Raw genomic sequence first — 55915 nt, 5'->3', positions numbered from 1 at the left:
TCCCAGGACTCCCACAGCTTGGAGATCAGCTCGAGGTACTCGGTGGCGCGGGCGTATCGATCGTCGTGCTCGTAGAGCTTGGCTAGCCCGAAGTTCTGCGCCGAGCGGTCCTCCGCCGAGGTCACCACGTTCAACCCAAAACGCCCGCGAGCGATGTGGTCGATCGTGCTGGCCAACCTGGCCAACAGGAACGGTGGGTAGAAACTGGTCGACATGGTGGGGACGACGCCGATGTGGCGGGTGGCCGCGGCGATCAACACCGCCAGCGGAAGCGGGTCGTGCTTGGGGTTCACTCCGTGCTTCAGATCGTGCTCCATGGTGCCGCCGAAGGCGGTCGACACCATGAGCTTGTCCTCGATCAGGATGTAGTCGAATTTCGCGCGCTCCAAATTCTTGGCCACGTCGACGTAGAAGTCGCCGGTGAAGTCACGCCCACCGTCACCCCAGTTCCCGTTCCACTCGTCGGCGACGAAGTTCAAGAACCACCCCAAATGAAACATCCCGGTCACAACGTCTCCTTTCCGTCGGCGCATCAAAATTCGCGCAGCGTGTCGCGCAGCATCGTGGTGGTGTACTCGGTACGGGTAAGTCCGCGCTTCTGTAGCTCGGGGATCAGGCCGTCGGTGATCTCGGTGACATAGCGGCGGTTGAGTCGCATCACCGGGCTGGTGAGCAAGAACCCGTCGCCTCCGACCTGCTCCATCACCTCGCCCATCTGGTCGGCGACTTCGGCGGGTGTACCCACGAATGGGATGCTCCCGGCCATAGCACTGCCGGTGACCATTTCGCGCAGCGTCTTGTCCTTGCCTCCGGCCACGAAGGCGGCCAGCGAACCCCGCTCGCCATTAGTCGTCAACTCCGGCAGCGGTTCGTCCAAATCGAACTGGGAGAAGTCGATCTCGGTGATCGCCGAGATCTCGGCCAGCATGTGCTCGACGTAGTGCGGATCGGTATAGAGCCTTTCGCGCTTGGCGACTGCTTCAGCGTGCGTATCGGCGACTATCGGCGAGACGACGTAGAGCACCTTGCAGTCTCCGGGATCGCGCCCGTTGGCCGTCATCCGGGCGTGAATGTCGTCGCGGTAGGCACGCATTCTGGTGACGTCGTCGGCCGGGCCGACGATGGTGTCGGCATACTGGGCGGCCAACTCCCTTCCCGGCGGCGAGGAACCGGCCTGGGCGATGACTGGACGGTATTGCGGTGAGGGCGCAGTGTTCAGCGGACCGCGGGACTTGTAGTACTTGCCCTCGAAGTCGATCGTGTGTACCTTCTCGTAATTCGCGTAGGTCCCCGTCTCGTGGTCGCGCACAATGGCATCGGGTTCCCACGATTCCCACAGCTTGGTGACCAGCTCGAGATACTCGCCTGCGCGGGCATAGCGCTCGTCGTGTTCGTAGAGCTTGTCCATGCCGAAGTTTTGCGCTGAACGGTCCTCCGCCGAGGTCACCACGTTCAGTCCGAACCGGCCCCGGGAGATGTGGTCGATCGTGCTGGCGACCCGGGCCAGCAGGAACGGCGGATAGAAGCTAGTCGACATCGTGGGGACGACGCCGATGTGGCGGGTGGCCGCAGCGATCAGCACGGCCAGCGGCACCGGATCGTGCTTCGGGACCAGCGCCTGCTTGAGTGCGTGCTCCATGGTGCCGCGAAATGCGTTGGGCACCATGAGCTTGTCCTCGATCAGGATGTAGTCGATCTTGGCGCGCTCGAAGTCGCGGGCAATCTCGACGTAGAAGTCACCGGTGAAGTCACGCCCACCATCACCCCAGGTGTCGTGCCATTCGTCTGCGACGAAGTTCAAGAACCACCCCAGGTGGAACATGTCGGTCATGCCTTCTCCTTTTGGCCTCATCGTTGCCTTGCACCACACAGATGGCGTCCACGTTGCCGTCGCAATGGCACCGAAATCGCGCTCTCTCGACCCCGCTACGTCGGCTCTCCGTCGTCGGCATCCGGTCGGGTCTGCGGCTCGTAACGCATTGTGCGGTAGTGTGATTCGCTTCTTTGGGGTGCCAACTCACCCCTGCTCGACCTCCCGTCAGGTCCGTTTGACGTCCTGCACCACGAGGACCTGCGGAAAGTAGGAGTTGACTTGGATCCCGGCGATGTCGGTGTGGGCGACCGTGCTGACGGGCGGCACGAGCATCGGTATCAGAATCCCGTCGTCGTAGATGACCTTGCTGAGTTGCCGATAGACGGCGTTCATCTCGGACATGGTCGGTTTCCGGACGGCTTCGTCCATCAGCCTGTCCACCTCCGGGTTGTTGTATTGGTAGTAGTTCAACGGTTTGGCGTCGCTGCGCAGCAAAATTCGAAATGTGGTGTCCAAGTGAAACGTGTCGCCGCCGATGTAGCACAGCATGAGGTCCGGCCGCTTGTTGGCGGGTTGGTTGGCCAAGTCGTACTGTTCGGCCGTGCCCATCGTCCGCAACGCCACGTCCAGACCGAGCGCGGCGAGTTGGCTCTGCACCAGCTCGGCCATCTGCTGACGCGCGGCTCCACCGTCGGAGATACAAGCGAAGTCGACCTTCTTGGACGGAAGGGTGGCCACCATCGCCTTGAGGGCCGCGGTGTCGACCGCCGTCGGAAACGGAGCCAGGGCCGGGGGCAGCGATCCCTCGGGCCACATGGACGGCTGCGCCTTGCCCAATCCGCCCCAGGCGGTATCAACGATGGCTGTGCGGTCCAGCGCGGTGAGCATCGCTTGGCGAAGTCTCTTGTCGGCGAAGATGCCCGAATTCGGGTTGAGCATCAGCCCGTCGGCGAGCCCGCCAGTCGAGTTGAGGACCGTGAACTGCGTATTCGACTGGTAGGCAAGGACGTCCGGGACCGATAGCCCCTTAGGCACCATGTCGAATGCGCCCGAGTCGAGCTGAAGTTTCTGGGTCGTGATGTCCGGGGTGATGTCGATTCGAATGGACTCGAATGGCGGCTTGCCTCCCCAATAATCGTCGAAGGCCGTAAAGGTGTAGTGGCTACCCGGGACGAATTCACTGATCGTGTAGGGACCGGTGCCCGCGTCGTGAGTCTTGAGCCATTCCTGGGCGTAGTCGTCACCCTGGGTGTTCGTCGCGACGGCGGTCGGGCTCACCGCGAACGGCTGCCACGGGCACGCCAGATAGTGCAGGAACGCATTGTTGGGCTCTTTGAGTGTGACGACGAAGGTCGTGGGGGTCGGCGCCTCGGTCTTCGCGACGCCGGCAACCATGTACGCCGTGCCCTGGTTGATCTTGCCGCGTCGCTCGAAGCTCTTGCCCCAGGACGCGGCGTCGGCGGCCGTTCCGTCGTGGTACTTCACCCCGGGCCGCAGCGTGAAGGTGTAGGTCAGCTGGTCCGGGGAGATCGTCCACGCCGTGGCCAGTCCCCCGACGAAGTCTGCCGACCCGGGCTTGTATTGCACGAGTCCCTCATAGACGGTGTGCATGACGAAGGAGCCCTCGGCCTCGTAGAAGATGTCGGGATCGGGGACCTGCATGTCGGCGATGAACGGGAGCCGCAGCGTCGCCGTCTGGTTTCCCGGATTGCTTCCTGCGCCACCACCGCCGCAGGCGGCGATCAGCCCAGCCAGGCTGAGGCCGCCGACCGTGAGACCACCGGCCTTGAGGAAGGCGCGTCGATCCCAACCGGTGGGGACGTTCTTCGAACGTGAGGTGTCGATCATGAATGTCTCCTGGGTGGGGCCGGCCGTCGTCGAGCGGGCGCGGCGACTCTCTGCAGTAGGTGACTCGAATTCAAGCGGCACCACATGACGCATCTGCTTCGTGTGAGTACCTCTGGCATTACGCCGACGTAACGGAGCTGAGGAATCGACTGGCCGGTTCACGGACCTGCCATCCGAGGCATCGCGGGCCACGAAAGTGGTTAGTGTGGGGTCACGTGATCCCAGGAGGCGAGCAAGCCACCGTCGACCAACATGGAGCTGCCGGTCATGCTCTTGGACTCGTCGGAGGCGAGGAAGAGTGCTGCGCTTGCAATGTCCTCGGGTGGGATCATGCCGGTGAGCGGGGCGAATGTACGGGTGAACGTGTCGGCTGCGTCCGCCGATCCCATCGCCGCCTCGAAGTAGGCCCGCGACATTTGTGTCTCGGTCGAACCGGGGCACACGATGTTGACCCGAATCCCGAGGTGAGCCGTCTCGGCGGCCGCGTTCTTCGTCAGCAGTAGCACCGCACCCTTGGAGGTGACGTAGGCCGATGAGGTTTGCTCGCCGGCGAAGCTGTTCACCGAGCCGATGTTGACGATCGAGCCGCCGGCCTTCATCACCGGAATGGCGAACTTCAGGCCCCAGAACGTCCCCTTCACGTTCGTGTCCATCGTCAGCTCCCAGTCCTCCTCGGTGGTGTCCACCAACAGCTTCTGCACGGCAATGCCAGCGTTGTTGACCAACACGTCGAGCGCTCCGTACTCATCGACCGCTCGGGTGATCAACGCCTGCACGTCCGTTGCCTTCTGCACGTCGCACCGCTGTGTGACGATGCGACCAGCACCCATGGCCGCCGTTTCGGCGAGATCATCGGCGTTTCGTGCCGCTGCGATCACCTGCGCGCCCTCCCGGGCGAATCGGACTGCGATGGCTTGGCCTATCCCCCGTGAGGCGCCCGTGACGATGGCAACCTTTCCCCGGAGTCGACCGACGGTGTCTTCGGGCATGCGCTTCGTCCTCATCTGTTCGTCAAGTGAAACCGCGCTCGGGGCGCGGTCAGCGGTGGCTGTTGCCAAAAGACGCATCGACCGAGTGTTCAGCCCTCAGGACGTTCCGTGCCGCGCGTGCCGTTGACAGAGTCCCTCGACCAGTCGCACGAGCATGGGTTCGCGAAGTGCCGCCACGATCAGATGCGAATTCAGTGTGGAGGCACGCGTGTTTCCGGGAGCCGTGCGGCCGTAAACACGCAATTGCGCGGCCCCCGCCGGGGGGGACTCTGGCGGCGTTCTCGCCACCGTGCCGAGCTGCCAGCTGGCTTAATACGATCGTCATCCTGGCTTACCGAATGGACATCGCTGCGGCTTCATACTGAAAACACGACTGAAGTCGCATTCACCAGCCCCGGACTCACGTCCTCGGCAACCGCAGACCAACTTCTCCACGGAGCCACGCACGCCATGACCGCACTGAACCACGTTCCCGCGACCACCCCCGTCGACGAGCTCGTCGCGCACCTGCGCCGCGACAACTACGTCATCGTCGATGACCTGGCGCCTCCTGCGCTCATGGACGCCATCGACGACGAAGTAGCGCCGTACATCGAGTCGACGCCCATGGGCTACAACTCGATCCTGGGCTCGAAGACCCGCCGTACCGGCGCGTTGGTGGCACGCTCCCCCAAGTGCCGCGAGCTCATCCAGCACCCCACGATCCTGGGCACGGTCGGTGAATTCCTTGGCCACGCCAGCGCATTTCAACTGATGTTGACCCAAATCATCTCCATCGAGCCCGGCGAAAAGGCCCAGGGCCTGCATCGCGACCAAGGCGCGTGGGACTACTTTCCCTTTCCCGCGGATTACCACGTGCAGTGCAACATGCTGTGGGCACTGTCGGATTACACCGCCGAAATGGGCGCGACCCGCGTCGTTCCCGGCAGCCACCTGCCCGGCTCCCGCACCCCCAAGGAATACACCGACGCCGAGTGCTTGCAGGCAGAGATGTCGCGCGGCTCGGTGTTGATCTACAGCGGCAAGATCGTGCACAGCGGCGGCGCCAACAAGACCACCGACAAGATCCGCCGCGCCATCAACATCAACTACGCGGTGGGCTGGGTGCGCCAGGAAGAGAACCAATATCTCTCCGTCCCACTGGAGATCGCCAAGACCCTCGACGATGACCTGCTCAAGTTGATGGGCTATCAGGAGGGCGCCTTCGCGATGGGTTACATCCGCGATTTCGAGGACCCGCTTCGGGCGGTCCGCGGCATCGACGCGGTGCCCTACGGGTTCGACTCCAACAGGGTGCGCGCCGAGGCCTCGACAGAGCATGCTGCGTTCCTTGCGGGCAGTCAGTAGGTACTACCACGCCCCAGATGCAAATAGCCGGACGGTGGCGCAATCCGGAATTCAGTAGCGCGCCAGACTCCGGCAATGGAGGGGCGATGAACTCGAACAACGAGCGAGCGGTCGCCGATGTCCTATTCCGTCCTCACCTCTAGGAGTGCGTCGTGTCCAGAAAAATGCATCTCGGCTGGTTCATGAACTACGCGCCGCCGCAGTGGACCAATCCGTTGGACCGGGTCAACCCCTCGTGGTCGAACGCAGACTTCCACATCGAGGTAGCCAAGATGTTGGAACAGGCGTGCTTCGACTACCTCATGATCGAGGACACCTTGATGGTGTCGGACGCCTTCGGCGGCTCCACGGCGGCGACGCTCAAGCACGCCTTGCAGGTGCCCAAGTTGGATGCCACCGTGCTGGCCGCGGCGATCGCCAAGGCAACCACGAAGCTCGGTGTGATCGCCACTGCGTCGATCTTGTCCTATCCACCATTCACGCTCGCGCGGATGATCGCCAGCCTGGATCACCTGTCGGACGGGCGTTTCGGGTGGAACATCGTGACCTCAGGCGAGGAACAGGCCGCGCACAATGTCGGCCTGGACACCCTTCCGCCGCGCCAGACCCGCTACGACATGGCCGACGAATACGTCGAAGTGGTGACGAAACTGCTGGCGTCCTGGGACGAGGGTGCCGTGGTGATGGATCGAGAAACGGGAACGTTCGTCGATCACACGAAGGTCCACGAGACGAACTTCGTGGGCAAGTTCTACAAGTCGCGGGGTCCCCTGAACGTGCCTCGCACACCGCAGGGGCGACCCGTGTACCTGCAGGCTGGCGGATCCCCCCGCGGCCGTCAATTCGCCGCGGAGACCGCGGACTCCATCGTCGCCGTTGCCGAGGGCATCGAGGGCATGGTCGCCTACCGTGACGACGTTCGTGCCCGCGCGCAATCTGCTGGCCGCAATCCAGATGACATCAAGGTGCTGTTCCTGCTCACTCCCGTCCTAGGTGACAGCGCCGAGGACGCGGAGAACAAACGATCCAAGATGGTGAATACCGACGCGTTCATCACCGGGCAGCTCGGAATGATCTCGACCGTCACGGACATCGACTTCTCGACATTCCCGCTGGACGAGGCGTTGCCGCCGCTGACCACCAACGGTGAGCAGGGGTCGTTGAACAAGTTCCTGCAGGAAGGCAGCGGTAAGACGCTACGCGAGCTGGCAACCTCCGCAACGGGATTCGCCAGTTGTCTGCCGTTGGTCGGGACCCCGGCTGTCGTGGCGGCACAGATGGCCGAAGCGATGGACGCAGTGGGTGGAGACGGCTTCTTGCTCACCACGCCCCTCCAACACCTCAGCCGCCGATACGTCACCGACATCACCGAAGGGCTGGTGCCTGCGCTGCGCGACCTCGGCGTGGTCAGGGATTCCTATGAGCACGACACCCTCCGAGAAAACCTGCGCGCCTTCTAGGACACGGCGAATCACGCTGCCGACCAGAGTTATTCGGCGGTATGCCCCGCCGCATTTCCTCGGCGGCGGTAGCAGAACGGCGGGTACCCCTCCTGCTGAGGCACCCGCCGGCGTGCAGAACGACTAGGTTCGCTTCAAATCCTGGAGCTGGAGGGTCATCGGGATGAAGGATTCGCTCACGAACCCGGTCACGTTCTTATGTGCAATCGTGGTGCTTGGCGGGACGCAGAGCGGGATCCAGATGGCATCGTCGACGACCAACTGGGTGCAGCGCCGATAGACCTCGTTTCGTAACGCTTCGTTCGGCTGCAGGATGGCCTCGTCCATCAGCCGGTCGAGCTCGGGATTCGAGTACTGGAAGAAGTTGACCGGCGCGGCGCCGGTGCGTGCCGCGATGCGGAACGTGGTGTCCAAATGGAAGGTATCACCGCCGAGCCACGCGATCATCATGTCCGGCCGCCGCTCGGGTGGCTGGTTGGTGAGGTCGAACTGTTCGGCCAGGGGCATCACCCGCAGGCTAACGTCGAATCCCGCGTCGGAGAGTTGACTCTGCAGGAGCTCGGCCATCTGCTGACGCGGCGCCCCACCGTCCACCGCGCAGGCGAGGTCGAGCTTCTTCGACGGGAGCGCCGCCACCATCGTCTTGAGCGCCTGCGGGTCGATCTTCGTGGGCATGGGGGCCAGCTCGGGGGGGAAGCATTTGTCCGGGAACATCCCTGGCTGCGCGGTGGTCATTCCGCCCCACGCCGTGGCCACGATCGACGTGCGGTCCACCCCGTTCAAAACCGCGGTGCGCAGCGCCTTGTCGGCGAAGATGCCCGCGCTCTGGTTCAGATAGATGGCATCGCCAATCCCTCCGGCCGTATTGGTGATGGTGAACTCCGGATTACCCTTGTATGCCAGGATGTCGGGCACTGGGAAGCCCTTCGTCGCCAGGTCGAGCCCGCCCCCGTCGAGCTGCAGCTTTTGGTTGGCGATGCTGGGCGTCACCTCGATGCGGACCGTCTGGAACGTGGGCTTGTCGCCCCAGTAGTCAGGGAACGCCTCCAGGGTGTAGTGACTACCCGTAACGAATTCCTTGATCGTGTAGGGCCCGGTGCCTGCGTCGTGGGTCGTCAACCACTGTTGCGCGTGATCATCGCCGATTGCGTTCGCAGACAGTGCCGTCGGGCTCACCGCAGCCGGCTTGAATGGGCACGCCAGGTAATGGATGAACGCGTTGTTGGGCTCGGTGAGGGTGACGACGAAGGTCGTCGGGTTCGGCGCCGCTGTCGATGCCACACCCTTCACCATGTAGCCAGGACCTCCCTCGACCACCTTGCGGCGCTCGAAGCTCTTCTGCCAAGCCTCGGCATCGACGGCCGTGCCATCGTGGAACTTCACGCCAGGTCGCAGTTGGAAGGTGTAGGTCAGGAAATCGGGTGAGATCGTCCACCCGGTGGCCAAGTTGGGGACGATCGTCGCCGTCCCGGGTTGGTACTTGGCCAAGCCCTCGTAGGTTGCATTCGTCAACTGAAGGCCCTCGGCCTCGTAGAAGATGTCCGGGTCGGGTACCTGCATGTCAGCCATGAACGGCATGCGCAACGTGAGCGTGCCGCTGTTCGACGGTCCGCTGCCGTCCCCCGCGCCGCACGCCGCGATGAGTGAGGCCAGACCGAGGCCGCCGACGGTGAGACCACCTGCCTTCAAGAAGCTGCGACGGTCCCAGCCATCGTGCCCTTGGGCCGCAGTCGTGAGTGGTTTGGTGTCCTTGGGCACGGTTGCCTCCTAGTTGGTAGTGAATCGAATCGTGGCGACGTTTCGCAGCACAGGTTCAGTCGGACTGAGTCAGAACACATTCCAAAGTGGCCCGAGGTACGGCCACACGACGTCACGACAATCCTTCGGTTGGCAGGATGCGGGCAGGTTCCGCTGTCCGCCGCGGGGGTGATTACGACATCAGTCTGGACTCGGGTTTGTTTCGTCCAAATCCCACGTTGTAAAAGCTGGTTTACGCCACGACGGATGGGTGTACGGGATGCCAAGGTTGGGACGACGATGGTGTCACAGGAGAAGCCGTGCGGGAAAGCCGGTGTGCACCCGTGCTATCGAACGTCGGGCGGCAGAGCGAAGGGGTGACAGTTCGTAACCCACGCCTCGGCCACCGTCCTCGACGGAACCGTTGCCGCCACTCACCATCGACGAACAACTTCGTGAAATCAGATACGGAGCACACATGGCTGTACAAGACCTTGGTCGGCTCGACGGCAAGGTAGCCATCGTCACCGGGGCGTCCCGGGGTATCGGTCAAGCTATCGCCGTGAAGTTTGCCGAGGAAGGGGCCCACGTCATCGCAGCGGCCCGCAACGCGGCAGACCTCGCCGATACCGTGGCCCAAGGCGACGGCCGGATCGTCGGTCAGCAGTGCGACGTGCAACATGCGGACGCCGTCAAGGCGCTGGTCGACCGGGCCACCAACGACTTCGGTGCGCTCGATGTCATGGTCAACAACGCAGGTGTGGCACTTCAGGACCTCCTCGTCGATACGACTGAGGCTGACTGGGACACCACGATGAACACCAATGTGAAGGGAACGTTTTGGGGTGTGAAGTTCGCGATTCCCGCGATGAAGGCCGGGGGCTCGATCATCAACCTCGGGTCGATCACCAGCTTCGCAGGGGAACAAACCTCCAGCGCTTACGTGACGTCCAAGGGCGCCGTGCTGATGCTGACCAAGAATGCCGCGGCCGAGACCGCTCGTCTAGGCATTCGCGTCAACATCATTTGTCCAGGCCCCGTCGACACCCCCATGGCGCGGGTGTACTTCGAAGCGACCACGGGATCAGCGGAGCGCACCGAGGAGATCACCCGGATGTACGCGCCCCTCACCGGATTGATCCCCACCGACGACATCGCCAGAGCAGCCCTGTTCCTCGCGACCGAGGAGTCCAGGAGCATGACGGGAAGCTCGTTGCTCATCGACGGTGGCTTGCTCGCATCCTGGGACCACATCGAGTCCTGATCCGACATTTCCAGTAGCGCAGAGGGATTCATGGCACATTCCTGCCGAGGTCACCTCGCCACCACGGTCGCCGACGAATGGACCACACCATGACGACTCTCGACGAGCACTTCATCCTGTCCAACGGTGTCCGGATACCCAAGATCGGCTTCGGTACCTGGCAAATCGGGGAAGGTGAAGACGGTGCCCGGGCGGTCTTGGCCGCACTGGACGCCGGCTACCGCCACATCGACACCGCACGCGGCTACGGCAACGAGGCCACCGTGGCCCGCGCCATCGTCGACAGCGGCATTCCACGTGACGAAATCTTCGTCACCACGAAGCTTCCCGCTGAATACAAGTCGGCCGCCGAGGCACACGCCAGCTTTCAACAGAGCATGGCAGCCCTCGAGATGGACTACGTCGACCTCTACCTCATTCATGCGCCATGGCCATGGCAGGACATGGGTGCCGACTGCACCGCGGGCAACGCCGAGGTTTGGGCCGCGCTGGAGGAGATCCATTCGGCCGGGTGGGCCCGCGCGATCGGCGTCTCCAACTTCGAGGTCGCCCACATCGAGTCGCTGCTGGAGTCCGCGACCCTCACGCCCCAGGTCAACCAGATCAAGTGCTTCGTGGGGACCACCCAGCGCGACCTCATTTCGTACTGCCAGAGCAAAGGCATTCTGGTCGAGGGTTTCTCGCCGTTGGCGACGGGCTCACTCCTGGACGACGCCGACGTACGCGTGATCGCTGATCGCTACGGCAAATCCGTTGCACAACTGTGCATCCGCTACGTCCTTCAGAGCGGTGTCCTTCCCCTGCCGAAGACCACGACCCCCGCACGCATGAGGGAGAACGCCGACGTCGACTTCGACATCATCGCTGCGGACATGGCCTTCCTCGATGGCCTGATCGACATCGCCACCGAGCACCACGGACCGATGTCCAGCTGATCGGCTCTAGGCAGCGATGACACCTGCCTGCTCCGCGTCGTCGCCGGCCGCGAGTTCGGGGTCGACGTCATCGACGATGATGACGTCGCAACGTCGCCAACTGGCCACCACCTCCGACCCGGGTTGCATGTTGAGTTGTTGCCCGGCCGACATTGCCTGACGTGGGACTTCCGCCACCAATCGAGTTCCGTCGACCAACCGCAGGTTGACCGCGAAGGCTGAGCCGGTGAACGCCACGTGTTCGATTGTGCCGCAGGCAGATTCGCAATCCGAGGACGCGATGGGCTCGTTGCCGGGTGCGATCGTCACCTGGTCGGGGGGCAGCACGGCGCTGAACCGCATTCCGGGCTCGGCCCACTGTGGGACCGCCCCGTGGACGAGCACTCCCCCGGTGTCGATGCTGACGTCACCACCCTGACGAACGGTCTTGCCGCGTAACACGGTGCCCACGTTGAGGAATTGGGCCACGTAGGCAGTCCGGGGTGCGCGGTAGAGCTGCACCGGGGTGTCGACCTGCACGATCTGTCCACGATCCATGACCGCGATGCGGTCGGCGATCGCACAGGCTTCGTCCTGGTCGTGCGTCACGTGGACGAACGTCGTACCGGTGGCCTGTTTGAGCCGCACCAATTCGTCCTGCATCTGCCGACGCAAGCGCAGATCGAGAGCCCCGAACGGTTCATCGAGCAGGAGGACGCCGGGCCGCTTCACCATGGCCCGTGCCAGGGCGGCCCGCTGTTGCTGGCCACCGGAGAGTTCCGCGATACGACGATCGGCCAGGTGCTCCATGCCGACGATGCCAAGCGCTTCCCGGGTCCGCGTCTGCCGTTCCTTGCGCCCGACCCTGTCCATCTTCAACCCGAACTCGACGTTGGCACCGACGCTCAGGTGCGGGAACAAGGCATAGCTCTGGAATACGGTGTTCGTCGGCCTGGCGTAGGGCGGCTTACGGGTGACGTCCTCACCACCCAATTCGACCCGTCCACTGGTCGGCTCCACGAACCCACCGATGATGCGCAGGGTGGTGGTCTTTCCGCATCCGCTCGGCCCCAGCAGGGCAAAGAGTTCACCCTGTTCGACGTCGAAGGACACACCACCGGCTGACCCCCCCAGCGCGTAACCAGCCTCGGCGCCATAGGTCTTGGTGAGGTCGATACACCGGAGTGTGCTCATGCTGCTCCCACTGGTTTGGACCGGATCTGGAGTCCCCGGCGGCCGACGGCGGTCAATACGCCGACGAGGATGAGGACGAACGAGGCCACCAAAATCAACGTTGACAGGGCGGTGAGTTCGGGTGAGAGCCCGAACCGCAATGAGCTGTAGATGAAGAGCGGTAACGTGGTGTCCGAACCGGTGATGAGGAACGTCATGATGAATTCGTCCATCGAGGTAGCGACGGAGATCATCGCGGCGGCAAGGATGCCTGGAGCCACCTGAGGCAGCACCACCCGCAGGAAGACGGCGACGGGTTTCGCGCCCAAATCCAGGGCCGCCAGTTCGAGATTTCGGTCGACGCCTTCGAGGCGGATCATCACCACCAGCGTCACGATCGGCAACGTGATGATGATGTGCCCCATCACGATCGTCCACAGACCGCGGTCGACGTCCAGTGCGTTGAGACCAATGATTAGTGCCAGGCCGAAGATGACCGGCGGTAGGAACAGCGGCGTCGAGATGGTGGCCATGCTTAAGTTGCGCCACGTCCCGATGGCACGGGACAGGTAAATCGCTGCGGCCGTGCCGAGTACGAGACTCACCCCGGTAGCGCTGAGCGCGACCTTCAGACTGATGATCAACGCGTCGTGCAAACTCGAGTCGGTGAACAGCGAGGTGAACCATTCGGTCGTGAAGCCCTGGAACGGTAGACCCACCGTCGTACTGTCGTTGAACGCGAACGACACCAGCACCACGATCGGCAAGTAGAGAAAGGCCATCATCGACCATGCGTACGCGGCGAGCGCCGGTGAGCGCCGCTTCACGTACGTCGCGGTGTACGCCCCCATCGGGGCCGACGCGCCAGCTGTGAGCCGCAGAATCGCGAGCAGAGCGAAGATCGCCACCAGCAGGAGCAGCGCGAGTGCAGATCCAAAGCCCCACTGCATCGAGTTGCCGAACTGGTTGGTCATCAGGTTGGCGTAGAACGTTCCCGCGGTGCCCCCGATCAATTGCGGTGTGACGTAGTCACCGAGCATCGAGACGAATGCCAGGATGAACCCACCGACGAGTCCGTTGCGGCACGACGGCAATGTGACATGGAGGAACCGGCGCCAGCGTGCCGCACCGAGATCTGACGCCGCCTCGTACAGCCCGGCATTGACCCGCTCCAGGGCAATGAACGCGGTCAGGAAGGTCAGCGGGAAGAGCAAGTAGGCGAAGGTGATCACCACCGCAGGTTTCCCCGGTTCGAAGAGTCCCACCGGACTGTCGACGATGCCCCACCGCATCAGTGCGGCGTTCAGCAGCCCACCATTGCCGAGCAGGTTCAGCCACGCCAGCACCCGGATCAGATAGCTGGTGAATAGTGGGATCGTGGCGACCACCACCCAGAGCAGACGCCTGCGTGGTGAGACCTTGGTCGCCACGAAGTAGGCCAGGGGGAAGGTGAGGGCGACGGTGATCGCCGAGGCCAGTGCGATGAATCCCATCGTGGCGGCCATGGACTGCCAGTAGGTGTCGGTGGTGAAGAACCGGACGTAGTTGTCCAAGGTAAAGGTGTCCGCGATCTGACCGGCCACTGTCGGTCGCAACGAATACAGCACCACGACCAGCAGGGGAACAACGAAGCCGAGGACCACCAGAGCCGTCGCGGGCAGCGGCAGGAAGGCAGTCGTCGACGGACGCCGACGCCAGCGACTTGCCCTGGCGGACAACGATGTCGAGGACTCTGGCCGACCCGGTGGATCCGAGTCGGGCAGGTTCTCGGCAAGGATTGCCGTGTCGGCGTCCATCTTCGCTGGTTATCCCATTACCTGGTCGTAGGCCGCGGCCCACGCGTCGGGGTGTTGGGGCTGAGCCTGGAACACCAACTGCTTGGCGAGATCAGGGCGATCTGAACCCAGCGACTTGGCGACGGTCGCGCCCTCGCCGCCGGCGGCGATCACCCGATCGGTCGACACCCTGCTGCACTGAGAGTAGAAGTTCGCACCCCACAGGTACTCCTGGTTGGCGACGTCACCGCCGAAGTAGTTGATGAACGTCAGGGCGTTGTCGCGGTTCTTCGCGTTCTTCACCAACTGCGGTCCGTCGATCCAACCGATGGACCCCTCGGTCGGCACCTCGGCCTTGACGACGACCTTGCCCTGCCCGAATTGACTGTTCGCCCGTTGAGCCATCCCCAGGCTGGAGGCAAAGCCGGCGTACGCGCCCTGGCTGGCCAGCGCCCGCGCGATCGCATCATCGCTGTTCTTGCTGATTTGAAAGGGCTTGAGCGATCCCAGCTTTGCGGCCGCGGCATCCAGCGTCGGCCCTTGCATGGCGTAGATGTCCTTGCGCGGCACCCCGTTGGCCAATCCGGCCAGGGCAATGAAGTCCTCGGCGCTGCCCTCGAGGATCGCCTTGTTCTTCGGGGCCTGCCACAGCGCATTCCAGCTCAACGGCATACTTGGCTGATAGGGCGCGTCGACGTTCCACGCCAGACTCAGCGCTGCCCACATGTTCGGATAGAGCAGCACCTTGCCTGGCGAGATGACGTACGGTAGCGACGGGTCCTCGGTGAACACGGGGAAGAGGTCCTTCGAGGCGGGGATCTGGGCAAGGTCCAGGACCTCGGTCAGATCGTTCTGATGGTAGGTGGGCGCCCACCCGCAGTTGCCGAAAACGATGTCGTATTGCGAGCCGCCGCCAGCCTTGATCTTGGCGAACATGTCCTGATCCGATTCCGCCGCCACGCCCTTCACCTTGATTCCGGTCGTCTTCTCGAACCCCGCCATGATCTCCTTGGCGACATACGATTCCCAGCTGAGCACGACGACTTCGCCCTTGCCGCCGGAGTCCGACCCGCACGCGGCGAGTGCACCACCCAGGACCGTGAGGCCCGCGGCGGCTCCCGCGGAGCCGGTGAGGAACCGCCGCCGCGACAACGCCCGGTTGCCAAGCGCTTTCGGGAATGACCCCGATGATGCCGCTGCAACGTTGTCCATGGGTTGGAGCCTTCCCGGAGGCGGTCTGACTGGTCGGTTGGCGCAAAATGCGAAGGATGGGCACTGCCGACCTGACGACAGACGGTGCTCCTCTGTCTCGAGGTGTCGGTGTCGCCGCCCAGTGGACGACACCGTGTCATATATACGACGTCAGTCTGAACTGAAGTTTGTTTCAGGAACCCGACGAACAGTAAACACCCCATTACGCGGCGCGCACGTCAACGGCTCCTCCCACTTTCGAGGTCGTCCCGGTGAATTAGGTTGCGGGTGCATCTTGGTTGCGGAGCGGTCAATCCATGCGCCAGCGTTGGGGTGTCGAGACGCCGGTTGTGGCGATTCAGCTTAATGCGATCGTCACGGTGCGTTACCGGGACGACATTCCGACAACTCCATACTGAAATACGACTGAAGTCGCGTCTATCACCATCACCCACCGGCCACGCCGGCCGCAGTCCACTATCACGGAGTCACGTTGCCATGACCGCACTGAACCACGTTCCCGCGACCACCCCCGTCGACGAGCTCGTCGCCCACCTACGTCGCGACAACTACGTCATCGTCGACGATCTCGCACCCACCTCCATGATGGACGCCATCGAGGAAGAGGTGGCCCCCTACATCACCTCCACACCTAACGGATACAACGAAATCCTGGGTAAGAAGACCCGCCGCACCGGCGCCCTGATCGCCCGCTCCCCCACCTGCCGCGAACTCATCCAAGACCCGACCATCCTCGGCACCGTCGGACAATTCCTCGGCCACGCCAGCGCATTCCAACTGATGCTCACCCAAATCATCTCCATTGAACCCGGCGAATCCGCCCAGGGACTACACCGCGACCAAGTGGCCTGGGACTTCTTCCCCTTCCCCGAGGACTACCACGTGCAGTGCAACATGCTGTGGGCACTGTCGGACTACACCGCCGAAATGGGCGCCACCCGCGTCGTTCCCGACAGCCACCTCCCCGGCGCCCGCGCCCCCAAGGAATACACCGACGCCGACGTCGTACAGGCCGAGATGTCCCGCGGCTCAGTCCTGATCTACAGCGGAAAACTCGTCCACAGCGGCGGCGCCAACCGAACGACCGACAAAGTCCGCCGCGCCATCAACATCAACTATTCCGTGGGTTGGGTCCGCCAAGAGGAGAACCAATACCTCTCGGTCCCCCTGGAAGTCGCCAAGACTCTCGACGACGACCTCCTCAAACTCATGGGTTACCAAGAAGGCGCCTTCTCCATGGGTTACATCCGCGACTTCGAAGACCCGCTCCGCGCTATCCGCGGTGACGACGTCGCCTACGGCTACGACCCCGACCGCGTGCGCGCCGACGCCTCCCCCGAATACGCCGCCTTCCTCGCCGGCAGCAAATAGGCGCCAGCTGGTCGGCACACGATCGGAGACCGACGCGACCGATGTCGAAGAATGCAGGTCTTCGTGTGGACGGGCCGCCTCCACACCGTCGGTTTCGCAGTCCTGATGGTGTCGACCAGCATCGTCGCCCTGGTAGACGTCACCAGAGACGAGATGGGGAGCGAGGCGCCAGAGGTATCCGCGGCCGGCGCCGTGCCGGTCTGACATCACTGGGACCTCAGCGTTACGTGCGCTGGGCGCCAGGCACGATGGCGCCGTACTTCTTGCTCATCGCCGCTTCGCCTTCCCTTTCGCGGTCGATCTGGTGGGCTGCAGTTGGTCCAGTTTGGAGTAATGCGTCAAATACTGAATGAGCACGATCCGAATTTCGCCAACGATTGACTGGTCACCCAAAACCTCGTCGGTGTAGGCGTATTGAAACAGGCGCTCGCAGATCTCGATGGCGACGACGGATTGGCTAAGCGTGAATTCGGCAAACGCCGGTGCGAACTGTCCCAACGCGGCCAGGAGCATCTGCGCCACGTCTTGCATCCACTCCCGGTCGGCCGCACGCACAGGCGGTGTGAGGTTCTGGCCTACCCACAGCTCGCGAATGAGTGGCTGCTCGAAGGAACTCCGGTAAAACTCGATGACGGTGTCAACCACACTGTGCCAGTGCGTGATCCGCCGGGTCGCCAGCATGTCGCCAAGTGTGGCCGCCGACTCTTGCATGCACTGATAGGCCAGCTCCTCCAGCACCTTCTCGGGTGTCTCGAAGAACGAGTAGAAGGACCCGCGACTCACCCCCGACTCCTGCAGAAGCAAGGTCGGCGAAGCGACGATGGCCCGATAACCCACCTCAACGAGGAGCCGCGAAGCCGTGTCCAGGATGCGTTGAGTCGTGGCCCTGGACCGAACTTGAAGTGGCCTCTTACGCAAGCCGCCCTGCGTCATGGTCGACGATTACGTACCGGGAGAGACCTCGATGACTTTTCCTGCACCATTCTCCCAACTACGTTCCACCGGCCTTGCGCGGTTGCCCCGGGCGGCTCCCGGCCCCGGCCATCCTAGTGTGTGCCTCTGTCGCCACGCGCCTGACTGGCCGCCCATTCCGCGCCCGTCGATTCTCGCCTCCAGCGGCGAGTCGCGCATAATGCGACTACAGTCAAGACTGACATCGCATCAACCCAGGTCAAGCCCCGCCCTGTAGTCATCCGCCAGCACACCACATACCTTGCCGTTGGTGGCCTTCCCGCGCCGGCAGACCCACAGCCCGAGGAATTGGATGACCACTTTCGGAGTCGTGCTCCCGCAGACCGCGCTGAGTTCCGACGTCCGCGAGCTGCGGCGCTATGCGTTGGCGGTGGAAGAGTTGGGCTTCACGCACGTGATGGCATATGACCACGTAGTGGGCGCAGACCCGACAGTCCACTCCACCCAGTACGGCTACGACGTGGACGCGACGTTCCACGAACCACTGGTCACCTTCGGATACCTTGCCGCGCTGACCGGTCTCGAGTTGTTCACCGGGGTAATCATTCTGCCGCAACGCCAGACCGCGCTGGTCGCCAAACAGGCCGCGCAGGTGGATCTGCTCAGCGGCGGACGTCTGCGGTTAGGCGTTGGCGTGGGCTGGAACAAGGTCGAATACAACGCACTCGGGGAGGAATTCTCTACGCGGGGAAAACGGATCGAGGAACAGGTCCTCCTGCTACGGCGGCTGTGGACGGAACGGGCGGTCACGTTCGACGGTGATTTCGACACGATCACTGCAGCAGGCCTTTCGCCATTGCCGATCCAACGACCCATCCCCATTTGGATAGGCGCGCAGGTGCCCGCCGGCTACCGCCGCGCCGGGCGCCTCGCCGATGGCTGGTTCCCCGAGTTCGGGCCGGGCCCCGAACTCGATGCGGCGCAGGAGATTATCGCTAGTGCCGCTGAAGCCGCCGGACGGGACCCGGCGACACTGGGCATGCTCGGCCGCGTCGATTGGTCTGCCGGCCTCGATGCGTCACTGCGCGCAGTGCAGGACTGGCGTGAGGCGGGCGCTACCCACATCGCCTTCAACACCATGGACGCCGGGCTACACGGCATCGACGAACATGTCGACGCGCTTGCCGTCCTCGCCGAGAAGTGCTCGCTTAGCTAGCCATCGCGACCGAACTCGCTGCACGCGACCGCTGGATCCGACGGGCAAGACGGGCATTCAGAATCATTCAACGCACATGGCACTCGGCGCCGGTCAGCCCGCCGTTATCAAGCAATCAGTTCGGCGTGTCGGCCCCATCCCGCAGACGAGCACACCCCCAGGCGGTATTGGCGTCCCGGCCTCGGGTCATCGCGACGTACAGCATGGATCGGGTGGTGTTCTCCCCGACGACGGCGTGGGTGGTGTCGGCGGTGACGCCTTGCGCCGAGTGCACCGTGGTCACGTAGCCCAGAGTGAGGTGCTCGCGGGCGTGGTCGGCGTCGAAGACCGCGCCAGCGCGGTCGGACAGTCGTTCGGCCGCAACCCGATTCGTGCCAGAATCGGCCATCGCCGATTACATAACGTACTGGCTGGAGCACTTCGCGGAGCCCAGCATCCGAAGGACCACCTACGCCACCTACGAAGGCGATGTACGGCTTCGCATCATCCCCGGGATTGGCAAGCGCAAGCTGAAATCGCTGCAGGCCGCGCACATCAGAGATGTGCTAACAGGTCTGCGCACAACGTGTCAGTGCTGCGAGGCATTTCTGTCGCGGACTGAAGCGCGCATGTTTTGTGCCGCACGCAGATATAACTGCCGCCGACCTCGCTGCACGCTACATCTCGAACCTGCCCGCGATCGCTGCTGCGGCGATGACACCCGGCCCTTACATCTACTCAGTTCAAACGGACCTCATCATCAGACTGCCGCTCTAGCAGCACCAGGCGACCGCCACACGGCGGAGCTTGACCCCGCCCGTCGTCGTCATCTTCGAGTGTTCGAATGTGGCGCCGTCGTTCGAACGAAGTTTGTCGTGACCACTGTCGTCAAGTCGACAGTCAGACGGGATCGCCACTCGGCCGTACGCGTGAACTACCTGCTCTAAAGGGTGGAGCTAAGGGGATTCGAACCCCTGACCCCCACACTGCCAGTGTGGTGCGCTACCAACTGCGCCATAGCCCCTCGTCGTGCTGGTCGACGGTACACCACGGAGCGCTCGGGGTTCAAAACAGCACGTCACAGCCCCTCCTCCCCGGCCTCGGGGCCTAGCGGGCGGGCCGGCGTGTGCTCGGTGCTGGTGCGCGGCCGGGTCTCGGGCGCGAACACCCAGAACGCCGCCGCGCTCAGCAGGATCGCCCCGCTCACCGCGAACGCCGACCCGTAGGACATGTACTGCGCGATCTGCCCGACCGCCAGGGAACCGAGGATCGCCCCGAAGTCTGAGGACATCTGGAACGTCGCCACGGCGGTGCCACCGCGGGCCTTGCTGCCGACGATGTCGGCCACCGCCGCCTGCTGCGGGGAGATGAAGATGCCCGTCGCCGCCCCCGTCACGTACGCCGCGGCCAGGAACAGCGGCAGCGACGTCGTGAAGCCCACCAGCACGGTCGTCACCGCCGCCACCGGCAGTCCGATCAGCAACGGGAGGCGCCGGCCCACCCGGTCGGACAGGTAGCCGCTGAGGATCACCACCGATACGTTCCCGACCGCGAACGTGGCCAGCGCCAGCCCCGCGACGCCGGCACCCCGGTGCAGCACCTCGACGACGAACAGCGGCACCAGCGCCACCCGCAGCCCGAACGCCGACCACCCGGTCGCGAAGTTAGACGCCAGGGCGGCCCGGTAGGCGCGGTTGCGCAGCGCGGCCCGCACGCTGAGCGCCGTCTCGGTCTGCTCGCCGGGGGTGGCCAGCGACGACGTCCGCAGCACGATCAGCACGACGGCCGCCGCGACGAGCAGCGCGATCCCGTAGATCACGAACGGCATCGACAAGCCCAGCCCGGCGGTGAGGCTGCCCAGGACGGGCCCGCCAACCGAACCGACGAGGAACGCCGAGGTGAACATGCCCGACACCCGGCCGCGCGCGCCCGCCGGGGAAATCCTGATCATCAGGCCGAGCGAGGACACCGTGAACATCGCCGAGCCAAGGCCGCCGAGCGACCGGAAGGCCAGCAGCTGCCAATACGTTTGGGCGAAGGCACACGCCCCGGTGGACAGCGCGACGATCAGCAGCCCTGAGACGTAGACCCGCCGCTCCCCCAACCGCTGCACCAGCAGACCGGCAGGCGGGGCGCCCACCAGGCGCATCAGCGCGAACGCGGTGATCACGAACGTGGCCGCGCTGATGCTGACCCCGAAGTTGCGGGCGTACTGCGGCAACACCGGCGCCACCACGCCGTAGCCGAGGGCGACGATCACGTTGCAGAAGATCAGCACCCAGACTTCGCTGGGCAGCTTCTCCTTGGGGGGCGCCGGACAGTCTGCCTCCGCGTCGGATGTCACGCTATGACTGTATTCACCACGTCCTTGGCCGCCTGCTGCACCTCGGCCAGGTGCTCCGGGCCCTTGAACGACTCGGCGTAGATCTTGTACACGTCCTCAGTGCCCGACGGCCGCGCCGCGAACCACGCATTCTCGGTGGTCACCTTCAGCCCGCCCAGCGGTGCCCCGTTGCCCGGTGCGGTCGTCAGCTTCGCGGTGATCGGCTCTCCGGCCAGCTCGGTCGCGCTCACCTGCTCCGGTGACAGCTTGGCCAGGCGCGCCTTCTGCTCGCGGTTGGCCGGCGCGTCGATGCGGGCGTAGGTCGGCGCGCCGTACTTCTCGGCCAGTTCGGCGTAGCGCTGCGACGGCGTCGACCCGGTGACGGCCAGGATCTCCGAGGCCAGCAACGCCAGGATGATGCCGTCCTTGTCAGTGGTCCACACCGACCCGTCGTTGCGGAGGAACGACGCACCCGCGCTCTCCTCACCACCGAATCCGATTGTCCCGCCGATCAACCCGTCGACGAACCACTTGAACCCGACGGGCACCTCGACCAGTTTGCGGCCCAGCCCGTCGACCACCCGGTCGATGATCGAGCTGCTGACCGCCGTCTTGCCCACGGCGGTCGACCCTGGCCAGTTCGGCCGGTGCGAGTACAGGTAGTCGATGGCGACGGCCAGATAGTGGTTCGGGTTCATCAGGCCGCCGTCGGGGGTCACGATGCCGTGCCGGTCGGAGTCGGCGTCGTTGCCGGTCGCGATCTGGAAGTCACCGATCTTTCCAATCAGCGAGGCCATCGCGTTCGGCGAGCTGCAATCCATCCGGATCTTGCCGTCGGTGTCCAGCGTCATGAACCGCCAGGTGGCGTCGACGAGCGGGTTGACGACTTCGAGGTTGAGCCCGTGGCGTTCGGCGATCACGCCCCAGTAGTCGACGCTGGCGCCGCCGAGCGGGTCGGCCCCGATCCGGATCGTCTCGGCGCGGATGGCGTGGACGTCGACGACGTTGGGCAAATCGTCGACGTAGGCGTTGAGGTAGTCATGGCGTTCGGCGGTCCGCAACGCCCGCGCCAACGGGATCCTCTTCACCTCCGCCAGCCCACCGCGCAGGATCTCGTTGGCGCGCTTGGCGATCACGCCCGTCGCATCGGTATCGGCGGGTCCGCCGTTGGGCGGGTTGTACTTGAAGCCACCGTCACGGGGCGGGTTGTGCGACGGGGTGACGACGATGCCGTCAGCGAGGTCCGAATCGCGACCGCGGTTGAACTGCAGGATCGCATGGCTGACCGCCGGCGTGGGGGTGTACCGGTCGGCCCCGTCGATCATTACGACGACGTCGTTGGCGGCGAGCACCTCCAGGGCGGACGACCACGCCGGCTCGGACAGCGCGTGCGTGTCACGACCGATGAACAGCGGGCCCGTGGTGCCCTGTGATGCGCGGTACTCGACGATGGCCTGTGTCGTGGCCAGGATGTGCGCTTCGTTGAACGCGGCGTCCAGGCTCGACCCGCGATGCCCCGAGGTGCCGAACGTCACCTGCTGGTTGACGTCCTCGGGGTCTGGCACCACCGAGTAATAGGCGGTGACCACTTGGGCGACGTCGATGAGGTCTTCGGGAAGCGCCGGTTGTCCGGCACGGGGGTTGGCAGCCATGGATGTGATTCTGCCCCTTCGGCGGGTCACTCACGCCCGCGTCACCAAGAATTCGCCTACAGCGCCCACATCGCCGCGAGGCCGGCGGCACAACCGGCGACCGAGAGCACCAGCGAGCCGAGCGCGTTGGCCAGGGCCAAACCCGGGCGCCCCTGTTGTACCAGCCGTACGGTCTCGAAGCTTGCGGTGCTGAAAGTCGTGTAGCCGCCGCAGAATCCGGTGCCGAGCACGGTCTGCCACGTCGCCGGCTGACCGTGGAACAGCACCGCACCGGCGAGGAGGCCCAGCGCGAGCGAACCGGTGACGTTGATGGCCACCGTCGCAAGGGGAAACGCGGTCTGCCACCGGCGCTTCACCGTCGAGTCGAGCGTGAACCGTGCGACGGCTCCGAGGGCCCCGGCGAGCAAGGTCAGCGCGACGATCACGACACGACCCGCCGCCGGCGCACGGCCGAGGCGGCCACGATGCCGAGCCACGCCGTCACGACACCGCCCACCACGCTGACGAGACCGTAGGCCACGGCGGTGCCGACGTGACCACCCCGGGTCAGCGAGACCGTCTCCAGCGCGAAGGTGCTGTAGGTGGTGAACGCACCGCATCCACCGGTGCCGGCGAAGAGACGGGCCCGCAGGCGCCAGCCCGAGTCGTCGCCGAGCCGGGCCAGCGCCTCCAGCAGGGCGCCGAGCACGAAGGCTCCGAAGAGGTTGATCGAGAAGGTCGCCCACGGCCAGCCCGCGCCGTCGTGGGGCAGCACCACCTCGCCGTAGTACCGCAGCGCGGTGCCAAGGACGCCGCCGCCGAACACCCACGCCCACGACGACGGGCGCAGGTGCAGGGGTCTGCTGACACTTGTCGCAACGTCGGGATCCGACGGCAACTCCGCGTGCGGATCAGTGCCCCACCAAGCCATTGGCGGGACTGTACCGGCTCAGTCGACGAGCACCACACCGGTGCACACCAGGGCGGCCACCTTCACGACTTCGAGTGCCACGTAGGTGACGTGGGCCTTCGACCGCCGGCTCTCGTCGCCCTCGAGGACCGCGGTGGTGCGACGCGACAGCAGGGGCCGCACGGCGATCGTCTGGGTGAGCAACGCGCCGACCGCGACGCACAGCGCGACGTTGAGCGACGTCGGCGTCTCGTGGGTGAACAGCGCCACCGAGATCACCACCGCGAACACGTATTCGAAGACGTTGAGCGCGCGAAAGACCAACCGCCCGATGCCAAGACCGATGCGCAGCGTGACACCGGGTGCGCGAAACTTCAGCGGCGCCTCGACGAACGAGATGGCCAGCACCATTCCGATCCACATGAAGACCGCGGCCGTCGCCCATCTGGTACCCGCGTCCACGTCGGCAGCCTACGACGGGGATGGAAGGGTTGAGGGATGCTTGCTCGAGACACCCTCTACGCCGACGTCTCCGAGTGGCAGGTGCCCGTCGACGACCGCTATCCGCACCGCGTCCTGTGCATTCGCTCCAACGACGGCGACCACCGCGACCGCAATTGGCCCGTAAACCATCCGTGGTGCCGAAGCCGTTGCGACGCAGGCACACTCGAGTTCTTCATCGCCTACTTCGTCTGGCGGCCGAACTGGCGCCGCACGGTCGACGTCTTCAAGGAGATGGTCGGCGCTCCGCATCCGAGGATGGCGGTGATGATCGACGTGGAGAGCTGGGGCGGCCAGATCACCGGTGACCAGTCCGACGGCGTCAACCGGGCCTACTGGGCCGTCGCCGACTGGTTGGGCGACCGTCGACGCGTCATCGGGTACGGCAACGTCGACGACCTCGACCGGTTGTGGCCGGTCAAACCCGAGGGCATCCGCCTGGTGGTCGGCGCCTACGGCACCAACCCAGACTATCCCGGCAAGGTGGCCCACCAGTACACCGACGGCCAGGGCTACGGCACGGGTCTCGAACCAGGGACGGCGTTGCCCGACGGGGCCCCTCCCTTCGGTTACTGCGACATGAATTCCGCCGACGGCTACACGCCACGACAGTTTGCCGCCGCCTGCGGCATAGGCGGCACGGGTGAGGGCGACGTTCCGTAATCTCGGCGCGGGACACACCGGGACGGCGGGAGGGTGGGCATGAGGATTCGACGCGGGTGTCTTCTCGCCGTCGCCACGGTGTTGATCGCAGGGTGCACCCCGAACGCCGGGCAATCCACGGCGTCCCCGTCGTCGTCACCTCCGGTCTCCACCGCCACGACCGATGCGCCCACCGTCGCCCCGACCGCCGATGCCCCGTCCTCGCGCACCGTCAACTGGTTCGACCTGGCTCCCGGGGACTGTCTGGCAGGACCGCCGCCGGTCGACCCGACCGTGATCGAGGTCGCGGTCGTCGACTGCACGACGCCGCACCGCGCCGAGGTGTTTCGGCGGGCACCGCTGGCGGTCGACACGGCCGTGGCCGACGTGGCGACCGCGAAGTGCGACGACGGGTTCACCGCCTACACCGGGGAGCCCGTCGACGTCGGCACGTTCACCATCACCTACCTCATCGACTCCAATCAGAATCGCACGGCGTCCAACCCCGATCCAAGCACCGTGATCTGCATGCTGGAGGCCGCCGACGGTCGCGTCCTGACCGTGCCTGCCCGACGCTGACCTACTGCTCCCCCGCGTCGCCCTCGTCGGGAACGGATTCGACGAGAAGCGCCATGCCGTGGTGGCGCGGCATCTCGACGGCGAAGCTGTGCAGATCGTCGACCGTGCCGACCGTCTTGCCGGTGAACATGTCCATCACGTGGCTGCCGGGCGGCAGGTGTTCGGACCGGACGCTGCCCGCGATGTCCTCGTTGGCGAAGTTGAGGATGGTCAGCTGGTGCTGGCCGTCCTCGAGTTCGTGGACCATCACCAGCATGCCCTTCTGGGACACCTCGGGGATGTCGACCTGGCGGCTGGTGGCGATGCCGTAGTGCGAGCGAACCTTGAGGATGGCCTGCAACTGCCGCAGGAAGCTGGTCTCGTCGGCCAGCTGCTCGGGGATCGAGCCGTACAGGCTGCGGCCGCGCGGCATGCCCGCCATCGACCGCGTCGCGGCCGGGTTGACGCCCATCAGGTCGTGCCCCGCACGGTGGATCCAGCGGGTGTCCCCGCCCCGCAGCAGCTCGGCCACCTCGTTCGCAGGCAGGGTCAACATGCCGCACATGTCCCATCCCGACAAGGCGAACACCCCCGGCTGCAGCGCGTTGAACATCGCCAGCAGCAGGTGCGCGCGCCGGATGGGGTCGACGTCGTCGATCTCGTCGAGGTCGGTGACGCCCAGTGACGCGGCGACGACCGTGGCGGTGGTCGAGGCGATCCCGTTGGTGGTGAACACCTGGTTGTACGGCGCCTTCTCCCCGGTGAGTTGCGCGAGCATCTCCTGACGCACCGATTCGCCAAGTTCCTCGCCGGTGACCTCTTCACCGCGGTAGGTGTAGACGTCGTCGCGGTGCCCGGTCGACCAGTGCACCAACTCGTAGGTCAACTCGTCGTGGTTCTGCAGGGCGTGCACCAGCGACGCGGGGTCGACGCCCAGCTCGATGCACGTGCGCAGCGTCAGCCGCAGGAATTCGGTGTCCCCGGTGGCCAACGCGTGCTGGTAGGCGGGTCGGTTGATGAAGTCATAGGACAGGTCCGCACCGGCCTCACCGGTCTGACGAATGTCGTCGATCGTCAGGTTCAGCTCCTGGAAGGTGAACCCGCCAACCTTGCGGACCATGCTGGCGATCAAGTGGTTGGCCGCCTCGGAGAGCGGGTGCCCCTCCGACCAGGCCGGGCTGCCCTCGGCCGCGCTCTTCTCGACGCCGAGGAAGCCGTTGGCGTCGAGGCGTAGCGCGCCGGTGCCGAGGTCGGTCAGTGAATGCAGGGCGTCGCCCATCACCATCCGCATGCCGGCAAACGTCGGGTCCAGCCAGTTGATCGAGGGCTGACCGTCCTTGAAGTAGTGCAGGTACACCCAGCGGCGCTCGACGCCGTCGACGCCGAGGACGGGCCGGGTGACGCTCCAGTTGGTCTCCTTGACGCCCTCGGCGTAGAAGATGACGCGCTGCAGCTTGCCGATGATGTAGCCGGCCTTGTCGAGCCACTCCTCGGTCGCGGCGTCGATGTTGACCGAGTCGACCCCCTCGGGGGTGTCGGGCAGCTCGTGCCAGTCCCGGGGGTCGATCTCCACCATGTGGTAGATGCCCGGGTAGTCCGCGTACTTCATCTCCGCGAGCCGGAAGTCGGCGCCCTTGCCGGTGTGACCGGGGACGACGTCGTCGATGATGGTGCCGCCGTACCAGTTCGCGGTGGCGCACATCTTGCGGAACTCGTCCTCGGTGCCGAACGCCGGGTCGATCTGGGTGCTGATGCGGTCGAAGTGCCCGTCGACGCTGGAGGTGTACTCCCACCCGGAGATGCCGCCCGCGCGCTTGACCGGACCGGTGTGGATGCCTTCGATGCCGATCTCGGAGAAGGCCTTCCACATCTCCTCGTCGGCCATGGCCGTGAGGAAGGACTCGTCGGGTCGGGTGATCAACGACAGCGGGTAGGCGGTGAACCACACCGACGCGGCGTTGACCGCGGCCCGCGGATCGGGGTTGGCGAACGGGTTCTGCCACATCGAGCCCTGGCCGGAGAACTGCTGGCTGATCTCGTTGGCGTCGGCGAGCATCGACTGTGACAGCAGCCAGGTCACGTACGCGGGATTGTCGGCGGTCGCCGATCCGTCCTGGGCCAGCGAGCGGCGCGCGAACGGCGCCTTGACGCGCGGGCGGAAGCGCAGCGTGCGCGGCCGGGCCGGGTGCAGATGTTCGGCGTAAGTGATGTCAGAGGGCTCGTGCGTCTGATCGTCGCTCACCGTGTCCGTCATCTACGTCCTCACCATCCGATACCGTCCGATACCACTCGATTGCCGTGCCTGATCTCCGTGGCGCGCAGCCACGATCCGTCCCCTCGGGCGGTATAGCCGTTGGTCGAATCTTGAAACTTGGGCCCCACCAATCTAGGCCGACTCCCCGACCGCGGCGCTGCGACCGTCTCGGCGTGCAACGATCGGGCGGTGAAGGAGTTCCTCGACTTCCTTGGCGAGCAGTCACCATACGACCGCCTCGACGACGACGACCTGCGCCGACTGGCCAGCGCCGTCGACGTCGAGTACTTCACGGCGGGCACCGTCATCGTCGAGGCCGACGCGGCGCCGCTGGACTGCCTGTACGTCATCCGTGTGGGTGCCGTGGAGATTCTCGACCGCGGGCGCAGCACCGACGTCCTGGGCGCCGGGGAGACCTTCGGTCACATCTCGGTGCTCTCCGGGCTGCCGCCACCGCTACAGGTGCGCGCCGTCGAGGACACGCTGTGCTACCGGCTGCCCGACCCGCGCACCCTGCTCGCTCATCCCGACCGCCTCCGGTTCGCCCACTACGGTGGGCTGGTCGCCAGGGAGCGGCTGTTCAGCTCCGGGGAATCCTTCGCCCGGTTGGAACGACCGATCGGCGACGTCGCCCACCCGATCACCTGGTGCGAGGCCGACGACACCATCCGCGCCGTCGCCGCGTCGATGACCGCCGCAGGCCGCTCCTGTGCCCTGTTCCGCAGCGACGGCCGGATCGGGATCGTCACCGACGACGACTTCCGCCGGCGGGTCGCCACCGGCGAGGTCGGCGTGGACGCGCCGATCTCCACCATCGCGAGCGTCCCCGCAATCTCCATGAGCGTGGACCGGACGGTCAGCACTGCGTATCTGTTCATGGTCGAGCAGGGCATTCACCACCTCGTCGTCGTCGACGCGGTCGGCACCGCCGTCGGCGTCGTCCGCGTGGTCGACATGGCGGCCGCCGAGGTCCGCAATCCGTTGGTGATCCGCTCGGCCGTCGCGGCGGCGGACACGATGGACGAACTCGTCGACGCGTGCCGGTTGCTGACGCCGACGACGATTGAACTGTGGGACGCCGGCCTGCCCGTCGAGCACCTCGGTGCCCTGCTCTCGGCGATGATCGAGTCGATCTACCGCAAGGTCGTCGAATTGCACACGGCCACCGACCCGTTCGCCAACCTGGACTGCGCGTGGCTGTTGATGGGGTCCCTTGGTCGGCGCGAACCGCTGCCCAACTCCGACGTCGACACCGCCCTGGCGTGGGCGGTGCGGGGGCCCGAAGAATCCACCCCGACTCGCGAGGACGTCGCCGCGGCCACCGCTTCGGTCGTGGCGGCCCTGAGCCAGTGCGGTCTCGCGCCGTGCCCGCAGGGTCTCAACGCCTCGACGCCGCTGTTCAACCGGTCCTCGCGGCAGTGGCGTGAGATCGCCGACCTCTGGCGGGCCCATCCCGAGAACGTCGACTACCTGCTGATGGCCTCGACGGTGCTCGACGCGCGCCCCGTCACCCGCCCGGTGCTGATCCAACCGCTACGGGCGGCCCTCGTCGGCGGCGTCGGGCGTGACGCCTTCACGCGGTCGCTGAGCCGCTTCTCCATGCACGACCGCCCGCCCAGCGGCTTCGTCCGGGGTTTCGTGGTCGAGCACTTCGGCGAGCAGAAGAAGCACCTCAACCTGAAGAAGGCCGGCTTGCGGCCGGTGGCGTCGCTGGCCCGCGCCCTGGCCCAACGCACCGGCGACCCAACGGGATCCACCCCCCAACGCCTGGACCGTGCCCGCCGCAGCGGCTTGCTGACCGCTGACGAGGCCGACGCGCTGTCGGGTGCGTTCAGCCTCTTCTACCACCTGGTGTTCGACAGTCAGATCACCGCGATCAAGGCGGGCCTGCCCGTGGTCTCGGCCATCGACCCGGCGACGCTGGACCCCCTGGAACGACGCCACCTCCGCAGCGCCTTCCGGACCATCAGTGGCATCCAGGACCGGTTGAGCCGCAAATGGTTTGGTTACGACGGACTGTGAGGCCGAAGTGACCGACTGGATCCGCCGGGTTCGTCCGCGCCGGCCGCGGCGCTCGACCGACGCCGACGTCGACTGGCGCACGGACACGTTCGTGGTGGTCGACCTGGAGACCACCGGCCTCGACCCGCGGCACGATCACATCGTGTCCTACGGCGCGGTGACCGTCCGCGAGGGCCGGGTGAGGACCTCGGAGTCGGTGTACGGACTCGTTCACGCGCCCCGAGACGTACCGGGGAGCTCGGTCAAGTTCCACGGACTGCGCACCCAGGACCTTCAGGACGCCCCCTCGCTGGCTGACTGCGTGGCCGCACTGGACGGGTTCATCGGCGACCATCCGGTGGTGGCTCATTGCGCGTGGGTGGAACGGTCGTTCCTGCGCAAGGCATTTCGTCAGTCGTATCACCCGTTCAGCAGTTCGATCGTCGACACCGCCGTCCTCGCCCAGAACGTCCTCGGCGTCGAACTCGAACGTGGCCAGTCGATTTCGCTGGAGTACGCCAGCACGGCCCTTGGGCTTCCCGTGCACGCGCCCCACCATGCCCTGGGCGACGCCGTGACCACCGCGAGCCTGTTCATCGCCGTGGCCGGTCAGTTGGAGCGCGGCCGCACCCTGACCACGGCGATGCTTCTGGAGATGTCGGAAGCGCCGCGCTGACCCGACGACACGTCAGCTCGGGTACCCGCCGCGCAGCGCGTCGACGACGGCGACCAGCTCGCGCGACGGCCGTCCCGGCAGCCGGGCGACCAACGTTCGGCGACGCTCCTTGGGCCCACCCTGCACGCGAACCAGGTGGACGCCGTCGGGCAGCACCTCGGCCAGCCGCGGCGGGACGGTCGTCACCCCGCAGCCCGCGGCGACGAGTTGCAGCTTGGTCAGCCAGTCCCGTGCGGTGTGCACGACGCGCGGACGACCCGCCAGGCCCGGCCACACCCCCAGCAGCGCCTCGCCACCGGTCGACGGGCTGGCAATCCAGTCGACGTCGGACAGTTCGTCGACGTCCACCACGGCGCGGCCCGCGAAGGGTCCGACCGTGGCGACGGCCAGCACGAGACCCGTCTCGTCGATCATCTCGGTGACGAGGGCGGGCTGTTCGTGGTCCGGCGGACGGTACGGAGCGCGCGACGAGATCACCGCCAAGTCGACTGTGCCCGCCCGCAGCGCCCGGACCAGCGCCGGGGTGGTTCCGTCGCGGCTGACGACGCGAATGTCGGGACGCTGCTCGCGCAGGGTTCGCAGGGCCTTGGGCAGGATCAGCGCGCCCGCGCTGATGAACGTGCCGAGCCGGACGAGATGAACCTCGGGTTCGACGCCGTCGAGTTCGCGTGTGGCAGCGTCGATCTCGTCGAGCACCACGCGGGCGTGGCGCAGCAGCGTCGCGCCAGCCGTCGTCAGGCGCACGCCGCCGCGATGGCGTTCGAAGAGCGTGGCGCCCGTCTCTCGTTCGAGTGCGGCGATCTGCCGCGAGATCGCGGACTGCGTGTAGCCGAGCTCCGCGGCGGCGGCGGTAAAGCTGCCGCGCTCGGCGGTGCTGCGCAGCACCCGCAGTCCGGTCAGCGATGGTTCCATGCGTCAACGTCATACCACCCATGCCGAACCGTCGCATTGAACATGGCATCGACGGCCCCGCCTCGACGGTTGTGCCGGATGTCGAAGGGAGACGGACATGTTGGCAGCCGTATTGGAACGGTTCGGGAATGCAGCCGCGGAAGCGCTGGCGATCAAGGAGGTGCCCGAGCCCGTGGTGGGCACGGGCGAGGTACTGGTGGACGTGCTCGCGACGTGCATACCGCCCTATGCCGCAGAAGTGTTCAGCGGCGAACGGCGATATCCCCTGGAACCGCCGGTCATCTCGGGGGTCGGCGCGATCGGACGCGTGGTTCGGAGCAGCCCCGACGCCACTCGGCTTCGCCCCGGTGACCTGGTGTGGTGCGATCCGACCGTCCGGTCGCGCGACGACGCGGTGACACCGGACATCACGCTGCAGGGCTGGAGTTCGGCGGGCGCCGGCGGCGTGACGTTGTCGCGATACTTCCACGACGGGCCGTTCGCCGAGCGGATGCTGGTGCCCACCGAGAACGTCTTCCCGCTGGGTGAGGTGGACGAGGCCGAGCTGCCGCGGTGGGCCGCGCTGGTCGTGCTGCTGGTGCCCTACGGCGGCCTCCTGGCCGCCGATCTGCGCGCCGGCGAGACGGTGCTGGTCAGCGGCGCGACGGGCAACTTCGGCAGCGCCGGCGTGGCCGTCGCGCTCGCAATGGGCGCGGCCACGGTCGTGTGCCCCGGTCGCAACGAGGCCGTGCTGGCCGATCTGGTCGCGCGCTTCGGCGAGCGCGTGCGACCGGTGGTGCTGACCGGGGACGGCGACGCCGACCGGGCAGCGATGCAGGCGGCCGCGCGGGGCCCAGTCGACGTCGTGCTCGACTTGCTGCCGCCGAGCGCTAATGCCGCGGTGGCCAGGGCGGCTGCGATGACGGTGCGTCCCTACGGTCGCGTCGTCCTGATGGGTGGGGTGGGGATGCTCGGCGGTGAGGACCTCGCGCTGCCGTACCCCTGGCTGATGCGCAACTCGGTGACCGTGCGGGGTCAGTGGATGTACCCGCGGACGGCGAACGTCGGGCTCATCAACATGATTCGCAGCGGCGTACTGGACCTCGCCCGCGAACGTGTCACGGTGTTTCCACTCGTCCGCGCAAATGAGGCGGTGCGTTTCGCCGCGGCGCACGGCAATCCGTTCGATCGGACCGTACTGTGTCCTCGAACTGACCTCGGCGAGCGGGCCGCTACCTGAGCCCGCACTGAGAATCAGCTGATGTGTCTTCGTGCGTCGAGGTGAAACCGAGGGTGCGCGTTTGATCCCGTTTGGCGACGGGAACAAGCTGGCCACCGTCCACGTTGTCGTGACGCCGGCACTGGACTCGAAAGGACGAAAATGGCTACTGATTACGACGCGCCACGCCAGAAGGAAACCGACGACGTCGCCGACGAATCGCTCGAGGCTCTGGCTGGACGTCGCAACGACGCCGCCACCGCCGTACTCGACGTCGACGACGGTGAAGAACTAGAGGACTTCGAGCTCCCGGGTGCCGACCTCTCCGGTGAGGAGTTCACCGTTCGGGTCATCCCCAAGCAGCGCGACGAGTTCACGTGCTCGAGTTGCTTCCTGGTGCAGCACAGCCACCGGCTGGCCCGTCAGGTCGGCGACCGGATGATCTGCGCCGACTGCGCCTGAGGTCGACTCGTTAGACGCCGCGCTCGACGGGGAGCAATCCTCGCTCGACCGCGGCGACCAGCGCGGCGTGGTCGGCCTCCGTCTGGTCGGCGTACCGCCGGGCGAACGTGCAGAGCGCCTTGTCGACTCGACTCGATCCACCCATGTACCCGGCGATCATCGACGCGCCACTCGTCCGCGCGTGTCCCTTTGCGAGCAACTGGCCGACCACCCCTGAGTAGTCGGTGAGTGCGGCGGCGTCCATCGCGTCCAACGGGATTCGGCCCTTCATGTTCCGGAACTGCCGCACGTAGTACTGCAGCCCGTCCATCGTCGTCCAGCCCAGCAGTGGGTCGCTGACCGTCTGCAGTGACTGCTGGTACTCGACGACGCGTTGCCCCTGGTGTGCGTGCCACGCGGAGTCACCGTGGACGTGGCGGGCCAGGACGGACCGCCGCGCCTGCTTGAGTTGCAGGAACACCACGTCCGAGGACGACGATCCCTCAAGCAGCGCCACATAGGCGCGCAGACCGACGCTCCCGACGCCGACGACCTTGTGGGCGACGTCGACGAGGGTGTAGCCGCCCAGCACGCGGCGCCAGTAGGACGGCAGCGTCTCCAGGTACGCGTCGAGCGCTTCGGCGAGCAGGTCGGCTTCCCGGGGCGTGGGCCGCGTGATCAGCGGTGGCTCCTCGACGATTCGCCGTCGACCCCGCACCTCGTGGGTGAACCGGGGCAGCGCACGGTCCCCCGTGCGGTGCCTCGCCCGCTCGGCTGAGCGGGCCACCTGTTCCTGCAGCGGGCCCTCGGTCTGAGCCGCCAGCCGGTCGACGTCGAGGCGTTCGAACGACCTGGTGAACAGCGGCAGGTCGGCGAGCCGGCGCAGCTCGTGGCGGTACGCCGCGACACATGACCGCACCGAGGCGGCGCAGTCGTCCTCGGAGGTGCCGTTGTGCCGTCCGGCAACCCAGATGCTCGCCACCAACCGGCGGAGATCCCATTCCCACCCACCCGGATGCGCCTCGTCGAAGTCGTTGAGGTCGATGACCAGATCGCGTTCCGGTGAGGCGTAGAAGCCGAAGTTGCCCAGGTGCGAGTCGCCGCACACGACGGGCACGATGCCGGTCGACGGCAGTCGTGCGACGTCGTCGGCCATCACCACCGCCGTGCCGCGCAGGAAACCGTAGGGCGAGGCGACCATGCGGCCGACCCGGATGGGGATCAGCCGGTCGACGCGACCGCGATGGCTCTCGTTGATCAGGTCGACCGGGTTGGGCCGGTCCGCCGGTGCGGTCCAGTCGGCGAGTGTGCGGCGCGGCACCTGCTTGCGCAGGCTCTTGCCAAGGGCGTAGCGCTCGGCCCGGCTCACCGGCTGCTGGCGCAGTGACCGGTAGGTGGCGCCGTCGGCCTGCGCCAGGACGGTGTGTCCGCTGGTCGCTCCCCCGCCGTCCATCGGTTGTGATCGTACGACCCGTAAGCTCTCTCCGGCTATGGACGACGACGTGTTGGTGCTTCCCGCTGGGCGGATCCGGGTGTGCCGCGAGGGCAGCATGATTCGGGCGACCGGGTTGCGGTACGCCGTGGCGCGCCGGTTCACGCCGTGCGAGCCCGTGCCCCCCTCCGACGAGGTGGTCGACGCCACCACGCGCGGTCCGGCATGCCCGCAGCTGCCGTCGCGCCTGGCGTTCGTCGTCGGCACGTCGCCAACCGTCCTCACCCAAGACGAGGACTGTCTGGTGCTCGACGTCGTCGCTCCCCCGCTCGGAGGCGTCCCCAAGCCGGTGATGGTGTTCTTCCACGGCGGGGCCTACGTGACCGGCAGCGGCCAGTCGCCCATCCACGACTTGACCGCCATGGCCGAGGAGGGCGACGTCGTCACGGTCACCGTGAACTACCGCCTCGGCGTCTTCGGATACCTCGCCGTGGACGACGTGGCCCCGGCGAACCTCGGCCTGCTCGACCAGATCGCCGCGCTGCGCTGGGTGAGGGACAACGTCGGCGGCTTCGGCGGCGACCCGGAAGACGTGACCATCTTCGGTCAGTCCGCGGGCGCCGACTCGGTGTCCTACCTGATGATCGCCGACGGCACCGAGGGCCTGTTCCGGCGCGTCGTCCTGCAGAGTGCGCCGCTGGGCATCCAGCGTGGCCGAGCGGCGATGAGCGCCGCGATGGGCACGGCCGCCCGCACCGCGTTGGGACCGGATCCGCACACCGCCGACACGCGCGACCTGCTGGTCGCCCAGGGCAGGATCGCCGCGGCGGCAGCCGCATTCGGCACGCAGGCACAGATGCCATTCGGCCCGCAAACCGGGCACTACCCGCTGCCGCCCGAGGACGCGGTGGACGAGCGTCGCCGCGAGGTGGCCGCTCGATTGCCGATGATGATCGGCACGACGGTCGACGACGCCCGGCCGTTCGTGATGCTCAACCCCCGCTTGGCACCGATGTTCGGCGCGCCCGTGGTGGGGGCGACGGCGCGACGGATGCTGGGCACGATCGCCAGCAAGCGATTGTTCGCCGAACCGTCGGAGGCGCTGGCCGCTCGGCATCGCGATGCCGGAGGCCACGCCACCACCTACGTCTTCGACTGGCGGCCGGCCGGCAGTGCGCTCGGTGCGTGCCACTGCCTCGAACTCCCGTTCTTGATGGGCAGTCTCGACGGGTGGGGCACGCCGCCCATGCTCGGGGCCGACCCACAGCGTGCGCTCGCGCAGTGGGGACCGCCCATGCGTCGACTGTGGTGGGAGTTCGCCCGGGGCAGGCGCGACGACGTCGACGGCCATCTCCGGCTGCCCGTGCGCTGAAGACGGCCGTCAGCGCACCTGACTCGTCGCGCCGAAGAAGTCGAGGAGGGCGTGCGGCGCGCCCTGGCCAAGGCACAGTTCAAGGGTGGTGCGGGCTTCGCTCGCCGAGTCGGCGCTGCGGGCGAACGTCGCAAGCTCGTAGGCCTTCACGGCGGCGTCGACGTCGTCGGGGCGTGCGGCGATGGCCAGCGCCAGCTCGGCGCCGTCGAGCATGGCCAGATTCGCGCCCTCACCTCCTGGCGCGGTCAGGTGGGCGGCGTCGCCGAGCAGCGTCACGCCGGGCTGGTGGGCCCACCGGTGGTCGTCGGGAAGGGCATGCAGCGCGCGCGGCACCGGCGGCGTGTCGGATTCGGTGATCAGGTTGGTCAAAGGCGTTGCCCAGCCGTCGAATTCGGCGGCAACGCGGGCGAGCGCACCCGCGCCGTCGGCGAAGTCGACGTCGTCGGCCCAGTCGGCCGGCCGGTTGAGGGCGATGTAGGCGTGCAGGACGGCGCCGGCCTCGCGATGGGCGAAGATCCCCTGCCCCGGGGCCATCGAGAAGAACGATCCCGCACCGACTGCCGCCGCGGCGGCCCGATGGCGTTCGTCGGCGTCGTACAGGTACGTCTCCACGAACGTCGTGCCGACGTATTGCGGGGTGGCCGTCGACACCAGCGGACGCACCCGGGACCAGGCGCCGTCGGCGCCCACCAGCAGCTGGGTCGCGGTGCTGGTGCCGTCGGCGAAGGTGACGTGGTGCCTGCCGTCGCTCAGCGGGGTGACGGCGGCGACCTTGCAGCCCCATCGAACGGTGCCCTCGGGCAGCGAGTCGAGCAGGATGCGACGCAGATCGCCCCGCAACACCTCCGGGCGTCCGAGAGTCCCGTCGTCGGGCTGGTCGAGCAGGACGGTGCCGTCACGGTCGAGCACGCGGGTCGCCTCTGCGCCGCGGTGGATGACGGCGTGGAACTCCTCGGTGAGCTCCGCGGCGTGCAGCGCGACCTGACCGTTCTCGGCGTGGATGTCGAGTTGGCCACCTTGTCGGCGGCTGCCCGGCGCGGGTTCGGCCTCGTAGACCACGGCCTCGACACCGTGGACGTGGAGCACCCGCGCGAGGACGAGGCCGCCGATGCCGGCGCCGACGATCGACACGACGGGAGGAGTCATGGCAGTGCCCTTCGGTTGGAACGACGTTCCAATCATCTTGGAACGTCGTTCCAAACGTGTCAAGATGAGCCGATGACGACCCCGCGGGGCGGGCGACGTTCCGACGCCTTGTCCAAGCAGCGCATCGTGACCACCGCCACCGAGATGCTCGACGAGGCCGGCGAAGGCGCCCTGACGTTCCGCGCACTGGCCGCTCGCCTTCAGACCGGTGCCGGCGCGATCTACTGGCACGTCGCCAACCGCGACGAACTCCTCGCCGCCGCGACCGAGAACGTGATCGCCGACGTCGTGGGCACGCCGCACGCCGACCAGGACCCGCGACAGGCCATCCGCGCGGTCGCGCTCAGGACGTTCGACGCCGTCGACGCCCACCCGTGGGTCGGAACGCAACTGGCCCGCGAACCGTGGTCGGCGACCCTGCGCCTCCTGGAGAGCCTCGGCGGCCACGTCGACGCGATGGGAGTTCCCGAAGCGGCGCAGTTCGATTCGGCGACAGCGCTTCTGAACTACATCCTCGGTGCCGCCGGACAAAATGCCGCCAACGCCCGCCTGGCCCCACCCGACACCGATCGGTCGGCCTTCCTACACGTGGTCGCCGCGCACTGGACCAGTCGAGACCCCGCGCAGTATCCGTTCGTCCATCGCATCGCCGACCACTTGCGCGACCACGACGACCGCGAGCAGTTCCTGGCGGGCGTCGACCTCATCCTCGCCGGAATGGCGGCCGTCGCCGGAACCGACGGCTAGGTCAGCGAGGGGGCCATGGCCCCGTCCCACTTCGGCTCGTGGCTCGGCAGTCGCAGCAGCAGCCGCGCCCCGCCGAGGGGGCTGACGTCCAGTCGTGCCGAGCCACCGTGCAATTCGGCCTGCTGGGCCACCAGCGCCAGTCCGAGCCCGGAGCCCGACCGCGACGCGGTGGTACCGCGGGCGAAACGTTCGAAGACCGCGGCCCGCTCCTCCTCCGGCACGCCGGCCCCGTTGTCGTCGACGGCGATCTCGACACCGGCGACCGAGCTCACCACGCTGAGCCGAATCTCAGTGGCCCCACCGTGTTTGACGGCGTTGGCGATCGCGTTGTCGATCACCAGCCGCAGACCGGCGGGCAACCCGACGATCATCTTCGACGGCGACGGCACCAGCGTGACCCGAAGCCGGGGGTACACCCGTTGGGCGTCGTGTGCGGCGCGGTCGAGCATCTCGGTGACGTCGAAGGACACGAAGTCGTCGGCGGTGGTCAGCTCGCCCTGGGCGAGCCGCTCCAGGGCCGTCAGCGTCGCCTCGATCCTGCCCTGGGTGCGCACCACGTCGTTGACGACCTCGTCGCGCTGCTCCTGGGCCAGGTCCAGCGTGGAGAGCACCTCGAGGTTGGTGCGCATCGCCGTCAGCGGGGTGCGCAACTCGTGGGACGCGACGGCGGCGAAGTCGCGCGCGGACTCCAATGCCGCCTTCGTGCGCTGCTGCTCGGTGCCGATGCGGGCGAGCATGCCCTCGACCGCCTCGGCGATCTCGACGGCTTCCCGCACGCCACGCACCTGCACCCCGTCGGGCATCGACTGGGCGTTGATCGCCCGGGCCTGCTGCGCCAGCAGCCGGAACGGCACGATCATGAGCAGCGAGATCACCCAGCCCACCAGCACGGTGCCCACGATCACGCCGCTGCAGATGAGCAGGACGCGCAGGTGCAGCTGGTCGATGCGGTGCTGGGTCTCGGCCAACGGCGCACCAAGGGCGATCGTGCCGGGGCCCGCGGAGAAGGTCCGCACCCGGTAGGGCACCCCGCCGATCTCGGTGGTGGCGTATCCGTCGGGTAATTCGGGCAGCACGACGTCGGGCGGCACCGACACGGTGAGTCCACCGATGCGCGCGGTGCGGACGACGTTGCCGTCGGGCTTGGGCTGGCGGGCGTCGGTGTTGGGCGTGGCGCTCAACAGGTTGCTGACGTCGCCGAGGCTGCTCACCGAGTCGAGTCGGCGGTCGAGCTGGCTGTACTGGTCGTCGGTGACGCCCACCCACACCCAGGTGCCGAGCACGATCACCAGGACGATCACCGACAGCGCGGCGACCACGACGATCGCCCGCAGGGACAGCACCCTGGTGAGCGGCCGCAACAGCCGGTAGACGCGGTCGTTGAGTTCCACTATCGAAGCCGCGCGCCCAACCCGGCGGCGGCCCGCGGGGTCCGTCGGGCCGGCAGATCCTCGATCGACACGTGCACCAGATTACTGACCCGGCTTCGTGATGATCGTGAAGGTCGTCCGGGGGCCTACCCGAAGTGGGCCTTGGGGATTTGCGCGTGCACGCCGACGGTCTTGTCGACGACCTGGCTGATCGAGAAGTTCGCCGCGGCCGACAGGTAGGCGTATGCGGTCGGACGATCCATGCCACGGTCGTCTTGGAGGAAGTTCAACGCGTTGACGACAGCGCGCCGCATGGTGACGTTCAGGTCGCTGCCTTGACCGTTGGCCCCGCCGTCGGGGTCGGACAGCCCGATCGGAATCCAGACGTCCGCGTTCTCGGCGAAGGGGTACGCATGGGCGACCGACGGCGCGTCCCCGCTGCCCTTCTTGCAGACCGTCAACCGGAAGGTGCCGCGCAGGGCTCCCTCCATTGCCGTCAGTGCGACCTCGCCGTCGCCCATCGCCATGTGGGGATCGCCGACGTAGAACAGCGCGCCGTCTGCGAACACCGGCAGATAGAACGTCGAACCGGGGCCGAGCAGGCCGATGTCGATGTTTCCGCCGCCGAGGGTGGGTGGAATCGAGTTGGCGTTCGGCGACGTCAGGCCGGGTGCGCTCGCGTAGGCGACGCCCATCATCCCCATGAAGGGCCGCAGCGGAAAGCGCACGGCCGCAGTGCCGAACGGCATGACACCGTGGCCGTCCTCGACGGCGGTGAAGGTGGAGACGTTGCCGTACTGAGCCGGTTTCTTGGTCTTCCTGCCGTCGGCGGCCGGGGGTGGCATCACTTCCGCGAGTGTGATGCCCGCCGGTGGCGATCCGTCGGAAGTCAGGCCGAGCGCGCCCTTGCCGTGGCGGCTCGACACCACGCCGTATGGGACCCTCGGGATGGCCTCGAGCGTTTCGATCTTCAGCACGTCGCCCGGTTGGGCGCCCTCGACGCAGATGGGGCCGGTGACGACGTGCGGGCCGTCGACGTCGAAATTGCGCGGCGTCCGGTCGTATCCCGCCGCGACGTCCACTGCGTCGCGGAGGACGTCGGACTCCTTGACGCCATGAGACCCGAAGTACTCCACGGGATTTCGACCCTGATCTTCCAGGATCCCTTCGTGCGACACCGTGTCGACGGTGACCGTCTGGCCCGACTTCATCCGAAGCACCGACGTCGACTCCACCGTCGGGACGTAGCCCCACAGCACCTGGTCGACCTCCGAACTCAAGTAGTGGTCCCCAGGTCTGTCGCCGCTGCCCGGCTGAAGGACCGGGCCGCTGCGCGATGCCGACGGGTCCGACGGGGTGGCACCGCTGCCGCCGCCGGCGGCCGACGAGCACGCTGCCGCGGTGCCGACGACGCCGACGCCGGCGACGATTCCGGCCACCGCCTGCGCGAATCCCCGGCGGCCGATACCGCGGGCGATGGTCTCGACAGCGTGTTCGGCCAGTGAATCGGTCATGGAGAGCTCCCAGCTCGTCGAGGGGCGAAGCGGTCCGTGCAGGGTTTCCCACCCCCTGTTTCTGTGAAGTTGCTGGCACGTAACGCTTCGCGACGGCGGGTTAGCCGACGCGGTAACGGGAAGTCCCGTGTCATGAGCGCAGCGCCGATCACGGCCACACCGGGCCCGCTCCGACAAGCCGTCGTCGGCGCGGGCATCGGCAACACCGTGGAGTGGTACGACTTCGCCATCTACGGCTTCCTGGCCACCTACATCGCCCAGAAGTTCTTCCCGTCGGTCGACGAGACCACTGCACTGCTCAGCACGTTCGCGGTCTTCGCGGTGGCGTTCTTCATGCGTCCGCTCGGCGGCTTCTTCTTCGGTCCGCTCGGGGACCGAATCGGGCGCAAGCGAGTCCTGGCGATCGTGGTGGTGCTGATGTCGCTGTCCACGTTGGGCATCGGCCTGGTGCCGAGCTACGACGCGATCGGTGTGGCGGCGCCGCTGTTGCTGGTGGCCCTGAGGTGCGTACAGGGATTCTCCGCAGGCGGTGAATACGGCAGCGGCGCATGCTTTCTGGCCGAATTCGCCCCGACGCGGCACCGCGGGCTGGTGGTCGCGTTCCTGGTGTGGTCGGTGGTGGTGGGCTTTTTGCTGGGCTCGGTGACCGTCACCGCGCTGGAGGCGGTCCTCTCCGAGGACGCGATGAATGCCTACGGCTGGCGCATCCCCTTCCTCGCCGCAGGTGTTCTCGGCGTGGTGGGTCTCTACATTCGGCTGCGGCTGCGCGACACCCCCGAGTTCGAGAGCCTCCAGGACTCCGGCGAGGTCGCCGAATCCCCGCTTCGGGAGGCGGTGCGCACGGCGTGGCGGCCGATCCTGCAGATCATCGGCCTGGTCGTGGTCCACAACGTCGGCTTCTACGTCGTGTTCACCTACCTACCCACCTACTTCACCAAGACCTTGGGCTTCACCAAGATCGACGCCTTCGTCTCGATCACCGTGGCCAGCGTCGTGGCTTTGGTGCTGATCCTGCCGCTGGCCACATTGTCGGATCGTGTCGGACGCAAACCGGTGTTGATCGCCGGTGCCGTCGGCTTCGCGGTCTTCGCCTACCCCTTGTTCAGTCTGCTCAACGCCGGTTCACTCGGCGCCGCCGTCGCCGCGCACGCCGGATTGGCAGCCCTGGAGGCGGTATTCGTCTCGGCGTCACTGGCCGCGGGTGCCGAATTGTTCCCGACGCGGGTGCGGTCGACGGGGTATTCGATCGGCTACAACGTGTCGGTGGCGGTGTTCGGGGGCACCGCCCCCTACGTCGCGACCTGGCTGACCGACCGCACCGGCAATCCCGTGGCGCCCGCCTACTACGTCATCGTGGCGGCGGTGGTGACCCTCGCGACGGTGCTGACGATGCGGGAGACGGCCAACCGTCCGCTAGCGCGCGGGTTCGACGACCCATCGCCCGTGGCGAAGCACCCCGACCACCCGCAACTCTGAATCGAGCACCACTGCATCGGCTTTCGCGCCGGGACCCAGACCGTCGGCCGGCAGTCCGAGCGCTCGGGCAGGGTTGAGCGACGCCTGCCGCACCGCCAATTCCAGTGCCTCGTCCCTTGGCAGTCCGCTGTGGTGGACGGCGAACCGGAACACCACGTCCATCGTCGCCGTGCTGCCTGCGATGGTGTCGGTGCCGGCCACCGAGGCGACCCCGGCCACGACGTCCACGGCCAGCGGCCCCAGGTGGTAGCGACCGTCGGCCATGCCGGTCGCCGCCATGGCGTCGGTCACCAGCGACACTCGGTCGGGTCCGACGCTGCGCGTCACGTGGCGGTAGATCGCCGGGGCGAGGTGCACGCCGTCGGCGATCAGCTCGACGGTCACCCGCGGGTCCTCCATCAGTGCGACGACGGGCCCTGGCTCACGCCGGTCGACGGGCCGCATCGCGTTGAAGAGATGGGTGCCGACCGTCGCGCCCGCGTCGACCGCGGCGAGTGTCTGCTCATAGGTCGCCTCGGTGTGCCCGACCGCGGCCACCACGCCGGCTGCCACCAGTCGACGGATCGCCGCCAGCGCGCCGTCGCGCTCGGGAGCGATGGTGACCATGCGAACCGCACCGCCACCCGCGGCGAACACGCGGTCGATCTCGTCGGGTTCGGGGTCACGCATCAGTCCGGGTTGGTGGGCGCCGCACCTCTTGGTGGACAGCCACGGGCCCTCCAGATGGATGCCGTCAATCAGGCCGCTGTCGACGTCGGCGGCCAAACCCGTTACTTGCCTCAGCAATTCGTCCGGACCCGCGGTGACGAGGGAGGCGATCAGCGCCGTGGTGCCGTGGCGCCGATGCAGATCCGTCGCGGTGGCCGTCTCGGAGTGGGTCGCGGAGGTGAAGTTGGCTCCGCCACCGCCGTGCACGTGCGCGTCGACGAACCCCGGGACCACTGTCACCGCACCCAGTTCTCGGTCCGCGGGGCGTGGTGGCGCCCCACTGCCGACGGCCGCCACCGCGCCCCCGTCGACGTCGATCCATCCGGGCCGCAACGTTTCTCGGCCGGTGAGCAGGGTGTCGGCGGTGACGAGCACTCAGATTCCCTGCCAGGCCGGCTTCGAGCGGTAGGTCTCGCGGTAGTAGTCGACGAGCTGCAGCCGGCGGGCGGCCGCGTCGTCGAGCAGCACCGTGGCGTGCGGGTGGTGCTGCAGGATCGTGGCGGGCCACATCGCACTGACGGCGCCTTCGACGAGGTGGTGGACCGCCTCGGCCTTGCTGCGGCCGGTGGCCACCAGGATCAGATGCCTGGCCTCCATGATGGTTCCGAGGCCCTGCGTCAGGCAGTGCGTCGGCACCGCATCCACGTCACCACCGAAGAACCGGGCGTTGTCGACGCGTGTCTGTCGTGTGAGGGTCTTGATGCGCGTGCGCGACGCCAGCGAGGAGCCCGGCTCGTTGAACGCGACGTGCCCGTCGGTCCCGATCCCGAGGATCTGCAGGTCCACTCCACCGGCGTCGTGAATGGCGGCTTCGTATGCCGCGCAGGCGGACGGAATGTCGTCGGCTGCGCCGTCGGGGCTGGACACTGCGCCGGGTGCGAAGTCGACCCGCGAGGTGAACACCTGGTCGATGACGTTGCGGTACCGCTCGGGGTGGTCGGCGGGCAGGCCGACGTACTCGTCGAGGGTGAATCCGCGGGCCTGCGCGAAGGACACCAGCCCCGCGTCGCAGCGCGCCGCCAGTTCGTCGTAGATCGCCAGTGGTGACGACCCGGTGGCCAACCCCAGGACGGCGTCGGGTTTCCTGCTCAGCAGGGCGCCGATCGCGTCGGCGGCGACGGCGCCGATGTCGGCGGCGTCGCGGCAGATGACGACTTCCATTACTTGTTCGCGGTGAAAAGGTGTGCGCCGGTGGCGATGTCCGCGCCCTCGAGGACCGATTCGCCGGCGATGACGTTGTCGGCCTCGCGCTCGTCCATGACCACGACGGGCACGATGGGGTTCAGACCCTTGGCGACGATCGCGGGGACGTCATAGGAGATGACGAGTTGACCGGCGGTGACGACGTCGCCCTCGGTGGCATGCGCGGTGAAGCCCTCACCGCCGAGCGCGACGGTGTCCAGACCGAGGTGGACCAAGACCCCGACGTTGTCGGGAGTCATCACCACGTAGGCGTGCGGCATGAGTTTGAGGAGCTTGCCGCCGACGGGGGCGACGGCCTCGGTGACCTGGTGCGGCGGTTCGACGGCGGCGCCGTACCCGACCATGCCCTGGGAGAAGACCGGATCCGGAACGTCCTGCAGTGGGACGGCGCGCCCCGCGACCGGCGCGAGGACGTGTGTGGTGCTCATCTGCTCAACAATACGAGTACCGCTGCAACCGGGTCTCGTGATCCCGGGTTCTCGTCTAGGCTTCTCCCGCAGCCGGGGCGGCGGCCAACGCGTGCCGCAGAGGAGGGCGACGTAACATGACTGACACCACGAAACCTGCAGGAACACAGCATAAGTCGGGTGTGCGAATCCCTGGCTTCGCGCAACTACAGCGACTCGGCAAGAGCTTGATGCTTCCGATCGCGGTCCTGCCCGCAGCGGGAATCCTGCTGCGGCTGGGGCAGGATGACCTGCTGGGCAGCATCAAGGCACCGGTCATCGGGCCGTTCTTCCAGGCGATGACCGCGGCGGGTGACGCGATCTTCAGCAACCTTCCGCTGCTCTTCGCCGTCGGCGTCGCGATCGGTTTCGCCAAGAAGGCGGACGGTTCGACCGCACTGGCCGCCGTCGTCGGATACCTGGTGGTGCAAGCGGTCTTCAAGACCATGTCGCCGGTGGTGCTGGCCGGTGAGGTGGACAAGGCAGGCGAGCAGGCGCAGATCAACTACAGCGTGTTCGCCGGAATCTTGGTCGGGTTGCTCACGGCGTACTTGTTCGACAAGTACCACACCATTCAATTGCCTTCGTATCTCGGCTTCTTCGGCGGTCGACGCTTCGTTCCCATCGTGGTGTCCCTGGCGTGCCTGTTCCTCGCGTTCGCGATGAGTTATTGCTATCCGCTCTTCGACGCCGGCCTGACCGGGCTTGGCAAGTTCATCGGCGGGTCGGGAGCCATCGGCGCGTTCATCTACGGATTCGCCAACCGGATGCTGATTCCGTTGGGCCTGCACCACATCGTCAACTCGTTCGTGTGGTTCATCTACGGCGACTACCAGACCCCCGACGGCAAGGTGGTCACCGGCGAGCTGACTCGGTTCGCGGCGGGCGATCCCTCCGCCGGTCTGCTCACCTCCGGCTTCTACCCGATCCTCATGTTCGGACTGCCCGCGGCGGCGTTGGCGATGATTCACGTCGCGAACAAGAAGCAGCGCAAGGTGGCGGTGGGCATCCTGTCGGCGGCCGCGTTGACCGCCTTCCTGACGGGGGTGACCGAACCGCTGGAGTTCGCGTTCATGTTCGTCGCGTTCCCGCTCTACGTCGTGCACGCCGTCCTGACGGGCCTGTCGCTGGCCATCGCGTACCTGCTCGACATCCACCTGGGCTTCTCGTTCTCCGCCGGCCTGATCGACCTGTTGCTCTACGGCACCGCACCCGCGGCGAAGAACATCCCGCTGCTCATCGGGATGGGGGTCGCCTTCTTCGTCGTGTACTACCTGCTGTTCCGCTTTGCGATCGTGAAGTGGAACATGCGCACCCCCGGCCGGGAACCCGAGAACGAATTCGAGGCCGAGGAACGCGCCAACCTCGGTGAGGGAGAGGTGTCGGCCACGACGGTCGCGGCGGGCGGAACGGGTACCGTGACCGCCACGTCCGTGACACAGGCCCCCGTCGCCACAGACAGTACGGCCGAGCGACTCATCGAGGCGTTCGGCGGTCGGGACAACCTGGTCAACGTGGACGCGTGCATCACGCGCCTTCGCATGGAGGTCGCCGACCCGTCGAAGGTCGACCAGGCGCGGTTGAAGGCCCTCGGCGCCGCCGGGGTGATCGAGGTCGGCAACAACGTCCAGGCCGTCTTCGGCACCCAGGCCGAGGCGCTGAAGAACGACATCAAGGACGTCCTCTAGTCCGTCTGCGGCAGGTCCTTCGGCAAGACCACGGCGGCGATCGCGGCTGCGACGACGGCCAGCGCCAGGATGGTGCCTGCGACGGCAGGCCAGCCGTACCGGTCGAAGGCCACGCCGCCGAACCATCCGACGACGCTGGAACCGCCGTAGTAGAAGAGGTTGTAGAGCGAGGAGGCCTGCGCCTTGCCGACGGGCGCCGACTGGCCCGTCCACCCGGAGGCGATCGAGTGCGCGCCGAAGAATCCGGCGGTGGCCACGACCAGACCGGCGAGCACGACGAACACGTTGTCGCTCAGCGTGATCGCCACACCGGCCACCATGATGGCGACGGAGACCATCAGGACCCGCTTGCGGCCGAAGCGCGTGGCCTCCGCACCCGCGCGCGATGACGCCCAGGTGCCTGCGAGATATGCCAGGAACACCAGGCTGACCAGGAACGAGGGCAGGAAGAACGGTGCTCCGGTCAACCGGAAGCCCAGGAAGTTGTACAGCGCGACGAAGCCGCCCATCAGCAGGAAGCCCTGCGCGAACAGCGCGAGCTGCCGCGGTGTGCGCAGATTGACCGCCAACCGATGGGCGAGAGTCCCGTCCGGCCCGGCTCCCCGCCGGGGAACGAAGCCGCGCGGCGAGGGTGCCAGCTTCACGAAACCCATTGCCGCGCAACCACACAGTGCCGCGACGGTGAACACTCCCCCGCGCCAGCCGACGAACTCGGCCACCGGGCTGGCGACGAGGCGGCCCAGCAGTCCACCGATGGTGGTACCCGCGACGAAGGTGCCAGCGGCCCGTGCGGCGTGCGCGGGGTCGATCTCCTCGGTCAGGTACGCCACGGCGATCGCGGGCACCCCGCCGACGAAGAGACCTTCGAGGAAGCGCCCGGCGAGAAGGACGTCGTAGGTGGGCGCGAAGGGCACCACGAGCCCGATGGTGGTGGCGACGCCGACGGAGATCGTCATCGCCTTGACTCGCCCGATGCGGTCGGCCAACGTCGACCACGGGATGACGCCGAGCGCCAGGCCGACGGTCGACGCCGAGATCGTCAGCGCCGCGTCGGCGGCGCCGATGTGGAGGCCGCTCGCGATGAGCGGTAGCACCGCTTGCGGCGAGTAGAGCTGGGCGAAGGTCGCCACGCCGGCGCAAAACAGTGCGGCCAACAGCCGTCCGTATTCGGCCGATCCTCGGCTGTGGCCCACCCATTGCGGCGTGGGGATCTGTTCGACGGACACTCGTGCCACGGTAGGAAGCCCCAACTCATGTGTCCAATGCATGATCCTGATCGGGTCGATACGCCAGACGTATCATCGGTCGTCACGCGCCGGACGTCTCGGTCAGGGACCGGCCAAGAAATCTACGAAGCGCCGGGCCGGCGGGGCCAACGGGCGGTCCCGCTGCCACACCAGGCCCACCTCTCGCTTGGCACCTCGGTTGGTCAGTGCGACGTGCACGCTTCTGGTCGGGCCGGCGTCCTCACGCGGGACGGGCACCACGGCGACGCCGAAACCAGCGGCGACCAGGCCCTCCATCGTGGGGATCTCGGTGGCCTCGAACACGATGTCCGGCACGAGGCCCTCCTCGGCGCACAGCTCGTCGGTGACCTGCCGCAGCCCGTACCGTTCGGCCAGCGCGACGAAGGGCTCCCCTGCCGCCGCCGACAGTCGGGTGCGGGCTCGGGTGGCCAGCCGGTGTCCCGGTGGAACGGCCAGACACAGCCGTTCGACGTAGAGCCCTCGCCACACGACGCCCGCGCCGTCGGGCCTCGGGGCGGTGATCGCCAGATCGGCCTGACCGGTGAGCACCCGCTGGGTGATCTCGTGCGCCGGACCCTGGAACAGTTCGAAGCCGATTCCTGGCACGGCGTCACGGAAGCGCCGAAGTTGTTCGGGCACGTACCAGCTCGCCAGCGAGTGCAGGAAGGCCAGCCGCACGCGTCCGCGGTCGGGGTCGAGCAGGGCGGCGATGCGGTCGCCGGCCGAGTGCATCTCCGCGATGCTCCGCCGTGCGTGCTCGAGCATGATGTGCCCGTAGGCGTTGAGCCGGAGTCGGCGGTTGACCCGGTCGAAGAGCGGGGTGCCCGCCTGCTCCTCGAGGCGCGCCAAGGCACGCGAGAGCGTCGGCTGACTCACCTTCAGCTCGGCGGCCGCGACCGTCACGTGCTCGGTCTCGGCGAGGGTGACGAACCACTGCAGCTCCTCGAGGCGCACCGCCCGACCATAGCGAGTCGGGCCGTCACCGACCGGCCACGGAGCGCTCCAGGTAGGCAAGCGCGCTCGCCCCATTGGGTGCGACGTGGATCAACTCGGCGGACGGGATGGGCAGGAATCCGTCGGCGTCCATCCTCTCGAGTTGTCGGGCGAGCCCGTCGTAGAACCCCGCCGTGTTGAGTAGCACGACCGGCTTCTGGTGAAAGCCGTGCTTGCGCAATTCGAGGATCTCGGTGGCTTCGTCGAGCGTGCCCAGTCCGCCGACCATGACGACGATCGCGTCACATCCGGCCAGCAGCAACGCCTTTCGCTCGGCGAGGTCGGCGGCGAACACCATCTCGTCGGCGTCGACCCTGGCCTTGGCGCGGAGGAATTCGACCGAGACTCCGACCAGCCGCCCACCCGAGGCCCGGACGCCGTCGGCAACCACCTTCATCAGTCCGGTGTCGGAACCACCCCACACCAGCGTGTGACCGCCGGCGCCGAGCAGGGCGGCGAACTCCTCGGCTGCGGTGGTGTACCGCTCGTCGAGGTCGGCGGCGGAGAGAAAGACGCAGACCTTCACGCGCCCAGTATGCGTGGTGCACACCTGCCTCACAGCTGGATATTGTCTACTGTACTTAGATGAGGTCCCGACGATGCAAGAGGTGAACCACGTGGCTGCAACGGAGACGACGTTCGACGGAGTACGGGTGCGATTCGACAGCGACCGCACCGTGCCGGAGTTGTACGACGCACTGCTCGCCGACGTCGGCACCCACCCCGTGCCCATCAACGACATCGCCGCCCAGCACGCCGACTGGGCGTCCTACGAGCACGCCGTCGAACAGTACGTCGGGCCCCACGGATTCATGCTGTTTGCGACGTTCGACCACGGCGCCTGGATCGGAAAGGCCGGCATCGACCGTCGCGTACTGCGCGTCATCGTGGGCAACCCGCTGATCGCCATCACGATGCTGCGCCACGACATCACGGCCGGACTGTTCGCGCCGGTGGAACTGCTGCTGACCGAGGAGGACGGCGACCGCAGCGCCCTGACCTACGTGCGCCCGTCGTCGCTCATGGTCGTCGAACCCAACCCGCCGCTGCTGGAGGCCGCCCTCGCCCTCGACGAAAAACTGGCCGCCATGGCCGAGTCGGTCACCGCCGGTTAGGACCGACGCGCACTCAGCGGCCGTGGGCGGCGAAGAACTGCGCGCTCGCCAGCGACGCGTTGGTAGCCGTCGTGGTCAGCCCCGCCCCCGGGAGGGTGAAGTTGCCCGTCGGCCAGGTGTGCCCGCCGCCGTCGATCTGCAGGAGCACGACGTCGGTGCCGTCGGCGCATCCGACGGCGCTGAACCGGCGCACCGAGGTGCCGTCACCCGAATTGGGCAGTAGGTCTTCGACCGGGTCGGCCGAGCATCGGTCGATTCCGCGCCAGCGCGCCGAGAGCGCCGGCGCCGACAGGATGTCGCTGGGCCCGCCGCGACCCACCATGCCGCCGCCGTTGAAGGGCACGACGGGGTCCGCGGTGCCGTGGAAGGCCAGCACCGACACCGGCCGGGACGGATTGCACGCCACACCGGATCCCAACGTGCCCGAGACCGGGGCCACCGCGGCGATCACGTCGGCCCGGTCACATGCCAGCCGATTGGCCATGAAGCCGCCCGCCGACATCCCGGTCGCAAAGACTCGGCCCGGCGGAATGCCGTAGTCCCGGACCAGCCGGTCGGTCAGGGCGATCAGGAAGCCGACGTCGTCGACGCCCCGGCGGTCGGGCGTGGACGCACCACGCCCGTCGGCCCAGCTCTGGTCGATTCCGTCGGGGTAGGCCACCACGAAGCCCAGCGCGTCGGCGGCCGCGCCGTAGTTCGTGCTGGCCGCCTGTCCCGCTCCGTCCATCCCGGCGCCGTGGAGGTTGATCACCAGACCCGCGGGCTGGGCCACGCCGGCGGGGGCGTGCACGAGGTAGGTCCGCTGCAGACCGCCGAACGACAGCTCGCCGCGAACGTCCCCACCAGGAAACGCCGCCGCGGTGACGGCCAGGCCGACGAAGGCGCAACCGAGAACCGTCACCAGCGCGGTCAGGCGGACGAGGAGCGACCGAGTCGATGCGTGCATGCGGTCAGTGTCGACGGCGAAGTTGGACGGCGGGTGAACTTGGGAAGCTTGGCCGGGTGTGGTCACCTGCTCCCTGTACCGCGACCGTCGACGACCGAAACGCCTAGGCGCACCCGACCCGCTCGAAAGCCCACGTGAGGCGGCCCCCGGCGCGCCAGAATGGGCCGATGCGCTTCGGAAACTTCATGGCACCCTTCCATCCGGTCGGGCAGAATCCGACTCTGGCGATCGAACGGGACCTCGAGCTGATCGTCGCGATGGATCGCCTCGGGTTCGCCGAGGCGTGGATCGGCGAACATCATTCCGCCGGCTTCGAGATCATCTCCTCCCCCGAGGTCTTCATCGGCGTCGCCGCCGAACGCACCAAGCACATCAAGCTCGGCACCGGCGTCAGCTCGCTGCCCTATCACCATCCGCTGATGCTGGCCGACCGCATGGTGCTGCTCGACCACCTCACCCGCGGCCGGGTGATGCTGGGGTGCGGGCCGGGACAACTCACCTCCGACGCCCACATGCTCGGCATTCCCGCCGACGCGCAGCGGCCCCGCATGGAGCAGAGCCTCGATGCCATCACCCGCCTGCTGCGCGGGGAGACGGTCACCATGCACACCGACGGCTTCACGTGTGAGGACGCGCGTCTGCAGTTGAGGCCCTACACCGAGCCGTGTTTCGACATCGCGGTCGCCGCGTCGTTCTCGCCCACCGGGCCACGTGGGGCAGGCAAGCACGGCGTGGGCATGCTCTCGATCGCCGCGACCGCCCGCCAAGGCATGGATTTGCTTGCCCAGCACTGGAAGACGTGGGAGGACACCGCGTTGGAGCACGGTCACGTCGCCGACCGGTCCAAGTGGCGTCTGGTCGGACCGATGCATCTGGCCGAGACCCGCGAGCAGGCCGAGCGTGACGTCGAGCACGGCATCGTCGAGTTCTCCCAGTACTTCAAGCACCTGCTGCCCGCCGGACCGGTGCAGGGCGACACCGTCGCCGAGATCCTGGCCAACAACCGGCAGTCCGGTTTCGCGGTGATCGGCACACCAGAGGACGCGGTGGCCAAGATCGACGAGCTCGTCGAGGCGAGCGACGGTGGATTTGGGGCGTTCCTGCTCTTCGACCACGACTGGGCACCGCCGGCCGAGAAGCTCAAGAGCTACGAACTCTTCGCCCAGTACGTGATGCCGCGCTTCACCGGGCAACTCGCCGCGCCGGCGGCCTCGCGGGACTGGGTGCTGGCCAGCGGGACGGAGTTCATGGACCGCGCCGCGCACGCGATCGGCAAGGCGATCTCCGACCACGAGGCCGAACGATCCGCCAAGCAGGCCTGACGCGCCGCGATGGATCCCCACGTGCAGGAGATGCTCGACGAGCACCAGCTCAAGGCGCTGGTCAACCTCTGTTGTCGCGCCGTGGACCGGGGTGACCTCGAGCTGGTGCGGAGCCTGTATCACCGGGACGCCGTCGACGCCCACGGTCGGAGGCCGATACCTGGACAAGTACCAAAAGCGCGAGGGCGGATGGGGTTTCGTCGAACGCTCGATCGTGACCGACTGGGCGCGCGTCGACGATCCGTCACCGGTGCGGTTCGACCACCCCCTGACGAGGGGTACGCCGCGCGGCACGCTGGACGCGAACGACCCGTCCCACCAATTCTTCTCGCTGCTTGGCTCTCGCTGAGCGGGGAACACCCCATCGATGGAGACCATCGACTACGCCCCAGGGCGGGCTGCCGACGTGTACGGCTCCCCGGACGACCCGGCCGTGCTGCTGTGGCACGGCATGCAGACCGATTCCAAGGGGGCACTGACGCCACTGGCCGCGTTGATCGCGGGCCACCGCCTCGCCGTCGTCGTCCCCAATTGGAATTCCCACGCCGCCGACGGCGGACGTGCCGATCTGCTCGCCTCGGCGGCGTTCGCGCGCGGCAACGCCGTGAACGCAGGCAACCTGGTCGTGGTCGGATGGTCGATGGGCGGGCTTGCCGCAGCAGGCGCGACGATGAACCCCGAGGTCGCGGGCATGCGCTTCGCTCACACCATCTGCCTGGCCGGGGCGTTCACCGCCACCGACCCGATCTCCGGCGGCCGGCTCGAGGAGCAGCCGAGCGTCGCACCGACCGGTGCGTTCACGCTGCTGCACGGCCTGCACGACGACGTCGTCCCCATCACGGTCTCCACCACGTTCGCCAATCACCTGGGCGACCATGGCTGGCCGGCGGAGGTGGTGGAGCTCGACGCGGACCACGGCTCGATAGCCGGTGCGGCCTACGACGCCGAGGGCGACCGCTACGTGCCGTCCGACGACCCGAGGACCGTCGACGTCGCACGCGAGGTCGCCGAACGCATTGCCGTGGCAGCGGGCCGCTGACCCACTAGGCCGGCCGCGACGACCTCGTCGCCACCCTGGCCGCCGCGTAGAGGACCGCACCCACCGCCAACAGGATCGCGCCGAACAACCACACCTTGGCGTCCTGCTGGGTGAGCAACAGGATGCACGACCCGACACCGAGGACCGGCGCAGGCGTCCACACCCGAAAGTGGTCGTGCTCGACGGTGTCTCGCCGCAACACCAGCACCGCCACGTTGGTCGAAATGAACACGAACAACAACAGCAGCACCACCGTCTCGGCAAGTGTGGACAGGTCCCCGACGAGGGTGAGCGCCATCGCCACGACCGTGGTCGCGACGATGGCGACCCATGGCGTCCGGCGGTTGGGCAGCACCCTGGTCAGGACCGCGGGCAGCAGCCCCTGTTCGGCCATGCCGTAGGTCAGCCGGCTGGACATGATCATCGTGAGCAGCGCGCCGTTGGCGACGGCGACGAGGGCGATGGCACTGAACACCCAGTCTGGGATGCCGACGCCCGACGCGCCGACGACGGCCAGCAGCGGGCCCGACGATTCCGCCAGTTCGCCGGGCGAGAGAGCGGTCGCGCTGGCGATGCCGACCAGGACGTAGACCACGCCCGCGGTGAGCAGTGAGCCGAACAGCGCTGTCGGATAGACCCTTTGCGGGTTGCGGACCTCCTCGATGACGTTGGCCGAGGTCTCGAATCCGACGAAGGAGTAGTACGCGACGATCGCCCCGCTCAGCACCGCCAGCGCGGGTGTCGCACCGGTGGGAAATTCCGTCACGCGGCCGACGTCGCCGCGGCCGCCGGAGACCATGACCGCCACGACGACGATCACGATCAGCAAGCCGGACAATTCGACGACCGTCATCACCACGTTGCTCTTGACGCTCTCGCTGATGCCCCGGGCGTTCAGGGCGGCAACCAACACGAGGAAGACCATGGCCGCGGGCACCGCGGGCACGTCGACGAAGGTGCGCAGGTAGTCACCGGCGAAGGCCAGGGACAGGCCGGCGGCACTGGTGACGCCGGCGGCCAGCATGCTGAAGCCGACGAGGAACGACACCAACGGCTTTCGAAAGGCACGTTCGGCGAAGACCGCGGCGCCGCCGGCCTTCGGGTACTTGGTGACCAACTCGGCGTAGGAACCGGCCGTGAGCAGCGCCAGCAGCAACGCCACCAGCAGGGGCGCCCACAGCGCGCCGCCGACGTCCTTGGACAGCACGCCCATCAGCGCGTAGATGCCCGCCCCGAGCACGTCACCGAGGATGAACAAGAACAACAGTGGGCCGGTGATACCCCGCTTGAGGGGCCCGTCGAGGTCCTCGTCGCCCGTGCGGGTCTCGGTGGTGCGCTCGGTCATGTTCGGCGTCTTACCCACTCGGGTGCGGCGCAAGCACGTTCGGCCGGGCGGAAATTCACGGGCTACGGTGGAGAAGATGGCGATCGAGACGGCAACTGCCGCACCCACCCTGTGGACGCCGGCCCGCGTCTTGGTGACCCGGTCGGCGTCCGAACTGCCACACGGCGCGGACATCATCGCGCGGTGCGAAGCGGCCGGAGTGGCCGACGTCCGGGTGCTCTCCGGCGACCGACTTCCGCCCCTGCGCGCCGAGAACGAGCGTGCGACCTACGCCCTGGCCAAGCGCACCATGGCCGTCGTCGTCGCCCCGCCGAGCAAGCGCCGGCTGCAACCCATCCCGCCGAGCGCCGATTGGCGTGTCGACCTTGCGGAGGGCTGTCCCGGGCACTGTCAGTACTGCTATCTGGCGGGGTCCCTGTCGGGTCCACCGATCACCCGGGTGTACGCCAACCTGCCCGAGATCCTGGCGGGGATGGACGATCACGTGGGGCGCGGCACGGTCACCTCCACCTCGGCCGAGAGGGCGTCGGAGGGCACCACGTTCGAAGCGTCGTGCTACACCGATCCCCTTGCGCTCGAACACATCACGGGGTCGTTGTCGACGACGATCGCCCACGTCGGCACCCACGACTGGCCAGGACCCGTGGGGCTGCGCTTCACCACCAAGTACGACGACGTGGCACCACTGCTGGACCTGCCACACGCCGGTCGCACCCGCGTCCGAATCTCGGTCAACGCCGACGAGGTGGCCAACCGCTTCGAGGGGGGTACGGCCCGCCTGCCGCAACGCCTTTCGGCGCTGAGCCAGCTGGCCCGACATGGGTACCGGGTGGGCCTCACCGTCGCCCCCATCATGCCGGTACCCGGGTGGCGGGAGGCGTATGGCGCACTGCTCGCCGACGTCGCCGCCGCCGTGGCGGGCGTGCCCGACCTCGACCTCACGGTCGAGTGCATCACGCATCGCTTCACCGAGACCAGCAGGGACGTGCTGTTGGGGTGGTACCCCCGTACCAAACTGGAGATGGACGACGAGCAGCGCACGCGCAAGTTCGGAAAGTACGGCGCCGCGAAGTACGTCTACCCCAAGGACGTCATGGGCGAGTTGCGTTCGTGGTTCGACTCCGCACTCGCCGACATCCTGCCGATGGCTCGACAGCTGTACTGGACCTGAGGCCCTCAGGAGGTCCAGCCGGTGGCGGGCGGCCACAGCTCGACGTCGGACCCGGCGTTGGTGAGGCGCACCTGCCGATACTCGTTGTCGGCGGCCGAGGCGACCTGGTCGGCGTAGACGCGACGTGCTTCGTCCTCGGAGCCCCGGACTACGACGGTCTCCCGCACTCCCTGGGTCTCGTCGCCCCCGAACGTCGCCCGAACCACGACGACGCACCATTCGTCCGCCGTTCGGTTGGCCGATGTGTTCATGCCGCCCCCTCAGTCCGTCGCGTCGCCCGATCGCTTGACCACGTCGGGCGCCACCTCACGGGTGGCCATGCCACCGCTGCGACCGTGATCGGCCGGGCCGGGCGGCGGCTCGGTCGCCTCGGTGTGCTCGTCGGTGGTCTGCTCGCGTTCATCGGCCATGGAAGGCAGATGCCCAGGCGAGCAGGTGTTCAACCGCGCCTAGATGTGATGTCCAGGGAGGTTGGTCAGTCTGGTGACTGGTGGGCGGCCTCCGATGGCGGAGTGGGCTCGGTGGTGATTGTAGAAGTGCAGCCAGCCCGGTAGCGCGGTGTTGCGTTGGTCGGTGGA

General features: G+C 67.1%; 54 protein-coding genes, 1 tRNA gene and 1 pseudogene (1 of these 56 cut by a window edge). 23 read left to right on the top strand and 33 right to left on the bottom strand.

All coding sequences use genetic code 11. The annotated features are described in order from the left end of the window. The 4 genes from H7K45_RS29920 to H7K45_RS29905 form a co-directional block, all read right to left on the bottom strand. Positions 1–500, bottom strand: partial view of an NtaA/DmoA family FMN-dependent monooxygenase gene (locus tag H7K45_RS29920; protein ID WP_264000068.1) — the start only. It extends 793 nt beyond the left edge of the window; only the first 500 of its 1293 coding nucleotides appear in the window; its start codon is at positions 498–500; the stop codon falls past the left edge of the window. 32 nt (positions 501–532) lie between these two features. Then, the gene (locus H7K45_RS29915) at positions 533–1831 is read right to left on the bottom strand and encodes an NtaA/DmoA family FMN-dependent monooxygenase (RefSeq protein WP_263999828.1); all 1299 of its coding nucleotides are present in this window, start codon (positions 1829–1831) and stop codon (positions 533–535) included. Positions 1832–2038: 207 nt separating this feature from the next. Further along, the gene (locus H7K45_RS29910) at positions 2039–3661 is read right to left on the bottom strand and encodes an ABC transporter substrate-binding protein (protein ID WP_263999827.1); all 1623 of its coding nucleotides are present in this window, start codon (positions 3659–3661) and stop codon (positions 2039–2041) included. Between the two features lie 200 nt (positions 3662–3861). Next, positions 3862–4650 (bottom strand): SDR family NAD(P)-dependent oxidoreductase, encoded by a 789-nt coding sequence (locus H7K45_RS29905; protein WP_263999826.1) that lies wholly within the window; start codon positions 4648–4650, stop codon positions 3862–3864. Between the two features lie 450 nt (positions 4651–5100). On the opposite strand from H7K45_RS29905, the gene H7K45_RS29900 reads away from it, so the two are divergent. Further along, a complete protein-coding gene (locus H7K45_RS29900) occupies positions 5101–5997 on the top strand; it encodes a phytanoyl-CoA dioxygenase family protein (RefSeq protein ID WP_263999825.1) in 897 nt (298 codons plus the stop codon). Positions 5998–6149: 152 nt separating this feature from the next. Continuing rightward, on the top strand, positions 6150–7457 hold the full coding sequence (locus H7K45_RS29895) for an NtaA/DmoA family FMN-dependent monooxygenase (protein ID WP_263999824.1): 1308 nt from the start codon (positions 6150–6152) through the stop codon (positions 7455–7457). 123 nt (positions 7458–7580) lie between these two features. Here H7K45_RS29895 and H7K45_RS29890 read toward each other — a convergent pair whose 3' ends face one another. Continuing rightward, on the bottom strand, positions 7581–9215 hold the full coding sequence (locus tag H7K45_RS29890) for an ABC transporter substrate-binding protein (protein WP_263999823.1): 1635 nt from the start codon (positions 9213–9215) through the stop codon (positions 7581–7583). 457 nt (positions 9216–9672) lie between these two features. On the opposite strand from H7K45_RS29890, the gene H7K45_RS29885 reads away from it, so the two are divergent. Beyond that, positions 9673–10458: an SDR family NAD(P)-dependent oxidoreductase gene (locus H7K45_RS29885; RefSeq protein ID WP_263999822.1), complete on the top strand. Its 786-nt coding sequence runs from the start codon at positions 9673–9675 to the stop codon at positions 10456–10458. Between the two features lie 89 nt (positions 10459–10547). Next, positions 10548–11393 (top strand): aldo/keto reductase, encoded by an 846-nt coding sequence (locus H7K45_RS29880; protein WP_263999821.1) that lies wholly within the window; start codon positions 10548–10550, stop codon positions 11391–11393. Positions 11394–11399: 6 nt separating this feature from the next. Here the strand turns inward: H7K45_RS29880 and H7K45_RS29875 are convergent, their stop codons facing one another. From H7K45_RS29875 to H7K45_RS29865, 3 genes are read right to left on the bottom strand one after another with little or no spacing between them, the layout of a single operon-like run. Then, complete coding sequence (locus tag H7K45_RS29875) at positions 11400–12566, bottom strand: ABC transporter ATP-binding protein (protein ID WP_263999820.1); 1167 nt, start codon at positions 12564–12566, stop codon at positions 11400–11402. After that, positions 12563–14341, bottom strand: coding sequence for an ABC transporter permease subunit (locus H7K45_RS29870; protein WP_263999819.1), 1779 nt, complete (start codon positions 14339–14341; stop codon positions 12563–12565). Before H7K45_RS29870 ends, H7K45_RS29875 begins: the two co-directional genes overlap by 4 nt. 9 nt (positions 14342–14350) lie before the next feature. After that, complete coding sequence (locus H7K45_RS29865; protein ID WP_263999818.1) at positions 14351–15532, bottom strand: ABC transporter substrate-binding protein; 1182 nt, start codon at positions 15530–15532, stop codon at positions 14351–14353. A 477-nt stretch (positions 15533–16009) separates the two neighbouring features. Between H7K45_RS29865 and H7K45_RS29860 the strand changes: the two genes are divergently transcribed. Beyond that, complete coding sequence (locus H7K45_RS29860) at positions 16010–16903, top strand: phytanoyl-CoA dioxygenase family protein (protein ID WP_263999817.1); 894 nt, start codon at positions 16010–16012, stop codon at positions 16901–16903. 51 nt (positions 16904–16954) lie between these two features. Continuing rightward, entirely contained in the window at positions 16955–17107 is a 153-nt protein-coding gene (locus tag H7K45_RS29855; RefSeq protein ID WP_263999816.1) for a hypothetical protein, read from the top strand. Between the two features lie 63 nt (positions 17108–17170). Here the strand turns inward: H7K45_RS29855 and H7K45_RS29850 are convergent, their stop codons facing one another. Beyond that, positions 17171–17836 (bottom strand): TetR/AcrR family transcriptional regulator, encoded by a 666-nt coding sequence (locus H7K45_RS29850; protein ID WP_263999815.1) that lies wholly within the window; start codon positions 17834–17836, stop codon positions 17171–17173. Positions 17837–18167: 331 nt separating this feature from the next. Between H7K45_RS29850 and H7K45_RS29845 the strand changes: the two genes are divergently transcribed. Beyond that, positions 18168–19031 (top strand): LLM class F420-dependent oxidoreductase, encoded by an 864-nt coding sequence (locus tag H7K45_RS29845; protein ID WP_263999814.1) that lies wholly within the window; start codon positions 18168–18170, stop codon positions 19029–19031. A gap of 115 nt (positions 19032–19146) precedes the next feature. Here the strand turns inward: H7K45_RS29845 and H7K45_RS29840 are convergent, their stop codons facing one another. After that, a complete protein-coding gene (locus tag H7K45_RS29840) occupies positions 19147–19419 on the bottom strand; it encodes a C-terminal helicase domain-containing protein (RefSeq protein ID WP_263999813.1) in 273 nt (90 codons plus the stop codon). Here H7K45_RS29840 and H7K45_RS31765 point away from each other — a divergent pair. Next, positions 19325–19957 (top strand): N-terminal phage integrase SAM-like domain-containing protein, encoded by a 633-nt coding sequence (locus H7K45_RS31765; protein ID WP_372512693.1) that lies wholly within the window; start codon positions 19325–19327, stop codon positions 19955–19957. The two genes, H7K45_RS29840 and H7K45_RS31765, sit on opposite strands and share 95 nt — an antisense overlap. A 4-nt stretch (positions 19958–19961) precedes the next feature. Here the strand turns inward: H7K45_RS31765 and H7K45_RS29835 are convergent. From H7K45_RS29835 to H7K45_RS29810, 6 genes are all read right to left on the bottom strand, one after another. After that, positions 19962–20034 (bottom strand) — tRNA-Ala (locus tag H7K45_RS29835). 54 nt (positions 20035–20088) lie between these two features. Then, a complete protein-coding gene (locus tag H7K45_RS29830; RefSeq protein WP_263999812.1) occupies positions 20089–21354 on the bottom strand; it encodes an MFS transporter in 1266 nt (421 codons plus the stop codon). Continuing rightward, the gene (gene pgm / locus H7K45_RS29825; protein ID WP_263999811.1) at positions 21351–22985 is read right to left on the bottom strand and encodes a phosphoglucomutase (alpha-D-glucose-1,6-bisphosphate-dependent); all 1635 of its coding nucleotides are present in this window, start codon (positions 22983–22985) and stop codon (positions 21351–21353) included. The genes H7K45_RS29830 and pgm overlap by 4 nt, the downstream gene beginning before the upstream one ends. Positions 22986–23041: 56 nt before the next feature. Further along, positions 23042–23410: a fluoride efflux transporter CrcB gene (gene crcB / locus H7K45_RS29820; protein WP_263999810.1), complete on the bottom strand. Its 369-nt coding sequence runs from the start codon at positions 23408–23410 to the stop codon at positions 23042–23044. Further along, positions 23407–23895 (bottom strand): fluoride efflux transporter CrcB, encoded by a 489-nt coding sequence (gene crcB, locus H7K45_RS29815; protein WP_263999809.1) that lies wholly within the window; start codon positions 23893–23895, stop codon positions 23407–23409. The genes crcB (H7K45_RS29820) and crcB (H7K45_RS29815) overlap by 4 nt, the downstream gene beginning before the upstream one ends. Positions 23896–23913: 18 nt before the next feature. Continuing rightward, positions 23914–24336, bottom strand: coding sequence for a hypothetical protein (locus H7K45_RS29810; RefSeq protein ID WP_372512691.1), 423 nt, complete (start codon positions 24334–24336; stop codon positions 23914–23916). A gap of 36 nt (positions 24337–24372) precedes the next feature. Between H7K45_RS29810 and H7K45_RS29805 the strand changes: the two genes are divergently transcribed. Together H7K45_RS29805 and H7K45_RS29800 are read left to right on the top strand one after the other, a co-directional pair. Next, the gene (locus tag H7K45_RS29805; protein ID WP_263999808.1) at positions 24373–25038 is read left to right on the top strand and encodes a hypothetical protein; all 666 of its coding nucleotides are present in this window, start codon (positions 24373–24375) and stop codon (positions 25036–25038) included. A gap of 39 nt (positions 25039–25077) precedes the next feature. Further along, on the top strand, positions 25078–25596 hold the full coding sequence (locus tag H7K45_RS29800) for a septum formation family protein (RefSeq protein WP_263999806.1): 519 nt from the start codon (positions 25078–25080) through the stop codon (positions 25594–25596). Between the two features lies 1 nt (position 25597). Here the strand turns inward: H7K45_RS29800 and treS are convergent, their stop codons facing one another. Continuing rightward, positions 25598–27829: a maltose alpha-D-glucosyltransferase gene (gene treS / locus H7K45_RS29795; RefSeq protein ID WP_263999805.1), complete on the bottom strand. Its 2232-nt coding sequence runs from the start codon at positions 27827–27829 to the stop codon at positions 25598–25600. A gap of 189 nt (positions 27830–28018) precedes the next feature. Here treS and H7K45_RS29790 point away from each other — a divergent pair, with 189 nt between their 5' ends. Further along, positions 28019–29851: a putative nucleotidyltransferase substrate binding domain-containing protein gene (locus H7K45_RS29790; RefSeq protein WP_263999804.1), complete on the top strand. Its 1833-nt coding sequence runs from the start codon at positions 28019–28021 to the stop codon at positions 29849–29851. A 7-nt stretch (positions 29852–29858) separates the two neighbouring features. Further along, positions 29859–30506, top strand: coding sequence for a 3'-5' exonuclease (locus H7K45_RS29785; protein WP_263999803.1), 648 nt, complete (start codon positions 29859–29861; stop codon positions 30504–30506). 12 nt (positions 30507–30518) lie between these two features. Here the strand turns inward: H7K45_RS29785 and H7K45_RS29780 are convergent, their stop codons facing one another. After that, the gene (locus H7K45_RS29780) at positions 30519–31418 is read right to left on the bottom strand and encodes a LysR family transcriptional regulator (protein ID WP_263999802.1); all 900 of its coding nucleotides are present in this window, start codon (positions 31416–31418) and stop codon (positions 30519–30521) included. A gap of 97 nt (positions 31419–31515) precedes the next feature. Between H7K45_RS29780 and H7K45_RS29775 the strand changes: the two genes are divergently transcribed. Both H7K45_RS29775 and H7K45_RS29770 read left to right on the top strand, forming a co-directional pair. Beyond that, entirely contained in the window at positions 31516–32637 is a 1122-nt protein-coding gene (locus tag H7K45_RS29775) for a quinone oxidoreductase family protein (protein ID WP_263999801.1), read from the top strand. Between the two features lie 141 nt (positions 32638–32778). Next, a complete protein-coding gene (locus H7K45_RS29770) occupies positions 32779–33078 on the top strand; it encodes a DUF4193 domain-containing protein (protein WP_263999800.1) in 300 nt (99 codons plus the stop codon). Between the two features lie 10 nt (positions 33079–33088). Here the strand turns inward: H7K45_RS29770 and H7K45_RS29765 are convergent, their stop codons facing one another. Then, positions 33089–34510 (bottom strand): DUF2252 domain-containing protein, encoded by a 1422-nt coding sequence (locus H7K45_RS29765; RefSeq protein ID WP_263999798.1) that lies wholly within the window; start codon positions 34508–34510, stop codon positions 33089–33091. Positions 34511–34547: 37 nt separating this feature from the next. Here H7K45_RS29765 and H7K45_RS29760 point away from each other — a divergent pair, with 37 nt between their 5' ends. Continuing rightward, positions 34548–35861, top strand: coding sequence for a carboxylesterase family protein (locus H7K45_RS29760; protein WP_263999797.1), 1314 nt, complete (start codon positions 34548–34550; stop codon positions 35859–35861). A gap of 9 nt (positions 35862–35870) precedes the next feature. Here the strand turns inward: H7K45_RS29760 and H7K45_RS29755 are convergent, their stop codons facing one another. Beyond that, entirely contained in the window at positions 35871–37007 is a 1137-nt protein-coding gene (locus tag H7K45_RS29755; protein WP_263999796.1) for an FAD-dependent oxidoreductase, read from the bottom strand. Between the two features lie 72 nt (positions 37008–37079). Here H7K45_RS29755 and H7K45_RS29750 point away from each other — a divergent pair, with 72 nt between their 5' ends. After that, positions 37080–37754, top strand: a complete 675-nt coding sequence (locus H7K45_RS29750; RefSeq protein WP_263999795.1) for a TetR/AcrR family transcriptional regulator — start codon at positions 37080–37082, stop codon at positions 37752–37754. Here the strand turns inward: H7K45_RS29750 and H7K45_RS29745 are convergent. Next, entirely contained in the window at positions 37751–39145 is a 1395-nt protein-coding gene (locus H7K45_RS29745; RefSeq protein ID WP_263999794.1) for a sensor histidine kinase, read from the bottom strand. The genes H7K45_RS29750 and H7K45_RS29745 overlap by 4 nt on opposite strands. Before the next feature lie 125 nt (positions 39146–39270). Beyond that, the gene (locus H7K45_RS29740) at positions 39271–40638 is read right to left on the bottom strand and encodes an acetamidase/formamidase family protein (RefSeq protein WP_263999793.1); all 1368 of its coding nucleotides are present in this window, start codon (positions 40636–40638) and stop codon (positions 39271–39273) included. Between the two features lie 132 nt (positions 40639–40770). On the opposite strand from H7K45_RS29740, the gene H7K45_RS29735 reads away from it, so the two are divergent. Then, positions 40771–42114 (top strand): MFS transporter, encoded by a 1344-nt coding sequence (locus H7K45_RS29735; protein ID WP_263999792.1) that lies wholly within the window; start codon positions 40771–40773, stop codon positions 42112–42114. On the opposite strand, the gene nagA is transcribed toward H7K45_RS29735, so the two are convergent. Genes nagA through H7K45_RS29720 form a run of 3 tightly spaced genes read right to left on the bottom strand, consistent with a single transcriptional unit; the run spans position 42052 to position 44453 of the window. Next, positions 42052–43197 (bottom strand): N-acetylglucosamine-6-phosphate deacetylase, encoded by a 1146-nt coding sequence (gene nagA / locus H7K45_RS29730; protein WP_263999791.1) that lies wholly within the window; start codon positions 43195–43197, stop codon positions 42052–42054. The genes H7K45_RS29735 and nagA overlap by 63 nt on opposite strands. Continuing rightward, the gene (gene nagB, locus H7K45_RS29725; RefSeq protein ID WP_263999790.1) at positions 43198–43983 is read right to left on the bottom strand and encodes a glucosamine-6-phosphate deaminase; all 786 of its coding nucleotides are present in this window, start codon (positions 43981–43983) and stop codon (positions 43198–43200) included. Next, entirely contained in the window at positions 43983–44453 is a 471-nt protein-coding gene (locus H7K45_RS29720) for a PTS sugar transporter subunit IIA (protein WP_263999789.1), read from the bottom strand. The genes nagB and H7K45_RS29720 overlap by 1 nt, the downstream gene beginning before the upstream one ends. Before the next feature lie 116 nt (positions 44454–44569). Between H7K45_RS29720 and H7K45_RS29715 the strand changes: the two genes are divergently transcribed. Further along, the gene (locus H7K45_RS29715) at positions 44570–46159 is read left to right on the top strand and encodes a PTS transporter subunit EIIC (RefSeq protein ID WP_263999788.1); all 1590 of its coding nucleotides are present in this window, start codon (positions 44570–44572) and stop codon (positions 46157–46159) included. Here the strand turns inward: H7K45_RS29715 and H7K45_RS29710 are convergent. The 3 genes from H7K45_RS29710 to H7K45_RS29700 all read right to left on the bottom strand — a co-directional run bounded on the left by H7K45_RS29710 (position 46156) and on the right by H7K45_RS29700 (position 48925). Continuing rightward, positions 46156–47385, bottom strand: coding sequence for an MFS transporter (locus H7K45_RS29710; RefSeq protein ID WP_263999787.1), 1230 nt, complete (start codon positions 47383–47385; stop codon positions 46156–46158). The two genes, H7K45_RS29715 and H7K45_RS29710, sit on opposite strands and share 4 nt — an antisense overlap. Positions 47386–47487: 102 nt before the next feature. After that, positions 47488–48360, bottom strand: coding sequence for a LysR family transcriptional regulator (locus H7K45_RS29705; protein WP_263999786.1), 873 nt, complete (start codon positions 48358–48360; stop codon positions 47488–47490). 25 nt (positions 48361–48385) lie between these two features. Then, complete coding sequence (locus tag H7K45_RS29700; protein WP_263999785.1) at positions 48386–48925, bottom strand: LOG family protein; 540 nt, start codon at positions 48923–48925, stop codon at positions 48386–48388. A 73-nt stretch (positions 48926–48998) separates the two neighbouring features. On the opposite strand from H7K45_RS29700, the gene H7K45_RS29695 reads away from it, so the two are divergent. Beyond that, complete coding sequence (locus H7K45_RS29695; RefSeq protein ID WP_263999784.1) at positions 48999–49514, top strand: DUF302 domain-containing protein; 516 nt, start codon at positions 48999–49001, stop codon at positions 49512–49514. Positions 49515–49527: 13 nt separating this feature from the next. Here the strand turns inward: H7K45_RS29695 and H7K45_RS29690 are convergent, their stop codons facing one another. After that, entirely contained in the window at positions 49528–50460 is a 933-nt protein-coding gene (locus H7K45_RS29690; protein WP_263999783.1) for an extracellular catalytic domain type 1 short-chain-length polyhydroxyalkanoate depolymerase, read from the bottom strand. Between the two features lie 167 nt (positions 50461–50627). On the opposite strand from H7K45_RS29690, the gene H7K45_RS29685 reads away from it, so the two are divergent. The 3 genes from H7K45_RS29685 to H7K45_RS29675 all read left to right on the top strand — a co-directional run bounded on the left by H7K45_RS29685 (position 50628) and on the right by H7K45_RS29675 (position 52821). Next, positions 50628–51782, top strand: coding sequence for an LLM class flavin-dependent oxidoreductase (locus H7K45_RS29685; protein ID WP_263999782.1), 1155 nt, complete (start codon positions 50628–50630; stop codon positions 51780–51782). A gap of 91 nt (positions 51783–51873) precedes the next feature. Next, positions 51874–52131 carry a hypothetical protein gene (locus tag H7K45_RS29680; RefSeq protein WP_308206448.1) on the top strand — a complete coding sequence of 86 codons (258 nt, stop codon included), beginning with the start codon at positions 51874–51876 and terminating at the stop codon, positions 52129–52131. Positions 52132–52149: 18 nt separating this feature from the next. Continuing rightward, positions 52150–52821 (top strand): alpha/beta hydrolase family protein, encoded by a 672-nt coding sequence (locus tag H7K45_RS29675; protein ID WP_263999781.1) that lies wholly within the window; start codon positions 52150–52152, stop codon positions 52819–52821. A gap of 4 nt (positions 52822–52825) precedes the next feature. Here H7K45_RS29675 and H7K45_RS29670 read toward each other — a convergent pair whose 3' ends face one another. Then, positions 52826–54166: an APC family permease gene (locus H7K45_RS29670; RefSeq protein ID WP_263999780.1), complete on the bottom strand. Its 1341-nt coding sequence runs from the start codon at positions 54164–54166 to the stop codon at positions 52826–52828. A 76-nt stretch (positions 54167–54242) separates the two neighbouring features. On the opposite strand from H7K45_RS29670, the gene H7K45_RS29665 reads away from it, so the two are divergent. Further along, on the top strand, positions 54243–55337 hold the full coding sequence (locus H7K45_RS29665) for a spore photoproduct lyase family protein (RefSeq protein WP_263999778.1): 1095 nt from the start codon (positions 54243–54245) through the stop codon (positions 55335–55337). 5 nt (positions 55338–55342) lie between these two features. Here the strand turns inward: H7K45_RS29665 and H7K45_RS29660 are convergent, their stop codons facing one another. From H7K45_RS29660 to H7K45_RS29650, 3 genes and pseudogenes are all read right to left on the bottom strand, one after another. Next, a complete protein-coding gene (locus tag H7K45_RS29660) occupies positions 55343–55588 on the bottom strand; it encodes a hypothetical protein (protein WP_263999776.1) in 246 nt (81 codons plus the stop codon). Positions 55589–55597: 9 nt separating this feature from the next. After that, positions 55598–55747 carry a hypothetical protein gene (locus tag H7K45_RS29655; RefSeq protein ID WP_263999775.1) on the bottom strand — a complete coding sequence of 50 codons (150 nt, stop codon included), beginning with the start codon at positions 55745–55747 and terminating at the stop codon, positions 55598–55600. Positions 55748–55786: 39 nt separating this feature from the next. Beyond that, positions 55787–55915, bottom strand: a pseudogene (locus tag H7K45_RS29650) (IS481 family transposase); the annotation flags it as partial.

The sequence above is a fragment of the Mycobacterium yunnanensis genome, from assembly GCF_025823185.1.
GTDB classification, from domain to species: Bacteria; Actinomycetota; Actinomycetes; order Mycobacteriales; family Mycobacteriaceae; genus Mycobacterium; species Mycobacterium yunnanensis.
The sequence above is the reverse complement of the archived record's forward strand: the minus strand, read 5'-3'. Positions and strand labels throughout refer to the sequence as shown.

What these genes read in the sequence shown, in the direction of transcription:
- H7K45_RS29900 (WP_263999825.1), top strand. Translation starts at nt 5,101, where the DNA reads ATGACCGCACTGAACCACGTTCCCGCGACCACCCCCGTCGACGAGCTC.
- H7K45_RS29755 (WP_263999796.1), bottom strand. Translation starts at nt 37,007, where the DNA reads ATGACTCCTCCCGTCGTGTCGATCGTCGGCGCCGGCATCGGCGGCCTC.
- H7K45_RS29770 (WP_263999800.1), top strand. Translation starts at nt 32,779, where the DNA reads ATGGCTACTGATTACGACGCGCCACGCCAGAAGGAAACCGACGACGTC.
- H7K45_RS29750 (WP_263999795.1), top strand. Translation starts at nt 37,080, where the DNA reads ATGACGACCCCGCGGGGCGGGCGACGTTCCGACGCCTTGTCCAAGCAG.
- H7K45_RS29885 (WP_263999822.1), top strand. Translation starts at nt 9,673, where the DNA reads ATGGCTGTACAAGACCTTGGTCGGCTCGACGGCAAGGTAGCCATCGTC.
- H7K45_RS29670 (WP_263999780.1), bottom strand. Translation starts at nt 54,166, where the DNA reads ATGACCGAGCGCACCACCGAGACCCGCACGGGCGACGAGGACCTCGAC.
- H7K45_RS29840 (WP_263999813.1), bottom strand. Translation starts at nt 19,419, where the DNA reads ATGGCCGATTCTGGCACGAATCGGGTTGCGGCCGAACGACTGTCCGAC.
- treS (WP_263999805.1), bottom strand. Translation starts at nt 27,829, where the DNA reads ATGACGGACACGGTGAGCGACGATCAGACGCACGAGCCCTCTGACATC.
- H7K45_RS29800 (WP_263999806.1), top strand. Translation starts at nt 25,078, where the DNA reads ATGAGGATTCGACGCGGGTGTCTTCTCGCCGTCGCCACGGTGTTGATC.
- H7K45_RS29855 (WP_263999816.1), top strand. Translation starts at nt 16,955, where the DNA reads ATGCAGGTCTTCGTGTGGACGGGCCGCCTCCACACCGTCGGTTTCGCA.
- H7K45_RS29775 (WP_263999801.1), top strand. Translation starts at nt 31,516, where the DNA reads ATGTTGGCAGCCGTATTGGAACGGTTCGGGAATGCAGCCGCGGAAGCG.
- H7K45_RS29695 (WP_263999784.1), top strand. Translation starts at nt 48,999, where the DNA reads ATGCAAGAGGTGAACCACGTGGCTGCAACGGAGACGACGTTCGACGGA.
- H7K45_RS29870 (WP_263999819.1), bottom strand. Translation starts at nt 14,341, where the DNA reads ATGGACGCCGACACGGCAATCCTTGCCGAGAACCTGCCCGACTCGGAT.
- nagB (WP_263999790.1), bottom strand. Translation starts at nt 43,983, where the DNA reads ATGGAAGTCGTCATCTGCCGCGACGCCGCCGACATCGGCGCCGTCGCC.
- H7K45_RS29685 (WP_263999782.1), top strand. Translation starts at nt 50,628, where the DNA reads ATGCGCTTCGGAAACTTCATGGCACCCTTCCATCCGGTCGGGCAGAAT.
- H7K45_RS29660 (WP_263999776.1), bottom strand. Translation starts at nt 55,588, where the DNA reads ATGAACACATCGGCCAACCGAACGGCGGACGAATGGTGCGTCGTCGTG.
- H7K45_RS29675 (WP_263999781.1), top strand. Translation starts at nt 52,150, where the DNA reads ATGGAGACCATCGACTACGCCCCAGGGCGGGCTGCCGACGTGTACGGC.
- H7K45_RS29720 (WP_263999789.1), bottom strand. Translation starts at nt 44,453, where the DNA reads ATGAGCACCACACACGTCCTCGCGCCGGTCGCGGGGCGCGCCGTCCCA.
- H7K45_RS29735 (WP_263999792.1), top strand. Translation starts at nt 40,771, where the DNA reads ATGAGCGCAGCGCCGATCACGGCCACACCGGGCCCGCTCCGACAAGCC.
- H7K45_RS29865 (WP_263999818.1), bottom strand. Translation starts at nt 15,532, where the DNA reads ATGGACAACGTTGCAGCGGCATCATCGGGGTCATTCCCGAAAGCGCTT.
- H7K45_RS29880 (WP_263999821.1), top strand. Translation starts at nt 10,548, where the DNA reads ATGACGACTCTCGACGAGCACTTCATCCTGTCCAACGGTGTCCGGATA.
- H7K45_RS29760 (WP_263999797.1), top strand. Translation starts at nt 34,548, where the DNA reads ATGGACGACGACGTGTTGGTGCTTCCCGCTGGGCGGATCCGGGTGTGC.
- pgm (WP_263999811.1), bottom strand. Translation starts at nt 22,985, where the DNA reads ATGGCTGCCAACCCCCGTGCCGGACAACCGGCGCTTCCCGAAGACCTC.
- H7K45_RS29780 (WP_263999802.1), bottom strand. Translation starts at nt 31,418, where the DNA reads ATGGAACCATCGCTGACCGGACTGCGGGTGCTGCGCAGCACCGCCGAG.
- H7K45_RS29715 (WP_263999788.1), top strand. Translation starts at nt 44,570, where the DNA reads ATGACTGACACCACGAAACCTGCAGGAACACAGCATAAGTCGGGTGTG.
- H7K45_RS29910 (WP_263999827.1), bottom strand. Translation starts at nt 3,661, where the DNA reads ATGATCGACACCTCACGTTCGAAGAACGTCCCCACCGGTTGGGATCGA.
- H7K45_RS29690 (WP_263999783.1), bottom strand. Translation starts at nt 50,460, where the DNA reads ATGCACGCATCGACTCGGTCGCTCCTCGTCCGCCTGACCGCGCTGGTG.
- H7K45_RS29805 (WP_263999808.1), top strand. Translation starts at nt 24,373, where the DNA reads ATGCTTGCTCGAGACACCCTCTACGCCGACGTCTCCGAGTGGCAGGTG.
- H7K45_RS29845 (WP_263999814.1), top strand. Translation starts at nt 18,168, where the DNA reads ATGACCACTTTCGGAGTCGTGCTCCCGCAGACCGCGCTGAGTTCCGAC.
- H7K45_RS29765 (WP_263999798.1), bottom strand. Translation starts at nt 34,510, where the DNA reads ATGGACGGCGGGGGAGCGACCAGCGGACACACCGTCCTGGCGCAGGCC.
- H7K45_RS29860 (WP_263999817.1), top strand. Translation starts at nt 16,010, where the DNA reads ATGACCGCACTGAACCACGTTCCCGCGACCACCCCCGTCGACGAGCTC.
- H7K45_RS29655 (WP_263999775.1), bottom strand. Translation starts at nt 55,747, where the DNA reads ATGGCCGATGAACGCGAGCAGACCACCGACGAGCACACCGAGGCGACC.
- H7K45_RS29875 (WP_263999820.1), bottom strand. Translation starts at nt 12,566, where the DNA reads ATGAGCACACTCCGGTGTATCGACCTCACCAAGACCTATGGCGCCGAG.
- H7K45_RS29905 (WP_263999826.1), bottom strand. Translation starts at nt 4,650, where the DNA reads ATGCCCGAAGACACCGTCGGTCGACTCCGGGGAAAGGTTGCCATCGTC.
- H7K45_RS29915 (WP_263999828.1), bottom strand. Translation starts at nt 1,831, where the DNA reads ATGACCGACATGTTCCACCTGGGGTGGTTCTTGAACTTCGTCGCAGAC.
- H7K45_RS29665 (WP_263999778.1), top strand. Translation starts at nt 54,243, where the DNA reads ATGGCGATCGAGACGGCAACTGCCGCACCCACCCTGTGGACGCCGGCC.
- H7K45_RS29740 (WP_263999793.1), bottom strand. Translation starts at nt 40,638, where the DNA reads ATGACCGATTCACTGGCCGAACACGCTGTCGAGACCATCGCCCGCGGT.
- crcB (WP_263999809.1), bottom strand. Translation starts at nt 23,895, where the DNA reads ATGGCTTGGTGGGGCACTGATCCGCACGCGGAGTTGCCGTCGGATCCC.
- H7K45_RS29850 (WP_263999815.1), bottom strand. Translation starts at nt 17,836, where the DNA reads ATGACGCAGGGCGGCTTGCGTAAGAGGCCACTTCAAGTTCGGTCCAGG.